General features: G+C 68.0%; 53 protein-coding genes and 1 pseudogene (1 of these 54 only partly in view). 35 read left to right on the top strand and 19 right to left on the bottom strand.

Annotated elements, in window-relative coordinates:
- Both CF68_RS25040 and CF68_RS25035 read right to left on the bottom strand, forming a co-directional pair.
- Positions 1–284, bottom strand: partial view of a hypothetical protein gene (locus tag CF68_RS25040; protein WP_035824083.1) — the 5' portion only. 100 nt of this gene lie to the left of the window's left edge; 284 of the gene's 384 nt are visible here — the first part of the coding sequence; its start codon is at positions 282–284; its stop codon lies beyond the left edge, outside the window.
- A 156-nt stretch (positions 285–440) separates the two neighbouring features.
- A complete protein-coding gene (locus CF68_RS25035) occupies positions 441–1,148 on the bottom strand; it encodes a Crp/Fnr family transcriptional regulator (protein WP_051591673.1) in 708 nt (235 codons plus the stop codon).
- A 109-nt stretch (positions 1,149–1,257) separates the two neighbouring features.
- Here CF68_RS25035 and CF68_RS25030 point away from each other — a divergent pair, with 109 nt between their 5' ends.
- Entirely contained in the window at positions 1,258–2,028 is a 771-nt protein-coding gene (locus CF68_RS25030; protein ID WP_035824080.1) for a class II aldolase/adducin family protein, read from the top strand.
- Positions 2,029–2,030: 2 nt separating this feature from the next.
- A complete protein-coding gene (locus tag CF68_RS25025) occupies positions 2,031–2,960 on the top strand; it encodes a glyoxylate/hydroxypyruvate reductase A (RefSeq protein WP_035824078.1) in 930 nt (309 codons plus the stop codon).
- A gap of 29 nt (positions 2,961–2,989) precedes the next feature.
- On the opposite strand, the gene CF68_RS25020 is transcribed toward CF68_RS25025, so the two are convergent.
- A complete protein-coding gene (locus tag CF68_RS25020; protein WP_035824076.1) occupies positions 2,990–5,002 on the bottom strand; it encodes an alkaline phosphatase in 2,013 nt (670 codons plus the stop codon).
- Positions 5,003–5,293: 291 nt separating this feature from the next.
- Between CF68_RS25020 and CF68_RS25015 the strand changes: the two genes are divergently transcribed.
- Entirely contained in the window at positions 5,294–6,130 is an 837-nt protein-coding gene (locus tag CF68_RS25015) for a universal stress protein (RefSeq protein ID WP_035824074.1), read from the top strand.
- A 31-nt stretch (positions 6,131–6,161) separates the two neighbouring features.
- On the opposite strand, the gene CF68_RS25010 is transcribed toward CF68_RS25015, so the two are convergent.
- From CF68_RS25010 to CF68_RS25000, 3 genes are all read right to left on the bottom strand, one after another.
- Positions 6,162–7,184, bottom strand: a complete 1,023-nt coding sequence (locus CF68_RS25010) for a tripartite tricarboxylate transporter substrate binding protein (RefSeq protein WP_035824071.1) — start codon at positions 7,182–7,184, stop codon at positions 6,162–6,164.
- 9 nt (positions 7,185–7,193) lie between these two features.
- A complete protein-coding gene (locus CF68_RS25005) occupies positions 7,194–8,447 on the bottom strand; it encodes an alkyl sulfatase dimerization domain-containing protein (protein ID WP_035824069.1) in 1,254 nt (417 codons plus the stop codon).
- A 222-nt stretch (positions 8,448–8,669) separates the two neighbouring features.
- The gene (locus tag CF68_RS25000) at positions 8,670–9,602 is read right to left on the bottom strand and encodes a LysR family transcriptional regulator (RefSeq protein ID WP_035824068.1); all 933 of its coding nucleotides are present in this window, start codon (positions 9,600–9,602) and stop codon (positions 8,670–8,672) included.
- 198 nt (positions 9,603–9,800) lie between these two features.
- Between CF68_RS25000 and CF68_RS24995 the strand changes: the two genes are divergently transcribed.
- The 6 genes from CF68_RS24995 (at position 9,801) to CF68_RS24970 (ending at position 16,331) form a co-directional block, all read left to right on the top strand.
- On the top strand, positions 9,801–11,024 hold the full coding sequence (locus tag CF68_RS24995) for a CaiB/BaiF CoA-transferase family protein (protein ID WP_035824065.1): 1,224 nt from the start codon (positions 9,801–9,803) through the stop codon (positions 11,022–11,024).
- Positions 11,021–11,710: an enoyl-CoA hydratase/isomerase family protein gene (locus tag CF68_RS24990; RefSeq protein ID WP_035824063.1), complete on the top strand. Its 690-nt coding sequence runs from the start codon at positions 11,021–11,023 to the stop codon at positions 11,708–11,710. The genes CF68_RS24995 and CF68_RS24990 overlap by 4 nt, the downstream gene beginning before the upstream one ends.
- 14 nt (positions 11,711–11,724) lie before the next feature.
- Positions 11,725–12,948 carry an acyl-CoA dehydrogenase family protein gene (locus CF68_RS24985; protein ID WP_035824061.1) on the top strand — a complete coding sequence of 408 codons (1,224 nt, stop codon included), beginning with the start codon at positions 11,725–11,727 and terminating at the stop codon, positions 12,946–12,948.
- Positions 12,949–12,991: 43 nt separating this feature from the next.
- On the top strand, positions 12,992–14,137 hold the full coding sequence (locus tag CF68_RS24980) for an acyl-CoA dehydrogenase family protein (RefSeq protein WP_035824060.1): 1,146 nt from the start codon (positions 12,992–12,994) through the stop codon (positions 14,135–14,137).
- Between the two features lie 105 nt (positions 14,138–14,242).
- Positions 14,243–15,250: a tripartite tricarboxylate transporter substrate binding protein gene (locus tag CF68_RS24975; protein WP_051591672.1), complete on the top strand. Its 1,008-nt coding sequence runs from the start codon at positions 14,243–14,245 to the stop codon at positions 15,248–15,250.
- A 55-nt stretch (positions 15,251–15,305) separates the two neighbouring features.
- Positions 15,306–16,331 carry a porin gene (locus tag CF68_RS24970; protein WP_035824058.1) on the top strand — a complete coding sequence of 342 codons (1,026 nt, stop codon included), beginning with the start codon at positions 15,306–15,308 and terminating at the stop codon, positions 16,329–16,331.
- 145 nt (positions 16,332–16,476) lie between these two features.
- On the opposite strand, the gene CF68_RS24965 is transcribed toward CF68_RS24970, so the two are convergent.
- The 4 genes and pseudogenes from CF68_RS24965 to CF68_RS24950 all read right to left on the bottom strand — a co-directional run bounded on the left by CF68_RS24965 (position 16,477) and on the right by CF68_RS24950 (position 19,390).
- The gene (locus CF68_RS24965; protein WP_010813386.1) at positions 16,477–16,962 is read right to left on the bottom strand and encodes an SRPBCC family protein; all 486 of its coding nucleotides are present in this window, start codon (positions 16,960–16,962) and stop codon (positions 16,477–16,479) included.
- Positions 16,952–17,308 carry a helix-turn-helix transcriptional regulator gene (locus tag CF68_RS24960; protein ID WP_035824056.1) on the bottom strand — a complete coding sequence of 119 codons (357 nt, stop codon included), beginning with the start codon at positions 17,306–17,308 and terminating at the stop codon, positions 16,952–16,954. The genes CF68_RS24965 and CF68_RS24960 overlap by 11 nt, the downstream gene beginning before the upstream one ends.
- 130 nt (positions 17,309–17,438) lie before the next feature.
- Complete coding sequence (locus CF68_RS24955; protein WP_035824054.1) at positions 17,439–18,098, bottom strand: c-type cytochrome; 660 nt, start codon at positions 18,096–18,098, stop codon at positions 17,439–17,441.
- 10 nt (positions 18,099–18,108) lie between these two features.
- Positions 18,109–19,390: pseudogene (locus CF68_RS24950) on the bottom strand (molybdopterin-dependent oxidoreductase).
- 300 nt (positions 19,391–19,690) lie between these two features.
- Here CF68_RS24950 and CF68_RS24945 point away from each other — a divergent pair.
- Genes CF68_RS24945 through CF68_RS24935 form a run of 3 tightly spaced genes read left to right on the top strand, consistent with a single transcriptional unit; the run spans position 19,691 to position 23,218 of the window.
- Positions 19,691–21,040 carry a uracil-xanthine permease family protein gene (locus tag CF68_RS24945; protein WP_035824052.1) on the top strand — a complete coding sequence of 450 codons (1,350 nt, stop codon included), beginning with the start codon at positions 19,691–19,693 and terminating at the stop codon, positions 21,038–21,040.
- Between the two features lie 19 nt (positions 21,041–21,059).
- On the top strand, positions 21,060–22,508 hold the full coding sequence (locus CF68_RS24940) for an amidohydrolase family protein (protein WP_035824049.1): 1,449 nt from the start codon (positions 21,060–21,062) through the stop codon (positions 22,506–22,508).
- A gap of 2 nt (positions 22,509–22,510) precedes the next feature.
- Positions 22,511–23,218 carry a sulfite exporter TauE/SafE family protein gene (locus tag CF68_RS24935; protein ID WP_035824047.1) on the top strand — a complete coding sequence of 236 codons (708 nt, stop codon included), beginning with the start codon at positions 22,511–22,513 and terminating at the stop codon, positions 23,216–23,218.
- On the opposite strand, the gene CF68_RS24930 is transcribed toward CF68_RS24935, so the two are convergent.
- On the bottom strand, positions 23,215–24,252 hold the full coding sequence (locus tag CF68_RS24930; RefSeq protein ID WP_035824045.1) for a LacI family DNA-binding transcriptional regulator: 1,038 nt from the start codon (positions 24,250–24,252) through the stop codon (positions 23,215–23,217). The two genes, CF68_RS24935 and CF68_RS24930, sit on opposite strands and share 4 nt — an antisense overlap.
- Before the next feature lie 59 nt (positions 24,253–24,311).
- Complete coding sequence (locus CF68_RS24925) at positions 24,312–25,247, bottom strand: LysR family transcriptional regulator (RefSeq protein ID WP_035824098.1); 936 nt, start codon at positions 25,245–25,247, stop codon at positions 24,312–24,314.
- Between the two features lie 162 nt (positions 25,248–25,409).
- Here CF68_RS24925 and CF68_RS24920 point away from each other — a divergent pair, with 162 nt between their 5' ends.
- From CF68_RS24920 to CF68_RS24905, 4 genes are read left to right on the top strand one after another with little or no spacing between them, the layout of a single operon-like run.
- Entirely contained in the window at positions 25,410–25,616 is a 207-nt protein-coding gene (locus CF68_RS24920) for a DUF3311 domain-containing protein (RefSeq protein ID WP_013952505.1), read from the top strand.
- A gap of 13 nt (positions 25,617–25,629) precedes the next feature.
- Positions 25,630–27,012, top strand: a complete 1,383-nt coding sequence (locus CF68_RS24915) for a sodium:solute symporter (RefSeq protein ID WP_035824042.1) — start codon at positions 25,630–25,632, stop codon at positions 27,010–27,012.
- A gap of 12 nt (positions 27,013–27,024) precedes the next feature.
- Entirely contained in the window at positions 27,025–28,689 is a 1,665-nt protein-coding gene (locus CF68_RS24910) for an amidohydrolase (protein WP_369798904.1), read from the top strand.
- Positions 28,686–29,636: a GTP-binding protein gene (locus tag CF68_RS24905; protein ID WP_035824038.1), complete on the top strand. Its 951-nt coding sequence runs from the start codon at positions 28,686–28,688 to the stop codon at positions 29,634–29,636. The genes CF68_RS24910 and CF68_RS24905 overlap by 4 nt, the downstream gene beginning before the upstream one ends.
- A gap of 23 nt (positions 29,637–29,659) precedes the next feature.
- On the opposite strand, the gene CF68_RS24900 is transcribed toward CF68_RS24905, so the two are convergent.
- Positions 29,660–30,562: a YihY/virulence factor BrkB family protein gene (locus CF68_RS24900; protein WP_035824036.1), complete on the bottom strand. Its 903-nt coding sequence runs from the start codon at positions 30,560–30,562 to the stop codon at positions 29,660–29,662.
- 209 nt (positions 30,563–30,771) lie between these two features.
- On the opposite strand from CF68_RS24900, the gene CF68_RS24895 reads away from it, so the two are divergent.
- Together CF68_RS24895 and CF68_RS24890 are read left to right on the top strand one after the other, a co-directional pair.
- The gene (locus CF68_RS24895; protein ID WP_035824034.1) at positions 30,772–32,127 is read left to right on the top strand and encodes a serine hydrolase; all 1,356 of its coding nucleotides are present in this window, start codon (positions 30,772–30,774) and stop codon (positions 32,125–32,127) included.
- A 161-nt stretch (positions 32,128–32,288) separates the two neighbouring features.
- Complete coding sequence (locus tag CF68_RS24890) at positions 32,289–33,401, top strand: porin (RefSeq protein ID WP_051591674.1); 1,113 nt, start codon at positions 32,289–32,291, stop codon at positions 33,399–33,401.
- 22 nt (positions 33,402–33,423) lie between these two features.
- Here the strand turns inward: CF68_RS24890 and CF68_RS24885 are convergent, their stop codons facing one another.
- A complete protein-coding gene (locus tag CF68_RS24885) occupies positions 33,424–34,362 on the bottom strand; it encodes a LysR family transcriptional regulator (protein ID WP_035824032.1) in 939 nt (312 codons plus the stop codon).
- Positions 34,363–34,516: 154 nt separating this feature from the next.
- Here CF68_RS24885 and gtdA point away from each other — a divergent pair, with 154 nt between their 5' ends.
- From gtdA to CF68_RS24860, 5 genes are all read left to right on the top strand, one after another.
- A complete protein-coding gene (gtdA, locus tag CF68_RS24880) occupies positions 34,517–35,605 on the top strand; it encodes a gentisate 1,2-dioxygenase (RefSeq protein WP_035824030.1) in 1,089 nt (362 codons plus the stop codon).
- 95 nt (positions 35,606–35,700) lie between these two features.
- Positions 35,701–36,399 (top strand): fumarylacetoacetate hydrolase family protein, encoded by a 699-nt coding sequence (locus CF68_RS24875; RefSeq protein ID WP_035824028.1) that lies wholly within the window; start codon positions 35,701–35,703, stop codon positions 36,397–36,399.
- A gap of 36 nt (positions 36,400–36,435) precedes the next feature.
- Positions 36,436–37,077: a maleylacetoacetate isomerase gene (gene maiA, locus CF68_RS24870; protein ID WP_035824026.1), complete on the top strand. Its 642-nt coding sequence runs from the start codon at positions 36,436–36,438 to the stop codon at positions 37,075–37,077.
- Positions 37,078–37,104: 27 nt separating this feature from the next.
- On the top strand, positions 37,105–38,319 hold the full coding sequence (locus tag CF68_RS24865; protein WP_035824024.1) for a 3-hydroxybenzoate 6-monooxygenase: 1,215 nt from the start codon (positions 37,105–37,107) through the stop codon (positions 38,317–38,319).
- Positions 38,320–38,428: 109 nt separating this feature from the next.
- The gene (locus CF68_RS24860) at positions 38,429–39,769 is read left to right on the top strand and encodes an aromatic acid/H+ symport family MFS transporter (RefSeq protein ID WP_035824022.1); all 1,341 of its coding nucleotides are present in this window, start codon (positions 38,429–38,431) and stop codon (positions 39,767–39,769) included.
- Between the two features lie 83 nt (positions 39,770–39,852).
- On the opposite strand, the gene CF68_RS24855 is transcribed toward CF68_RS24860, so the two are convergent.
- A complete protein-coding gene (locus CF68_RS24855) occupies positions 39,853–40,461 on the bottom strand; it encodes a cysteine hydrolase family protein (protein WP_035824020.1) in 609 nt (202 codons plus the stop codon).
- A 181-nt stretch (positions 40,462–40,642) separates the two neighbouring features.
- On the opposite strand from CF68_RS24855, the gene CF68_RS24850 reads away from it, so the two are divergent.
- The 7 genes from CF68_RS24850 (at position 40,643) to CF68_RS24820 (ending at position 48,243) form a co-directional block, all read left to right on the top strand.
- Positions 40,643–41,623, top strand: a complete 981-nt coding sequence (locus tag CF68_RS24850; RefSeq protein WP_035824019.1) for a GlxA family transcriptional regulator — start codon at positions 40,643–40,645, stop codon at positions 41,621–41,623.
- Between the two features lie 278 nt (positions 41,624–41,901).
- The gene (locus tag CF68_RS24845) at positions 41,902–42,849 is read left to right on the top strand and encodes an IclR family transcriptional regulator (RefSeq protein WP_084187418.1); all 948 of its coding nucleotides are present in this window, start codon (positions 41,902–41,904) and stop codon (positions 42,847–42,849) included.
- Between the two features lie 102 nt (positions 42,850–42,951).
- Positions 42,952–43,611, top strand: a complete 660-nt coding sequence (locus CF68_RS24840) for a TRAP transporter small permease subunit (protein ID WP_235205878.1) — start codon at positions 42,952–42,954, stop codon at positions 43,609–43,611.
- On the top strand, positions 43,608–44,915 hold the full coding sequence (locus CF68_RS24835) for a TRAP transporter large permease (protein ID WP_035824014.1): 1,308 nt from the start codon (positions 43,608–43,610) through the stop codon (positions 44,913–44,915). Before CF68_RS24840 ends, CF68_RS24835 begins: the two co-directional genes overlap by 4 nt.
- A 17-nt stretch (positions 44,916–44,932) precedes the next feature.
- A complete protein-coding gene (locus CF68_RS24830; RefSeq protein ID WP_035824012.1) occupies positions 44,933–46,027 on the top strand; it encodes a TRAP transporter substrate-binding protein in 1,095 nt (364 codons plus the stop codon).
- 24 nt (positions 46,028–46,051) lie between these two features.
- Positions 46,052–47,479: an amidase gene (locus CF68_RS24825; protein WP_035824010.1), complete on the top strand. Its 1,428-nt coding sequence runs from the start codon at positions 46,052–46,054 to the stop codon at positions 47,477–47,479.
- The gene (locus CF68_RS24820) at positions 47,479–48,243 is read left to right on the top strand and encodes a 2-keto-4-pentenoate hydratase (RefSeq protein WP_035824008.1); all 765 of its coding nucleotides are present in this window, start codon (positions 47,479–47,481) and stop codon (positions 48,241–48,243) included. The genes CF68_RS24825 and CF68_RS24820 overlap by 1 nt, the downstream gene beginning before the upstream one ends.
- Positions 48,244–48,253: 10 nt before the next feature.
- Here the strand turns inward: CF68_RS24820 and CF68_RS24815 are convergent, their stop codons facing one another.
- On the bottom strand, positions 48,254–48,724 hold the full coding sequence (locus CF68_RS24815) for a DUF1801 domain-containing protein (protein ID WP_035824006.1): 471 nt from the start codon (positions 48,722–48,724) through the stop codon (positions 48,254–48,256).
- 193 nt (positions 48,725–48,917) lie between these two features.
- On the opposite strand from CF68_RS24815, the gene CF68_RS24810 reads away from it, so the two are divergent.
- From CF68_RS24810 to CF68_RS24790, 5 genes are all read left to right on the top strand, one after another.
- Entirely contained in the window at positions 48,918–49,337 is a 420-nt protein-coding gene (locus tag CF68_RS24810; protein WP_035824004.1) for a DUF1801 domain-containing protein, read from the top strand.
- A 156-nt stretch (positions 49,338–49,493) separates the two neighbouring features.
- Positions 49,494–50,474 carry an ABC transporter substrate-binding protein gene (locus tag CF68_RS24805; protein ID WP_035824002.1) on the top strand — a complete coding sequence of 327 codons (981 nt, stop codon included), beginning with the start codon at positions 49,494–49,496 and terminating at the stop codon, positions 50,472–50,474.
- Positions 50,475–50,743: 269 nt separating this feature from the next.
- Positions 50,744–51,742 (top strand): taurine ABC transporter substrate-binding protein, encoded by a 999-nt coding sequence (gene tauA / locus CF68_RS24800; protein ID WP_035824001.1) that lies wholly within the window; start codon positions 50,744–50,746, stop codon positions 51,740–51,742.
- Positions 51,743–51,828: 86 nt separating this feature from the next.
- The gene (locus tag CF68_RS24795; protein ID WP_035823999.1) at positions 51,829–52,605 is read left to right on the top strand and encodes a taurine ABC transporter ATP-binding protein; all 777 of its coding nucleotides are present in this window, start codon (positions 51,829–51,831) and stop codon (positions 52,603–52,605) included.
- Between the two features lie 10 nt (positions 52,606–52,615).
- On the top strand, positions 52,616–53,491 hold the full coding sequence (locus CF68_RS24790) for an ABC transporter permease subunit (RefSeq protein WP_013952524.1): 876 nt from the start codon (positions 52,616–52,618) through the stop codon (positions 53,489–53,491).
- Between the two features lie 316 nt (positions 53,492–53,807).
- Here the strand turns inward: CF68_RS24790 and dapA are convergent, their stop codons facing one another.
- From dapA to CF68_RS36480, 3 genes are all read right to left on the bottom strand, one after another.
- Positions 53,808–54,776, bottom strand: coding sequence for a 4-hydroxy-tetrahydrodipicolinate synthase (gene dapA / locus CF68_RS24780; protein WP_051591671.1), 969 nt, complete (start codon positions 54,774–54,776; stop codon positions 53,808–53,810).
- A complete protein-coding gene (locus CF68_RS24775) occupies positions 54,763–55,119 on the bottom strand; it encodes a hypothetical protein (protein ID WP_035823993.1) in 357 nt (118 codons plus the stop codon). The genes dapA and CF68_RS24775 overlap by 14 nt, the downstream gene beginning before the upstream one ends.
- Before the next feature lie 142 nt (positions 55,120–55,261).
- Positions 55,262–55,401: TorF family putative porin (locus CF68_RS36480; protein WP_304413126.1), on the bottom strand; the 140-nt coding region annotated here is incomplete at its 5' end.

Below are 55,401 nucleotides of genomic sequence, written 5' to 3'. Positions count from 1 at the left end.
CCTGCCATGGTCGGGTCGGCGGCTGCCGGCGCCATGCCCGGCTGGGCCGCCTGTACCGGAGCCTGGGCGTAGCTGCCGCCTGCTGCGGGTGCCGCCTGGGCCGACGGCATGGCTTGCACGGGCTGGGCGGATTGCACCGGCTGAGTGGATTGCATCGGCTGCATCGGCTGCGTCATTGGCATGGGCTGGCTCGGCTGCAGGGGCTGAGCCTGCTGCGCAAACAGCGGGTAGGACGCGATCATCGCGCCAGCCACGACCAGGGATTTCGCCAGATGTTGCTTCATTCGTGTACCTCCTAGAACGCCTACAGGCAAGGGAACAGTCACTGTAGCGCCGAGGCACCTGACATTCTGTTCGATTTTGCAACGGTCATTTACCAGCCTTGCCATCGACGTCAAGGCAGGTTAAATGCGCGCGCGGCCCCGGGCCTTGCGGCGCTGTCAACGCCCGGCCAATCGCTTGAGCGCCGCGGGGTCCAGCAGTTCGATCTGCCGGTACTCGCGGCGGATCAGGCCCGCGTCCTCCCACGCCTGCAGGTACTTGGCCACGGTCTGGCGCGAGCGGTTGACCATGTCGCCAAGGTCCTCCGCGCTGATGCGCACGACATGGTCGGTGCGGTCGGCCAGTTCCAGCAGGCGCGCTGCCATGCGCGCATCGATCGGCGCCTGCGCCGCGCTTTGCGCATGGTCGAACGCTACGCGCAGGCGCGCGCAGATCTGCTGCACGATCAACTGCATGCCTTCCGGATGCGCGGCCAGGATGCGGTGGAAGTCGCGCTGGCTCAGCACCATCAGTTCCGTATTGCCGACGGCGAAGGCATCGTGCGTGCGCGGCTTGCCGTCCAGCAGCGAGATCTCGCCGAACCAGCGGCCACGCCCGATCACCGAATACACCGACTCGCGCCCGCCCGTGCTGACCCGGCTCATGCGCACCCGGCCCGACAGCACCATGCAGAAGTAGGTGGGCGGATCGCCGCGCGCGAAGATCATCTCGCCGTCGCCAAAACGCAGGCGGCGTGCGGCGTTCGCCACGGCATCGAGCACGCCCGGCGGCGCATTGCGCAGCCAGCCGCTGGCCAGCACGCTGCGCGGCAGCGTGCGCACCGGTTCCACCGCTGCCCTCGATCCACGCTTCACATCACTCTTCACATCGCTCTCCTGCTGGAGCCGAGATTGTCCAATACTTAACAGACTTTGACGCGGTGCGCCCGGACAATGCATCGATTCAATGACTCACATGCCCCCGGGAGGTACGCATATGGCGCAAATCCAGCTTGTCGATTCAATCAGGGACCGCGTCTCCGACGCCGAATGGCAGATGCGCGTGGACCTGGCGGCCGCGTACCGCCTGGTCGCCCACTTCGGCTGGGACGACCTGATCTTCACCCATATCTCGGCACGCGTGCCCGATGCGCCGGACCAGTTCCTGATCAACCCGTACGGGATGATGTTCGACGAGATCACGGCATCGAGCCTGGTCAAGGTCGACCACGAAGGGCAGCCCGTGCTGGAAACGCCGTATGACGTCAACCCGGCCGGCTTCATCATCCACAGCGCCGTGCATGAGGCACGCCCTGAGGTCGGCTGCGTGATGCACACGCATACCTCGCACGGCGTCGCCGTCTCGGCGCAGCAGGCGGGCCTGCTGCCGATCTCGCAGCAGTCGATGTTCGCGCTGACCGGGCTGGCGTACCACGACTATGAAGGCGTGGCGCTGCGCGAGGACGAGAAGGCGCGGCTGGTGGCCGACCTGGGCCGCTGCAAGCAGATGATCCTGCGCAGCCATGGCCTGCTGACGTGCGGGCGCACGGTATCCGATGCTTTCCTGACCATGTACACGCTCGAGTCCGCCTGCCGCATCCAGATCCTCGCGCAAAGCGGCGGCACGCCGCTGAGCATGGTGCCCGAAGCCGCCAGCGCCAACATGGGCCAGCAGGCGCGCCAGGCCACCAAGGGCAAGGGCTCCAACCTGGCCTGGCCGGGCCTGCTGCGCCGCCTCGACCGCATCAACCCTGACTACCGCAACTGACCATGGCCATCCTCGTTCACCTGCCGTCCTTCATGGCGGTTCCCATCACCGCCGCACTGCGCGAAGCCGCGCCGGACATCACCGTGTGGAACGGCCGCGAGGCCGCGGTCGCGGAACAGGTCGAAGCCATCATCGCCTGGGGCCTGAAGCCCGGCGTGCTGCCGGCCTACCCAAAGCTGCGGCTGGTCTGCGCCGCCACCGCGGGCGTCGACAAGCTGCTGGCCGCGCCGGACCTGCCGCCTGGCATGCCGGTCACGCGCATCGTCGATCCCGGCCAGCAGACCGGCATCGCCCACTACGTGCTGGCGATGGCACTGCGCCATACCCGCGCGCTCGGCCTGTACGCCGAACAGCAGCGCCGCGGCGAATGGAAGCGCCACCCGGGGCGCGATGTGTCGCGCTGCCGCGTGGGTGTGCTGGGGCTGGGCGAGATCGGCAGCGAGGTGGCGCGCATGTTTGCCGCCATCGGCTACCCGGTCAGCGGCTGGAGCCGCAGCGCCAAGCATCTGCCGGGCGTGACCGACTTCACTGGCGACGACGGGCTGGATGCCATGCTGGCGCAGAGCGACATCCTGGTCTGCACGCTGCCGCTGACGCCGCGCACCGAGGGCATGCTGAACCGCCAGACGCTGTCGCGGCTGCCCAAGGGGGCGTTCCTGATCAACGTCGGGCGTGGCGAGCATGTGGTCGAGCCCGACCTGGTCGCCCTGATCGACGAAGACCACCTTGCCGGCGCGGCGCTTGACGTGTTCGCCAAGGAGCCGCCCGCGGCGGACGACCCGGTCTGGAGCCATCCCCGCATCGAGGCCACGCCGCATATCGCGGCCGACCCCTCGTACGAACTGGTGGCACGGCAATGCATCGACAACCTGCGGCGCGCGCGCGACGGGCGTGAACTGCTGAACCAGGTGGACCGGCAAGCGGGCTACTGAGGGCCCGGCGGGCCGGTCCGTCCGCGTGACTAAGTCACGCTCACATCGGCGGTGCCCGCCGCCACCTCCAGCAGCCGCGTGCTTGCCGTGGCAGGCTGGGCCGGTGCCGTGCCGCCCTCGAGCAGCTTGAGCGTATGGAAGGTGCAGCTCAGCTTCTGGGGCGTCAGGGTGACCAGTGCGTAGCCCTCGACGTTGGAGTCGGCGTGGCGCAGCCACGCGTTGAAGGTGCGCAAGGTGGCGTCGAAGGTGTTCACCACCGTGCCGCCCACGTTGCTGTAGACCAGTTCACGCAGCGCGGCGAAGGCTTGGTCGTTGTCGACGATCGAGCGGAATGCACTGAGCAGGGAGTTGCTCGACAGGCCGGCCGTGACCAGGTCCACCATCACCGGCGCTGGCGTTGCGGCATCGTAGTCGTCCATCACCTGGCCGGCAAAGAATGCGTGGATATCGCCGCTCAGCGCCACCACATTGCGCACGCCGTTGTTCTTCAGGAACGCCATCAGGTTCTTGCGCTCGGCGTTGTAGCCATCCCACTGGTCGGCATTGAGGATAAAGCGGTCGAGCAGCGCGATGGCCGGCAGCCGGCTTTCGATCAGCGGCTTGATGTTGGCATCGAACGTGGCGCTGTCGATGCCGATCTGCGCCAGTACATTGCGCAGCGCCGTGTAGGCCAGGTTGGCATAGGTCCCGGCGGCCTTGGCCGCACGCAGGTCGTCGGCCAGCGCGTTGGCAATGGCGCTCTCCAGCGAGGACAGGGCATTGTTGGCCAGCACCAGCGCCCTGGCGATCAGCCGCGCCACCGCCTGGGTCACATCCACCTGCATGCGCAACAGCGACAACTGGTTGGCCCACAGCTTCCACGTGGTGGCGTCGGCGCCGACGCGGTCCTGCCACCACGCGCGCTGCGCGTCGCCCAACATCGACACGGGCGTCAGCGTGTTGCCCGCGGCGGCAATCTTCTGCGCCTCGGCCGCGGCCAGTGTCGCGGCCGGGACGAAGTACAGGGCGCCGACTGCGCGGCCGGTGGATTGCTCTGAGATGATGTGGTCGGCGCGGTACAGGCGCTCGTCGGTCATCAGCAGGGTAGCGAGATTGCCGAAGGTGAATGAGCGATAGATCTGGATGTTCTGGAACGACGGGTTGTTGAGGTCCAGGCTGACATCGGCCGGCATGAACTCGAACCACGCCTGGTTGGCAGCGCGCCGGCGCGCGGTGCGCGGCGTCAGGTCGTCGTCGGAGTTGTAGGTCTGCCGGTCCTGCCAGCAATTGTCCGAGAACTCATGATCGTCCCAGATCGCAATCATCGGGAACGCGGCATGCAGGGCCTGCAGGCGCGCGTCGTTGCGATAGCTGCGGTACAGGTAGCGATAGTCGTCCAGCGTGGTGGCGTAGACGCTGCCGTCCGGCAGCGCGGTGCCATTTGGCAGCTGCAGCACGCCATGGCGATCCTCGACATTGCCGGCACGCGAGCCGCCCGGGACGGCCTCGTAGATGTAGTCGCCGACATGGACGATGAAGTCCAGGTCCTGCTGCGCCAGTTCTTCCATGCCGGCCCAGTGGTTGGCATTCCAGTCCTGGCAGCTGACAAAGGCGAAACGCAGCTGTGACAAGGGCGTGCCGGCCGCTGCCGCGGTGCGGGTGCGGCCGACGGTGCTGGGGCGGTTGCCCAGCAGGAAGCGGTAGTAGTAGCGGGTGCCGGGGCTCAGGCCCGTGACCTTGTTGCGGATGGTGTAGTCCCAGTCCGGCAGGGCCATCAGCGGTTGATTGACCAGCAGGCTCGGCGGCGGGAAGTCAGGCTGTGCCGACACCTGCAGCCGCACCACCACCGGCCGCTTGCCGTTGCTGCCTTCCACCCGCGTCCACACCACTACGCTGTCGGGCTTGGGATCGCCCGAGGCGACGCCATGGACGAAATTGAAGTTCTCCGGATTGCCGGTGTCGGGTTCCGGGTCGGAATCGCCGCCGCCGCAGGCGCTCAGCCCGCCGGTGGCAACGGTGACGGTCAGGAAACTTCCCCACTTGAGGAACTGGCGGCGGTCCATGGCGATCCTCCTGTTCTTGCGGTCTCGGTCCACACAGCGCGCAGCCGGGGCCAGGATGCCGCTTGCGGCACCAGGATTCGTGGGGGCGTGCTGGTTGCTGAATGCATACTAGTGGCTGGTCCGCACGGTCGCTGTCGGTGAGGTTCCGACATCGATATAGGAGGAGGTCGACTGGTTCGTGCCGGCGCTGGCGCACCGCGCACCACCGTTGCTGGCGCGATCGGCAAGTCGGCATGCATTGCCTGCCACGCGGCCTAGACTGAAAGCAGACGATTCGGACGCGAGGGCATCATGGCGTACGGCAGCATCCTGGTCCATCTCGACGGCAACCGGCAGGCCATGCAGCGCTTGCAGATTGCGGCACGCCTTGCCACCGCCAGCCAGTGTCCGCTGATTGGCCTGCTGGCCGGGCGCGTGCCGGACCCCAGCTGGTTCTACCGCATGAACAATGCCCAGCGCTGCCTGGCCGAAGACCAGGAGCGGCGCCGGCTGCAGCGCGAGAACACGCGTTGTGCCTTCGAGGCCGCCACGCGCGAGCTGGCGGTTGCCTGTGACTGGCGCACCGTCGAGCGCGATCCGGTGCCACTGGCGCTGCGCGAGGCGCGCGAGGCCGGCCTGATCGTCTCCGGCCAGTACGACGCTGACAACGCTGAAGGCCCGGTGGCGCGGCAGCTGTTGGAGGCGCTGCTGCTGGAGAGCGGCCGGCCGGCGCTGGTGGTGCCCTGTACCGGCGCTTTCGCCACCGTGGGCACACGCGTACTGGTCGCCTGGAACGGCAGCCGCGAGGCCGCGCGTGCCTTGCACGACGCGCTGCCGCTGATGTCCGGCGCGCGGGCGCGGGTGCTGAGCGCCCATGCCGCCGCCAGGGAGTCGCGTGCCGATGCCACCCCGGTCAGCCACGCCGTGCACGTGCTGGAGCGACTGGGTGGGGCAGTGGAGGTGGAGCACGGCCCGGGCAGTGGCGACCTGGCCATCGGTGAACTGATCCTGTCGCGAGCTTCGGACTTTGGTGCCGACCTGATCGTGATGGGCGCCTACGGCCACGGCCGGCTGCGCGAGCTGGTGCTGGGCGGCGTAACCAGGGTGGTGCTGGAGTCGATGACGGTGCCGGTGCTGTTCTCGCACTGAAGCGCGCCAGAGCAGCGTCCCCCGGTGGTCTTCAGTCGACCGTGATGTGGTTGGCCTGGATCACCTTGCCCCATACGCCCACGTCGCCGCGCACCGTCTGTGCGAACTGCTCGGCGCTCCTGGGCGGCGCCATGCCCATGTTCAGCTGCAGGAAGCGCTCGCGCATGGGGGCGTCGGCCAGCAGGCGGTTCACCTCGGTATTGAGCCGCTGCACGATGGCGGCGCTGGTGCCGGCGGGCGCGAACAGGCCATACCAGCTGTCGGTGTCGAACGGGTAGCCCTGTTCGGTCATGGTCGGCACGTCCGGCGTGGCCGGCGCGCGGCGCGTGCCGCTGACGGCCAGCGCGCGCAGCTTGCCGGCGCGGATCAGCGGCAGCGACGACGAGGTATCGACAAAGGCCACCTTGACCACGCCGCCCTGCATGTCGGTCAGGATCTGCGCCACGCCCTTGTACGGCACGTGGCGCAGCTTCATGCCGGTCTGCATCTTGAGGGCTTCCATGGTCAGGTGGCCGCCCGAGCCGATGCCCCATGAGCCGTAGTCGTACGCATCCGGGCGCTTGAGCACGTGGGCGACGAACTCCTTGAGCGTGCGCGCCGGGAAGTCCGGCGTCACCACCAGGAAATTGCCGCCCGCGCCGACCTGCGCCACCGGCAACAGGTCGCGCAGGCCGTCATAGGGCAGCTTGGGCTGCAGGGTCTGGTTGATCACCACCGTGGCGGCATAGGTGAACAGCAGCGTGTAGCCGTCGGGGCTGGCCTTGGCCACGGTATCGTTGCCGATGATGCCGGTCGCGCCGGGCTTGTTGTCGACCACGATGGTCTGGCCCAGCGCCTTGCCGAGCGATGCGGCCAGCGCGCGCGCGAACAGGTCGGTGCCGCCGCCGGGCGGGGCCGGCACCACCAGCCGGATGGGCTTGGCGGGCCAGGCGTTGCCGGCGCATAGCGGGCCGGTCGCCGCGCCAAGACCGAGTGCGGCAAGCGCGCGCAGCACGTCGCGCCGGCGCGCGTTGCCAGGCAGTTCCGTCGGAACCGGGTTCATTGCTCGGGGCATGGCGTCTCCCTAATGCATGCCGAAGTTGTCCGCCGCTTCGCTTTCCAGCGCGTCGGCAGCCGCACCGTACAGGCTGCGCGACACATAGCTGCGGATCTGCGTGGCGCGCTGGCGCAGCCAGGCGGCCTTGAGCTGGCGGGCCTCGCGCACGGTGGGCGTTTCATCCGGCGCCAGCGCCAGCACGTCGATCACGTGCAGCGCCAGCTGCGTGTCGCCGCGCGCGGCCAGGGCCTGGGCGTGGCGGAGCAGTGCGCCATGGTCGGCCACGGCCGCGGCGATCTCGGCGGCCGCCTGTTGAGGCGGTGCGGGATGCAGCGTGGTGGCATTGCGGTCCCACCAGCCGTTCTCCGAGCGGTAGATGTCGCGCGCGATGTAGCTGGGGTCGCCATAGGTGGGGCGCATCCAGGGCTGGTCGAACAGCTCAGCCGGCGGCTTCAGCGCCGCCAGCACCTGGCGTTCGTTGCAGCCAGCGTTCATCAGCCGCACCACCTCCGCGCGCAGCCAGCGCAGGGCCCTGGCGGTCTGGCACAGCACGCGCTGGCATTCTTCCTCGCCCTGCAGCGTGGCGCCGAACTCTCGCACCACGGTGCGCGGCTGCAGCCCGGCCAATCGTTCCAGCGTATCGGCCCAGCGCACGGTGTCGCGCATGGTGCGGAAGGGGGTGCCGATGTTCGGGATCGAATCAATCACCGCGGGGCCGCCGTACAGCAGGCGCCGGCCCGGCAGCCAGACCGCCACGGCGTCGTCGGTCTCGGACGGCGCCCACAGGATTTCCGCGCGGCGCTCGCCCCGGCCCAGCGTCAGGCCATCGGCGAAGGTCTCGGTGGGTTCGATGTGGACCAGCTTTCCCGCCAGCGCGCCGGCCGGCTGGCGGAACTGTATTTCCGCCATGCGCTCCTGCATGCGCTGGGTCTCGCGGTAGCGCGCCTGCCGCGCCAGCACGTTGACGTGGGCCAGTACGCGTGGCGCGGGCTCGCCGCGCGCGGCGGCGTGGTCCAGCCATTGCTGCAGGCCGGCGTTGTAGCCCATATGGCCGTGGCTGTAGCAGATGGCCAGCAGCGGCAGCCCGGTCTGCGTGCGCAGCGCCTCGATCATGCTGCGCGTGACGCGCCCGCCGGGGCCGCTGTCGACCACCAGCAGGCCGCCGCCCACATCGGCGACAAAGCTCTGTCCTTGTCCATGCAGCAACCACACGCCGTCGCCGACGCTTTCGATTCCGGTGCCAGTGACCAGTGCCGCCGGCCGGTCCTCAATGTCCTGCATGCTTGCCTCCTCTGCGAACCAGGTCGCGTCCAGCGCAACTGTCACGCAAGAACGGGCATCCCGGGGATTGGGGAAAGTCCCGCCGGGATGCGGCGTACCGGCCGCAAACCAAGCGCCGGTGCGGCCCGGCGGAGGTTTTGGAATTTCAGGTGTAAACCGCTGGTTAGCACCGCGCGGGTGCAGGGAGTTCCCCGCCGGCGCGCGCTGCGGTAGCGGCTGCCTTCAGTCAAGTCGGCGCAGCGGACTGTCGGGCAGGTTGGACAGATAGTGGACTTCACGCCGCAGCAGGGTGGCGAACTGCGCCGCCACCGGCGTCATCGGCGAATCGGCGCGGTAGATCAGGCTGACGGTGTGACTGGGCAGCTTGTCCTCGATCGGCAACGGCACCAGGCCATTGGCGGCCAGCCGGCCGGCCACCATCTGGCGCGGCAGCATGCACAGCAGGTGGCGGTCCTGCATGAGGTGCTCGATCATGCCGATGGTGTCGCAGCGCACCGCCACGCGCGGCAACGGCAGATCGCGTTCACGGAAGGCATCGAGGATGGCGGCGCCAGGGCCGTGCATGCGCTGGCCGGTCAGGATCCAGTCCGAGCCGATCAGCTCGCGCAGGCTGCGGGCGTTGCGCAGCGGATGCTCGCGGTGGGCCATCACGACCGAGTCGTTGTTGTAGAGCGGCTCGCAGGTGAATTCGCGCTCGATGCCCCCATCCGGGACCGGACTCACTGCCATGTCCATCACGCCGGAGCGCAGTTCGTCCAGGTGGGTGGGGTAGCCCCAGCTGTCAATGCACACCAGCACGTCGGGGTGCTGCACGCGAAAGCGCTTGACCACCGCGGGCAGCAGCACATGAGCCGGGCCGCGGGTGGTGCCGACGCGGACCACGCCGTTGCGCGCGCCCAGCATCTGCGCCATCTCCTCGGTGGCCTTGCGCGCCTCGGTGGCGATCAGGCGCGCGCGCCGCAGGAAGGCCTCGCCAAAACGCGACAGCACCACGCCGCGGGTGGTGCGGGTCAGCAGCGGCACATGCAGTTCCTCTTCGAGCTGGCGGATGCTCTTGGTGAGTGCCGGCGCCGACACGTCGCGCGCGCGCGCGCCGGCGCGGATGCTGCCGTGCTCGGCGACGGCAATGAAGTCCTGGACCTGGCTCAGACGCATGGATTGCCCCACATAAACAACGCACTGGGCGCACAGCATAGCGGCAATCCGGTGGGTTCGGGATAACCCCAGGGTGCTAACCAATGGTTTGCACAGACGCGGTTTTGGCATCTGTCGTTACGCACCGTGCTATCGCATGATCGCTCCACATCGTCGCAAACCGCCGGCCGCGCCGGCATCTTCGAGGAGTGGCATCGCATGACGAACCGGCAAGACCTGCCGCTGGCAGGCATACGCGTGGCGGAGTTCGGGCAGTTCATCGCGGCGCCGGGCGCGGCCATGATGCTGGCCGACCTGGGCGCCGACGTGGTCAAGGTGGAGGCCTTGCGCGGCGACAGCGCGCGGCGCTTTGACGGCACCAGCCCGCAGAGCCCGATGTACCTGGCCTACAACCGCGGCAAGCGCGGCATCGCGCTGGACCTGCGCACGCCCGGAGGGCTGGACGCCGCACGGCGGCTGGCGCTGGCCAGCGACGTGGTGCTGCACAACACCCGCGCCGGCGTGATGGAAGCGCTGGGGTTGGACGCCGCCACGCTGCGCGCGGCGCGTCCCGACCTGATCCACGCCTCCATCAGCGGCTTCGGCACACGCGGCCCGTCGCGCACGCGCCCCGGGCTGGATATTGCCGCGCAGGCCGAGAGCGGCATGATGTCCGTCACCGGCGAGGCCGGCGGGCAGCCGCTGAAGGCCGGCTTCGCGCTGATCGACGCGGCCACCGCGCTGGCGACCGGCAACGCCATCCTGGCGGCGCTGTTCCGGCGCGAGCGCACCGGCGCCGGCGAGACTATCGAGACCTCGCTGCTGTCGGTCGGCGTACAGATGCAGGCCCAGCTGTGGGCCGAGTACCAGTGCTCCGGCGCGCTGCCGGTGCGCAGCGGCAACAGCCAGCCCAAGGCCGCGCCGGCCGCGGATGTGATCGCAGTCGCGGACGGGCATATCGTGCTGTCGGCCTATCTCGACGAGCACTGGACGCGCCTGTGCGAGGCCATCGGCCAGCCGGCGCTGGCGCACGATGCGCGCTTTGCCTGCAACGCGCTGCGCGTGCAGAACCGCCCGGCGCTGCTGGCCGTCCTGCACGACGCCATGCGCCACCTGAGCGGCGACGCCGCCCGTGCGCTGCTGGAGCGCCACCAGGTGGTGGTGGGCGTGGTGCGTGACTACCACCAGGTCAACGCGAGTGCCGACGTGCGCGCCAGTGGCGTGCTGCAAGCCGTTGACGACGGCGAGGGCGGCCAGCTGGAGCTGCCGGGCCTGCCCTTCACCATGGCCAGCATGCCGGCAGGGGCGATGCCCGCGGTGCCGCGCCTCGGCCAGCATACGACCGAGGTGCTGGCCGAGCTCGGCTTCAGCGCCGCAGAGATTCACACCATGGCCCGCGCCGGCGCGATCGGCGTGGAACAAGCCCAGCAGGAGCCCGCATGAACACCCTCCAATCCCCCGTACTGCTGCAGCGCCATGCCGGCTGGGCCGAGGTGGTGCTGAACCGCCCGGCCCGCCGCAATGCCGTTGACATGTCGCTGGCACGCGCGCTGGGCGACGCCATCGAAACCCTGGCCGCCGACGACAGCGTGCGCGCCGTGCTGCTGCGCGGTGCCGACGGCGCCTTCTGTTCCGGCCTGGACCTGCAGGCACTGCAGGCGGAGCCCGGCGGGCTGGCCGCGTTTGCGCCGGTCTGGGAGCGCGTCCACCTGGGCCTGCTGCAAAGCCGCAAGGCATGGATCGTGGCGCTGGAGCGCCATGCCATCAACGGCGGCGCGGCGCTGGCGCTGGCCGGCGACCTGCTGGTGTGCGGCGCAGGGGCCTTCCTGCAGATCGGCGAGATCCGCCTGGGCATGGCCGCGCCGCGCAATGCCGACTGGCTGGCGCTGCGCCATTCCGAGGCCGTGGCCGCGCGCCTGTGCCTGCTTGGCGACCGCGTGCCCGCGCCGGAGCTGCTGCGCCTGGGCGTTGCCACCGAACTGGTCGAAGACGCCGAGGTGCTGGACCGCGCGCGCGGCCTGGCCGCCACCATCGGCGGCTTTCCGGCCGAAGGCGTGGCCGCGATCAAGGGCGGCATGCGCGCCGCGACGATGCGCATGGCATCTGCTGCGCGCGACAAGAATTCCTGAGGACCGATATTTCCATGACAGATTCCATCACCACCGACGACGACGCGTCGCTGCAGGATTTCCGCCGCGAGGTGCGCGAGTTCGTCGCCCGGTCGCTGCCCCATGCCGTGCGCGAGAAGGTCCGCCTCGGACTGGAAGTCAGCAAGCAAGAGCTGGTCGACTGGCAGCACCGGCTGGCCGAGCGCGGCTGGCTGGCGCCGCACTGGCCGCCTGAATGGCAGGGCTGCAACTGGAGCGCCGAGCGCCGCGCCGTATTCCAGGAAGAACTGGTGCTGGCGCACGCGCCCGAGAGCGGCGGCATCACCTTCGAGATGATCGGCCCGATCCTGATCCGCTACGGCACGCCGGCGCAGCAGCAGTACTTCCTGCCGCGCATCCTGAGCCAGGAGCACTGGTGGTGCCAGGGCTATTCCGAACCGAACTCCGGCTCGGACCTGGCTTCGCTGAAGACGCGTGCGGTGCGCAAGACGCGGCCCGACGGCACCGAGGTCTACGTGGTCAGCGGCAGCAAGATCTGGACGTCCTACGCGCAGTACGCGGACTGGATCTTCTGCCTGGTGCGCACCGATACCGAGGCGCGCGCGCAGCAGGGCATCAGCTTCCTGCTGATCGACATGCGCAGCCCCGGCGTCAGCGTGCGGCCGCTGGTGGGCATCCATGGCTGGCACCTGTTCAACCAGGTGTTCCTCGACGAGGTGGAAGTGCCGGTGGAGAACCTGGTCGGCGAAGAGAACGCCGGCTGGACCATCGCCAAGTCCCTGCTCGAGCATGAGCGGCTGAACCTGGCGCGCGTGGCGGAGAACCGCCGCCGCCTGGCCAAGGTGCGCGCCATCGGCGAAGAACTGGAGGAGGGCGGCCAGCCGCTGTCGCAGCGCCCGTGGTTTGCACGCCGGCTGCGCGCGCTGGAGGTGCGGCTCGAAGCGCTGGCTGCAACCGTGCTGCGTTTTCGCAAGCGGGCGCGCGCCGGCGAAACGCTGGGGCCGGAGACCGGCATGCTCAAGCTGCTGGGCAGCCGGCTGATCCAGGACATCGAGAACCTGGCGGTCGATGCGCTGGGTCCGGACACGCTGGCCTATGACCGCGCCGCGCACTTCGAGCCCGCCGTGCCGCAATCGGGCCAGTCCGCGTACGCCGCGGCGGCATCGGCGCGCCGCTTCGTCACCCGCGGCTACACCATCGCCGGCGGCTCCAGCGAGATCCAGCACGAGCTGCTGGCCAAGCAGGTGCTGGGCCTGTAGTGGCCCCAATCGTGCCCGCAACCCAGGACAAGGAACTGAACACATGAGCGATTCAACGGACGATCGCCGCATGCTGCAGGAAAGCGTGCGGCGCTATGTCGAGCGCGGCTACGGCTTCGAGCAGCGCCGCGCGGCGCTGGCCGAGCCCGACGGCTTCTCGCGCAAGCACTGGCAGGCGTTTGCCGAAATGGGCTGGCTGGCAGTGGGACTGCCCGAAGCCTGCGGCGGCCTGGGCGACAGCGCCGACCAGGCCCTGCTGGCCGAGGAACTGGGCCGCGCCCAGCCCGCCGAGCCCTGGCTGGCCAATGCCGCGCTGTGCGCGCCGCTGCTGGCCGCCTGCGGCGATCCCGCCCACGCCGCGATCGCGGCGGCGATGGCCGAGGGTGGCGCCATGCTGGCGCTGGCCGCATGGGAAACGCAGGGACGCTATGACGCCTTCGATATCAGCACCACCGCGCAACAGCATGAGCCGGGGCAATGGACGCTGGACGGCCGCAAGACCCTGGTGCTGGGCGGCGGCAGCGCCGCGGTGCTGCTGGTGCTGGCGCGTACCGGCGGCCAGCGCCGCGACCGCAGCGGCCTGACGCTGTTCGCGGTGCCGGCCGACACGCGCGGCATCAGCGTCGATGCGCTGCCGACCTACGACGGCCGCCAGACCGCCAGCGTGACGCTGCGCCGCGCGACCGTGCCGGACAGCGCGCGCATCGGCCCGGTGGACGGCGCCTGGCCGCTGGTGGAAGCCGCCATCGACCAGGCCACGGTGATGGCCTGCGCCGAAGCCGTGGGCACCATGTCGCGCGCGTTCGACCTGACCCGCGACTACCTGGTGACGCGCGAGCAGTTCGGCCGTCCGCTGACGGCCAACCAGGTGATCCGGCACCGGCTGGTGGATCTCTATGTCAGCGTCGAGCAGGCGCGGGCCATCACCGAGCTGGCGGCCAACGCCCTGCATGGCGATGCGGTGGCGCGCATGCGCGCGGTATCCCATGCCAAGGCCTTTGTCTCGGACGCCGGGCGCGCGCTCGGCGAAGACGTGGTGCAGCTGCACGGTGCGGTGGGCATGACCGACGAGATGGAAATCGGCCACTGCTACAAGCGCCTGGCCGCCCACGCCAACCTGTTCGGCGATGCCGACTGGCACTACGAACGGCTGGCTGCACTTGATCACGCGGCGCAGGCGCAAGCCTGAGCCGGTTCAGCCAGGGCGCCCGGGCCGCTGCCCGGTGCGCCCACCCATGACAGGCCGGCAACGCACCGGCATGCGCGGCCAATGCGCCGCAACGGAGACAGCAATATGAGCAGCCAGCACACTGGCGCCCGCAGGGCCTGTGCCACGCGCACAGCGGCCCTGGCGGCGGCGCTGGCCCTGGCGGGCGCCGCCAGCGCGCACGCCGAGGCCCCATACCCCAGCAAGCCCATCCGCATGGTGCTGCCCTCGGGCGCAGGCACCGTCACCGACCAGACTGCACGGCTGGTGGCCGAGCGCCTGACCGCCGCGCTCAAGCAGCCGGTGGTGGTCGACAACCGCCCCGGCGCCAACGGCATCATCGCCAACGAGACCGTGGCACGCGCCGCGCCTGACGGCTACACGCTGCTGTTCACCTACGCCGCGACCATGACGGTGAACCCGTGGACCACGCCGTCGCTGCCCTATGACCCGATCAAGGACTTCACTCCCATCGCACGCCCCAGCCAGCCCGGCGGCAACCTGCTGGCGGTCAGCGCCAATGTGCCGGTGCACAACCTGCAGGAGCTGATTGCCTACGCCAGGGCCAGCAAGGCGGAACTGGCGTACTGCTCATGGGGCGTGGGCTCGGGCGGCCACCTGGCCATGGAATACCTGAAGGCCAAGACCGGCATCCACCTGCGCCATATTCCCTACAAGACCGCCACCCAGTGCAGCAACGACCTGGCCGCGGGCCACGTCACCATCGGCATCACCGACGCCATCTCGTCGGTCCCGCACCTGAAGTCCGGGCGCATCCGGGGCATTGCGGTCTCCGGTCCGGAGCGCCTGCTGACGGCGCCCGACGTGCCGACCATGTCGCAGCAGGGCGTGCCCTTCCAGCAAGCCAGCTGGGTCGCGATCTTCGGCCCCAGGGGCCTGCCCGCGCCGATCGTCAACCGGCTGAACGCCGAGGTGAACCGCATCCTGCAGACACCGGGCGACCGCGAGAAATTCACCGCCATGAACCTGCAGCCGGCCGCGCCGTCGAGCCCGGCGGACTTGGGCAAGCTGGTCAGCGCCGACCTGGCCGCGTGGGGCGAGGTGGTGAAGGTGGCGGGGCTGCAGGCGAAGTAAGGCTGGATCACAACAACAAGAACGGGAGACAGGCAGCGTGAAGGCAAGACAGTGGATGGTGATGGGCGCGGCGCTGGCCGCGGGCAATGCCGTGGCCGGCACGATGCAGTTGTTCGGCGTGGTCGATGCATCGATCGAATACGCCAGGGGCTCGGAAAGCGTGGTGCGCATGCGCGAAGGCCAGCAGGCCGCGTCGCGCTGGGGCATCCGTGGCATCGAGGACCTGGGCGGCGGGCTCAAGGCCAACTTCCTGGTCGAGTCGGGCTTCAATATCGACAACGGCACGGAGTTTTTTGGCAACAATCGGCTGTTCGGGCGGCAGGCATATATCGGCATGTCAGGCAACTGGGGCGAGTTCCGGCTGGGGCGGCAATACACGCCGTCGTTCTATGCGCTGCTGCGGCTGGATCCGTTCCTGCTCAATGGCGCGGTGTCGCCGTTCAACCTGCTGAGCGCGACCGCATCGCAGGGCACCGGGCACGTGGCCTACGGCGCCCGTTTCGACAATGCGGTGCAGTATTTCTCGCCCAAGTGGGGCGGCTTCTCCTTTGGCGCGGCCGTGGCCCCGGGCGAGGTGCCGGGGTCGGCGCGCTCAGGGCTGAACTTCGGCATGAATGCGACGTACGAGGCCGGCAACGTCTACGCGTTCTACTCCTACCAGGGGATGTATTCGGGCGCCAACCTGCCGGTGGAACCGACGCTGACTTCCAACCATTTCGTCGGCGGCTCCTATCGCTTCAAGCCGGTGGAGATCGGCCTGCTATACAGCGCCGCCAGCAGCGACCGGCCCGAGACCCGCTCGGCACGCCACTACGGCGTGACCTTCAGTTGGAACGTGACGCAGCGCGACACCTTCAAGGCCGCCACACTCAAGCGCCAGATCCTGGGCGGCGGCCAGCGGCCGCTGGCGGTGACGCTGGGGTGGGACCATGACCTGAGCAAGCGCACCACCGCCTATGTGCGGGCGGTGCTGGTGCATAACAGCCCCGGCGGCAGCGTGAGCAACAACAGCATCGTGATTGATCCGGATAGCGGGGATGATGCGAAGTCGGTGAGCGTGGGGTTGCGGCATCGGTTCTGAAAGCGCCAAGCCGCTCACGCTACTGAGAGATCGGGATCAGGCTGGCACCTCTCGCAGACGCTCCCCTCTCCCGCAAGCGGGAGAGGGGAGCGAACCCGCAGCGTGCCGACGGCATCGCCAAAGCCGGCCTTACTTGAAGCCAGCCTTACTTCAACTGCTGCGCAAACTCATCCAGCTGCGTAATGCAGATTCCCCAGCCTTCATAGAACCCCAGCTCCTCATGCTGCTTGCGCGTGGCCTCGTCCGGATGCATCACGCGCGCAATGTAGCGGGTGCCGTCACCCTCGTCAGCCATGGTGATGACCGCGGTCATCGACAGCCACGGCTTGTTGGGCCGATACCCGGCCACCAGGGCCGAGGTGGAGACGATCTTCTCCATCGGTACGATTTCAAGGAAGCATCCCGGGTTGTCGCTGACGCCGCCGTCCGGGCCTTTCATGAGCGTATGGAAGGCACCGCCGGGGCGCATGTCGAAGGCCAGGACCTCGGTGGTCCAGGGTTTGGGGCACCACCACTCCTTGAGCAGCTTGGGATCGCTCCATGCACGCCAGACCTTGGCACGCGGGGCCTTGAGCAGGCGCGAGATGACCAGGTCCTGGCTTTCAGGGCTGGCGGCGTTTTCATTCGGCATCTGACTGTTCCTCCTGATGAAGGGCTTCGACAAAGGCGGCCAGGCGGTCGGTACGGGCCTCCCACGTGGCGCGCTGGTCGGCCAGCCATTGCTGCGCGTCTGACAGCGGTTGCGGTACCAGTTCGCAAGTGCGCACGCGCCCCGTCTTGCGCGAGCGGATCAGGCCGCTGCGCTCCAGCACCTGCAGGTGCTTCATGAACGAGGGCAGTGCCATCGTGAACGGTGCTGCCAGCACCGAGACCGTTTCCGGCCCGCGGCCGAGCACGCTGACGATGGCGCGGCGGGTCGGGTCCGCCAGCGCGTAGAACACGTCGGAAAGCGGGGAAATATCGACAGCCTGGGACACGTCAGCAAACTCGGCACAATGGTTAGCCACATGGCTAAGTATAGGGAGGCAACCGGAAACTGCAAGCGCAAAATGCAAGGCGCCCCGGCATCAGCCGGGGCGCCTTGTGATCGGGGAAGCGGGGCGGAGGCTATTGCTGCCGCACGTACGCCGCCAGCGCCTTGACCTCATCCGCCTTCAAGCCGGCAAACGGCGGCATCGGCACCGATCCCCATTTGCCGCTGCTGCCGCCGCGGATGCTGGCTTCCAGCTTGGCCTGTGCCTGCGCATCGCCCTTATAGCGGGTGGCGACTTCATGATAAGCCGGGCCGACCACCTTCTGCGTCACGCTGTGGCAGCTCAGGCAGGCGTTCTTCGCCAGCAGGCCCTGCACGTCCACCGCGGCGGCAGGCGCTGAGGCGGCCGCGGGTGCGGCTGGCGCGGGCTTGCCCGCCTTCTGCGCGATGGCCACGATCTCCGGATCCTTGATCTTGGCGGAGCCGTAGGCCACCGCGAGGTAGGCGCCGAGCTGCTCGACCTCGCCATCGTCGATCGGCGCACCATAGGCCTGCTGCATTTTCTTCATCTCGGCGGTCCACTGCGTCAGGCTCAGGCCGGGCGGCTGGTAGGAGACGTAGTCGGCCGAATGGCAGATCGCGCATTTCTGCATGGCGATGCCGTAGCCGGGCAGCTTGGCGGGTTTGAGCTTGACGTTCTCCGCCGGCAGCTTGATGTCCTGGGGGGCCGCGGACGCGCTGCCCGCGCCCAGCAGGGCGAGCGCGAGCAGCACTGGGGTGATGGATCGATGCATGGTGCGCTCCTCAGGCAATGGTGACCGGCGTGGATTCAATGACGTTGCGGCGATAGCCGGCCGGGTTCCAGTTGGCCTTGGCGGGCTGCACCTCGCCCTGGACGCTGGTGGCACGGACCATCAGCACCGCCGGGCCCTTGCGCGCGAACTTCACCGGCAGTTGCCAGGCGCGGAACGAGAAGCGGCCCAGGTCCTGCCCCAGCTTGGCGGCCTGCCAGCTCTGCCCGCCGTCCACCGAGACTTCGACGCCGCGGATGCCGGAGCCGCCATCGAAGGCAATGCCTTTCAGCTCCACCGTGCGCCTCGCTGGCAGCACGCCGCCGGCGCCCACGCTGGTGATGAAGCTGCGCACCGCCAGCGTCGAGATCGGTCGCGTCTTGCTGGCGGGGGTGCCCGGCGCCACGCATTGGCAGTCGTTATCCGGTACGCGATAGCCCTTGGTCATGAAGAACGCATCATGGCCTTCGAACGGGTGGTCCAGCACCTCGATCGCGGACAGGTGCTTGATCCAGTAGGTGCCGAAGTAGCCCGGCACCACCAGCTTGATGGGATAGCCGTTGAGCAGCGGCAGGTCTTCGCCGTTCATGCCCCAGGCCAGCATCGGCTCGCCGTTCATCGCATGGGCGATATCGAGCGACTTGCGGAAGTCCGGCGTGCTCGGCAACACCGGCGTATCCATCCCGTTGAACGTGACCACCTTGGCGCCGGCCTTGACGCCCGCGTGTTCCAGCACCTTGCGCAGCGGCACGCCGGTCCAGCGTGCATTGCCCATCGCGCCGTTGGCCAGTTGCGCGCCGAACACGCGCGGCTCGGAGAAACCGCGGCTGTTGCCTGAACACTGGTTCACGGCGACGATGTCCACCGGATCGGCCAGCCGCTTCAGTTCATCGAGCGACAGCTTCAGCGGCTTGTTGACGTGGCCGCCAACGGTCAGGCGGAAGGTGGCGAGATCCACCGACAGCGGAATGTTAGCCAGGTGGTAGCGCACGAAGAAGGCGTCGTTGGCGGTGATCGGCCCCTCGTTGAACGCGGAGAAGGGGGTCTCAAGGTGTGGCGGCCGGGTGCTGACGCGCACCAGCGGGCGCTTGCCCGGATAGCGCACCAGCGGGCGGGGGCCGTCGGCCAGCGTGACGCCGTCGCTGATGCGCGCGGCCTGGGCGGCCAGTGCGCCGAGCGGCGAGGCGCCGAGGGCGAGCAGGCCCGCGCTCTGGACGATGCGGCGCCGGGCCGGCNCGGGCCGGCAGCGGCTGGGCGGGGTCGGCAGATTCCGCCGGACTGTTCTTGTCTCGCATGGGGCGTCTCCTTCAGGGGCGTGTTGTGTCGCGCAAGGCGCTATGGCGGGTACTTTGAGGCCGCGGCATCAACTTGTGAAACGTGTTTTGCTGCTAGTACTTATCGATTTGATCGATATAGGGGAAGACCACGGGCGCTCCGCCGAGAAACCGCTTGCATCGCGAATTCCGTTTCCCTACATTTACAAAAACGTTTTTGTTAGCGGAAATCGATAATATCTGAGGCGAATTGCGCACAGACGCAGCAAGTGGCTTCCGGGCCACCGGCACAACGCCCACACAGCAAACGAGGAGCAAAGCATGTCCCACCCCGCCCCCGCGCCGGTGGATGAACGGTTGCCATGGCGGCGCCTGTTTGTCTTCGGGCTTCAACACGTACTGGTCATGGCCGCGTCGCCGATCGCGTCCGTCTTCCTGATGAGCAAGGCGCTGAACTTCCCGCCCGCGCTGGCGGTGCAGCTGCTGAGCGCCACCTTTGTGATCTGCGGCCTCGGCACGCTGTTGCAGTCGCTGGGCAAGCGGGGCATCGGTGCCCAGCTGCCGTTCGTGATGCTGCCCGGCGGCGCCCCGATCGTGCTGTTTATCCTGATCGCGCAGCAGACCGACGTGCAGACCGCCGCCGGCGCGGTGATCCTGACCGGCGTCTTCTACTTCTGCGTGCTGCCGGTGTTCCGGCGCTGCCTGCGCTATTTCCCGCCGGTGGTGGTGGGCACGATGCTGCTGCTGGTGGCGATCAACCTGGCGCAGGTATCCGGCAAACTGGTTGCCGGCCACCCGGCCGCGGGCAGCACGGTGGATCCGCTCAACCTGCTGCTGGCGTTCGCCACCATTGCCTGCACCGTGGCGGCATCGCGCCTGTTGTCGGGCATGCTGGCGCAGCTGGCGATCCTGCTCGGGCTGCTGGGCGGTGCGCTGGTGGCCGGGCTGGCCGGCGCATTCCAGTTTGGCCATGTGTCGATGTCGCCGGTGTTCGCGTTGCCCACGCCGTTCCCGTTCGGGTGGCCGCATTTCGATGTGGTGGCGGCGATTCCGCTGATGGTGTTCGCCGTGATCTCGATGGTGGAGGCCACCGGCCAGACGCTGGCGATCAGCGATGCCGTGGGCCGGCCGGTTGACCAGCAGCGCGACGTGCCGCGCACCATCCGCGCCGATGCGCTGACTTCGCTGCTGGGCGGGATGTTCGGCACCTCGCTGATCATCACCAGCGGCGAGAACATCGGCATCGTGCGTGCCACCGGCGTGCGCTCGCGCTTTGTCACGGCGATGTCGGGTGCGATCCTGGTGGTGTTCGGGCTGCTGGTGCCGGTGTCGTCGCTGATCAGCGCGATCCCCGAGGCCGTGGTCGGCGGTACCGGGCTGGTGGTGTTCTGCATCGTCGGCACCATGGGCATCGACATGCTGCGCAAGGTGGACCTGCGCGACCACGCCAACATGTACGTGGTGGCCGTGGCGCTGGCCGTGGGCCTGCTGCCGATCCTGGTGCCCGGCATCTATGGCGGCCTGCCGGCCAACGTGCGCATCCTGGTGGGCAATGGCGTGGCCATGGGTGCCATTACCGCGGCGCTGCTCAATTTCCTGTTTTTCCATACGGGCCTGCGGGCCGCGGCAGCGGGCTCCGTCGCCCGCGACGATGCCGCCGCCACGCATTGACCCGGCTTCCTGAATTGCAATGACTGATCGTTCTGACTCGACGCCGGCCTGGCCCGGCGATACCAACCCGGCCCTGGTGCCGGACAGTTTCAAACAGCCGCGCATCCTGCTGCCGGAATGGACCCTGCTGCGCCAGGGCGCGGTACGCGGGCACGCGGTGGTGGTGGAGGGTGGCCGCTTCACGGCAGTGGGCACGGCCGCGGAAGTCGCTGCGCGCTTCCCCGAGCTGGAGACCCTGCCGCTGCCGCGCATGCTACTGATGCCCGGCATGATCGACACGCATCACCACCTGACGCAGTCGTTCGGCAAGTCGCTGGTGTTCGGCGAGCCGTCGGAGATCTTCCGGCGCGTATGGGTGCCGCTGGAAGGCAGCCTGAAGGCGGAGCACCTGTACCTGTCGTCCAAGCTGGCGGCGCTGGAAGCGCTGCGCGGCGGCTTCACCACCGTGGTCGATGCCGGCACGCGCAGCGACGCCGGGCTGGACGCGGTTGCGCGCGCGGTCACCGATGCCGGCGTGCGCTGCGTGCTGGGCCTGATCTGCAACGACAAGCCCGGCGCCGAAACGCTCGACGCCGCGCCGATCCTGCGCCGCGCCGCCGCCCACCTGGACAAGTACGCCGGCGATCCGCTGGTGGCCCCGTCGCTGGCGATCTCGATTCCCGAGGTGGCCTCTGACGCGATGCTGCACCACGTCTACCAGTTGTGCGCCGAGTCCGGCCGCATCTTCCAGACGCATGCCAACGAGCACCTGGTGGCGGTGGAGCGTTCGCTCAACGCTTGCGGGCGCCGTCCGATCGAACATGTCGCGGCGGTCGGCGCACTGGGTCCGGCGGCGCTGCTGGCGCATGCCACGCTGGTGACGCCGCATGAGGTCCGCTTGCTGGCCGACACCGGCAGCGCGGTGGCCTACAACCCCGTGGCCAGTGCCTGGAAGGGCAACGCCGTGGCGCCGGCTGAAACCATGGCTACCTTCGGCGTGCGCCTGGGCCTGGGCACCGATGGCACCCGTAGCGACGGCTTCCGCCTGCTGGACTATGCCGAGGCCGCCCAGCGCTTCGCCTTCGGCATCGGCGTGGGCGATTCCTCCTGCGGCGCGGGCTGGCGCTGGGTCGACATGGCCACGCACGACGCGGCCGATGTGGCGGGTCTCGGTGCGCTCACCGGCGAGATCGCCGCGGGCAAGCGCGCCGACTTCCTGCTGGTCGACCTGGACGTGCCGGAGCTGACGCCGTCCTGGGACCTGACCTGGGAACTGGTGCGCCTGGCCAACCGCGACCAGATCCGCGCGGTCTTTGTCGATGGCAGCCTGCGGCTATGGCAGGGCTGGCCCACGGACTGGGATGCACGCGCGCTGATGCGGGCGATCCACGCCATGGCCGAGGACACCGTCGCCAATGCCCCGATCCGCAAGCTGCACGACGCCGCGGACGTGCACCGCGCGCGCCAGGCTGGCACGGAGGCATCCTGACCATGGACATGACGTTGTTCAGCGTCGGCGTGGCGGTCTTTACCGGCGCGCTGGTCCAGGGTGCGACCGGCATGGGCTTCGCGCTGATCGTGGTGCCGGTGCTGGCGCTGGCCGCGCCGGCGATGCTGCCGGGCGCGCTGCTGCTGGCAATGCTGCCGCTCAACGCCTACGTGGCCTGGCGCGAGCGCCATGCCATCGACCTGCGCGGTGCAGGGTGGATCAGCGCCGGGCGGCTGGCCGGCACTTTCGGCGGGCTGTGGGTGCTGGTGGCGATGCCGATGGCATGGCTCAACGCGCTGGTCGGCGGCAGCACCATTGCCGCAGCGGTGGTGTCATTGCTGGCGCCGGCCTTTACGCCAGGGCGGCTGACCTTTGCCTCGACCGGCCTGATCACCGGCGTGACCGAGACCGCAACCGGTGTCGGCGGCCCGCCGCTGGCGCTGGCCTACCAGCACGCGCCGGTCGCGACGCTGCGCGCCACCGTGGCGCTGTGCTTCCTGGTCGGCGAGGTGATTTCGCTGGTGGTGCTGGCGTTGAGCGACCGGCTCGGCATGGAGCAGGTGCTCTATGCCATCGGGCTGCTGCCGGTGCTGATCGTCGGCATGGTGGCCAGCCACCTGGTGCACAAGTGCATCAACCAGCGCATGCTGCGCATCGGCGTGCTGGTGTTTGCGCTGGTTTCCGGTGCGGTGGTGCTGCTGCGCGGTTAGGCGTTTGGCGTGGACGACGCCCGCACCACCAGCTCAGGCGCGGGCCCGGTGATCACGTCGCGGCTGCGGTCGCCGGAAAGATGTGCGAACAGCAGCTCCACCGCCAGCGATGCCACGCGCTCCAGGTGCAGGTTGACCGCGGTGATCGGCGGCTGCGCGCTGCGGGCGCGGATGCCGTCATAGCGCGTCACCACCAGCACATCGTCGGGCACGCGCTTGCCCAGCCCTTGGAGGTGGGCCATGGCGCCCACCGCAAACGCATCCACCGGCGCGCACAGCGCATCGAGTGCCGGCATCTGCGCCAGCAATTGCGCGCAGGCCTCGGCGCCCGCGGCTTCGCCGTGTTCCTCGGCTGCCTTGACGATATGGCAGGGCAAGCCCATTGCCTGCGTGAACTCGCGGTAAGCGCGTTCGGTTTCCACATACGACTGGCGCGGCGCCGCGCCGATCATCAGGCCGATATGCCGGCGCCCGTGCCCGTGCAGATGCGCCAGCAGCAGCCGGGCGGTGTCGGCCGATTGCAGGTCGACGCAAGGCACCGGCGTGTCGGTCAGCGGCTCGCGCCCGATCGACACGATGCTGACGCCGCGCTCGCGCAGGCGCGCGATATGCGGGTCGCCCGCGATCGGCTCGATCACGATCGCGCCGTCAATGTCCAGCGTATCGAGCAGGCCCCCGGCGCCTTCCAGCGGCGGCACCAGCACCACGCCCAGGCCGCGCCCCATTGCTGCCTCTGCAGCAATCGCCGCCACCTCCATCATGAAGCCGAGCCGCGACGTGCCGCCCGCCACCGCGAACGGCATCGATGACAACAGCGCGATGCAGTTGGCCCGGCCCGACTGCAGCCGCTGCGCACGCACGCTGGGCCGGTAGCCCAGCTCGGCGGCAACGCGCTTGACGCGCGCACGCGTGGCCGGATCCAGCACGCCGCGGTCGTTCAGCGCGTGCGACACCGTGGTCAGCGATACGCCGGCGGCGCGGGCGACGTCATGGATGGTGATGCGGCGAGGGCGGTCTGGCGTGGATTCGGTCATGCGGGACACGGGCGATGGTTCAGGGCGGAGCATACAACAGCGCGCGGCAAGGGGCAGGTTCAGCGGCGCGCGTTGGCAGCGCCAGCTTCGGACGACAGCGCTTTCCAGTGTTCCCGCGTGAACCGATAGAGCACCTCCAGCGCCGGCGACAGCGAGCGCGCCGCCATGCGTGCAATGCCATAGCGGCCGCAGCGGCGCGGATCGGGCGGCATCGGCACTTCGGCCATCAGTCCGGCGGCGCGCTCCTGCCGCGTGATCGAGAGCACGCCGAACAGCAGCGTATCGCTGGCCAGCGTCACGCTGCGCAGCATGTCGAGGTTGTCGCAATGCAGGGTGAAGAGCTTGTCCGGCGCAGCGCCCGGTCCCCATAGCTCAGCCAGTTGCCGGCTGATGACGGTGCTGAGCGTGGTGGTTGCCACCGGGTAGGCGCGGATGGTTTCGATATCGATGCGGCGCTTGCGCAGGATCGGATGCCCGGCGCGGCATACCAGGCCTGCGGGTAGCTCACCCAATGGCTCCATGTCGATGTCGTCGGCCGCGCGCAGCACATAGGCATCGCCGACGATGGCGTCGATGGTCTCGTTGCGCAGTGCCTCCAGCAGGGCGCTGGTGGCGCCGGTCTCGGTGCGCACCTTGATGCGCGGGTGGGCCTGCGCCATGTGGATCAGGAACGGCGTCAGCAGCAGCGCCGCCGGCGCGGGCGCCACCCCGATCGTCAGCGAGCCTTCTTCGCCGCCGCGCAGCAGGTCCAGGTCGCGCCGCAACTGGCGTTCTTCCAGCCGCATGCGGCGCGCACGGTCGGCCACCAGTTCGCCGAACACCGTCAGGCGCGCGCGCCGCGCGCCGCGGTCAAACAGTGGCGCCTTGAGCTCGTCTTCCAGCGCGCGGATGCTGCGGCTCAGCGCCGGCTGGGTCAGGTGTATGGCACGGGCCGCTTCGGAGAACGTGCCGTGCTCGACCACGGCGAGCAGGTGCAGAAGTTTCTGTGTGTCCATGCGGAAAACCATGCGCGTTGGTTATGGGATCGGTTCAACATTTGCATTTGAATCATACCTCCGCGCTCCCTATGATGACCGGAACACAAGAGCGGGCCGGTGACAGCACACACGGCGCCCGCCATCCACCGTCCATCGGAAACCGGAAATCGGAGAGACATCATGCTCAAGCTGTTGATTGGCCTTGGCCTGCCGTATATCGGCGTCATCGGGATGCTGCCCTGGGTGGCGACTGTCGAGCGCTTCGTGCTCGGCGTGCCCTTCATCTACGCCTGGATCTTTGCGTGGTTCGTGCTGACCTCCGGCTGCATGCTGGCGTGCTGGCTGCTGTTCGATCGCCACGCCGCCGACGCGGCGCATGAAGCCTGAAGGGGAGACCACCATGACCACAGCGGTATTCCTCGGCTTTATCGTCTTCTCGCTCTATCTCGCCATCCGCTCAAAGAAGGGCCACGGCGCGCAGAGCGTGCATGACTTCTTCGTGGCGTCGCGGCAGTTCGGCGCCTACCTGGTGTTCTTCCTGGCCGCGGGAGAGATCTACAGCATCGGCACGATGGTGGGCTTTCCCGGTGGCATCTATGCCAAGGGGCCGACCTACGGGGTCTGGTTCCTCGGCTACATCCTGCTGGCGTACCCGCTCGGCTATTTCCTCGGGCCCAAGATCTGGCAGGCCGGCGCGCGCTATAACGCGATCACGCTGCCGGATCTGTTCAAGGGCCACTACGGCAGCCGTGCGCTGGAGCTGATCGTGGCGGGCTCGGCGATCCTGTTCCTGCTGCCCTGGGGCCAGCTGCAGTTCACGGGACTGGTGGCGGCGCTCAAGGGGCTGGGCTGGGAGTTTGAGCCGGTGTACCTGGTGATGATCTCGGCGGCGCTGGCCTTTACCTACATTGCCATCTCCGGCGTGCGCGCATCGGCCTATATCGCCATCCTCAAGGACATCCTGATGGTGGTGGCGATCGTCGCCACCGGCGTTGCGGTGGGCTGGAAGGCGGGCGTGGGCGACGTGTTCCATGCCGCCAGCATGCAGGTCAGCAACCAGATGAATGACACCCAGCTGCGCTTCTCGATGAGCACCATGCTGTTCCAGGCGCTGGGCTTCTATGTGATGCCGTTCGCGGTGCAGAACTTCTTCACGGCCAAGAGCGCCAACACCATCCGGCGCACGCAGGTGGCGATGCCGCTGTACATGCTGATGTATCCGTTCCTGGTGCTGGCGTCGTACTACGCCATCAGCCAGAACCTGCAGCTCGCATCGCCAAATGAGGCCTTCTTCGCGGCGGCGGTGCGCTTGTTGCCGGACTGGCTGCTCGGACTGGTGACCGCCGGCGCCGCGCTGTCGGGGCTGCTGGTGCTGGCCGGCATCTGCCTGGCGATCGGTCCCATCGTAACGCGCAACCTGCTGCCGGGCATGCCCGAGGCGCGCCAGAAGCAGGGCGCCAAGGTGGTGATCGTGATCTACCTGGTGCTGTCCATCGCCATGACGCTGGCCACGCCCAACCTGATGCTGACGCTGATCAACACCACCTACTACGGCGTGACGCAGTACTTCCCTGGCGTGCTGGTGATCCTGTTCTCGCTGAAGGTGCGGCCGCTGGCGATTGCGCTCGGCATCGTCACCGGCCAGGTACTGGCGATCGCGCTGTATGTGCAGCAGGTCGATTTCGGCGGCATCAACCTCGGGCTGGTCAGCCTGGGCGTCAACCTGCTGGTGACCGCGCTGGTGAACTACGCACCCCGCCTGGCCCGCGTGCAGGCGGCGTGAATGACTGGACTCATGCAATCCATGACACAAGACGACACGGCGCGCACGCAGGTATTCGTGGCGCGCAAGATCCTCACGATGGAAGCCGGCCAGCCTGAGGCCACCCATGTCGCGGTGCGCGACGGCAAGATCCTTGCCGTGGGCGGCGCCGCCGAGATGGCCGGCTGGCCGGATGCGGTGCAGGTGGACACCTTCCGCGACAAGGTGCTGATGCCCGGGCTGGTGGAAGGCCATTGCCACCTGATGGAAGGCGCTATGTGGGATGCGGTCTACGTCGGCTACTTCGACCGCCGCGATCCGGACGGCAAGCTGTGGCGCGGCCTGCGCACGCTGGAGCAGGTGATCGATCGCCTGGCGGGCGCGGCAAGCCAGATGGATGACCCGGACACGCCGCTGCTGGCCTGGGGCTTCGACCCGATCTATTTCGGCGCCAGCCGGCTGTCGGTGCGCGAGCTGGATCGCGTCTCGGCCACGCGGCCCATCGTGGTGATGCATGCCAGCGTGCATCTGATGAACGTCAATTCCGCGATGCTGGCGCGGGCTGGCATCGACGAGGACACCGATATCGACGGCGTGCACAAGGACGCGCGGGGCTTGCCCACCGGCGAGCTGCAGGAATTCGCGGCGATGTTCCCGGTGCAGCGCGTGCTTGGCAGCGGCCTGTCGCTGGCGGCGGCCGAGAATGCCGACGCGGTGCGCCGCTTCGGCCGCGTGGCGCAACTGGCGGGCGTGACCACGGCGACGGATCTGGTCAACGACCTGTCGCCCAAGGGGATGGAGACGCTGCAGGCGGTCACTGCCGACCCCGGCTTCCCGCTGCGCATCGTCGCGGCGTTCTCGCCGCAGCGCAATGCGCAGGGCGGCCCCGCCCGCGTGCAGGCCGCGGCGGCGGCCTGCACCGACAAGCTGCGCTTCGGCCCGGTCAAGTTCATCGTCGATGGCTCGATCCAGGGCTTTACCGCTCGCCTGCGTGCGCCGGGGTATGCCGGCGGCCAAGCCAATGGCTTGTGGCTGATCCCGCCCGAGCAACTGCTCGACGCCTTCACGCCGTTCCACCTGGCCGGCCTGCCGCTGCATATCCACACCAATGGCGACGAGGCGACGCAAGTGGTGCTGGACGTATTGGAAGCCATGCTGTCGCGCCATCCGCGCGCGGACCATCGCCATACGCTGCAGCACTGCCAGCTGGCGGACGAGGCACAGCTGGCGCGCGCCGCACGGCTGGGCCTGTGCATCAACTTCTTCTCCAACCACCTGTACTACTGGGGCGATGCGCATGCCGGCCAGACCGTGGGGCCGGCGCGGGCTGCGCGCATGAACCCGGCGGGCACGGCGCGGCGGCTGGGGATTCCGTTCGCGATCCATTCCGATGCGCCGATCACGCCGCTGAACCCGCTCTTTACGGCGTGGTGCGCGGTGCAGCGCCAGACCGCTTGCGGCCGCGTGCTGGGCGAAGCGGAGCGCCTGCCGGTCGCCGACGCGCTGTATGCCATCACCATGGGTGCGGCCTATACGCTGAAGCTCGATCACCGCAGCGGCAGCATCGTGCCCGGCAAGCTGGCAGACTTTGCCGTGCTGGAAGATGACCCGACCGAGGTGGCTCCAGAGAGCCTGAAGGACGTGCGCGTCTGGGGCACGGTGCTGGGCGGGCGCGTGTTCGCGGCGCCGGCCCGATGAACACGCGGCCTCCGGTTCCGCTGGCGGTGGTCGGCGGCTACCTTGGCGCCGGCAAGACCACCTTGCTCAACCGCCTGCTGGCCAACGCGCACGGGCGCCGCATCGCGGTGCTGGTCAACGATTTCGGCGAGATCAATATCGATGCCGCGCTGATCCGCACGCGCAGCGACGACGTGATCCAGCTGGAGAACGGCTGCATCTGCTGCTCGATCGGCGGCCGGCTGGCCGAGGCGCTGGTGGCCATCGCAGCGCGGGAGCAGCGGCCGGACTTGCTGGTGATCGAGGCCAGCGGCGTCTCGGACCCGCAGCGCATTGCTCAGGTCGGCTTGCTGGATCGGGCCTTTGTGCTCAACGCCGTGGTGGTGGCCGTGGCTGTGACCGAGGTCGGCCACAGCCTGCACGATCCGCTGGTGGGCGACATGGTGCGGCAACAGATCGCGGGGGCCTCGGTAGTGGTGCTGACCAAGGCGGACCTTGCCGATGCGGATGCGCTGGCAATGGCTGCCGCCACGGTCGACGCTATCGCGCCGCGTGCCGCGGTGCTGACCGCATGCGAGGGCGAGGTGCCCTTGTCGGTCTTTGTCGACGCCGATCCGTCGGAACCACATGGCGATGCCGTGCTGCAGGCGGGCGGGCACTGGCAGCGAGCTGTCGGCACCGTGCACGCCGGCATCCGCAGCATTTCATACCAGACCGGCCGCGATTTCGACAAGGCGCGGCTGCGGCAGGCGCTGAAGACGCTGCCGGTGCGCCTGCTGCGCGCGAAGGGTATGGTCAGGCTGGCAGCCGATCCGCGCCTGCACGAAATGCATGTGGTCGCGGGCCGCATGCGGCTGAGTCCGATGGCGCAAGGCGATGCGGCAGGGTCAGCACTGGTCTTTATCGGCGCCTTCGGTGCGGAGGAGGAGAGGCGTATCCGCGCCTGCCTCGATCTGGCGCTCGCCTGAGCGGGCGCGTGAATGGTGCCCGCTCAGGTGTGGAATTCCTCCGGTTCCGCATGCGCCGGCCTGTCTTCCCAGCCGCCACGCTCGAACTCCGCAATCACCTGCGCCCCAAGCAGCAGCAAGGTCGCCGCTATTTCCAGGCTCAGCAGCACCACGATCGCCGTGGTCAGCGAGCCATAGACCCGGCTCACTTGCGACAAGGTGGTGAAGTACCACGCCAGCACATGGCGGGAGACTTCCCACAGCACGGCCGCAATCAACGCGCCGCTCAGCGCATGCCGCAGCGACAGCCTGCCAACCGGCATCACCATGTAGATCGAGGTCAGCATCAGCACCTCGCCAATGAAGCCGAGCAGGTAGAGCAGGCCGGTCGAGAGCCGGTCCAGCGACCAGTCGCGGCCCAGCACTTCCACATGCCGTTCGCCGATGGCCAGCAGGCCGCCCGACACCAACGTGACCAGCAGCAGGCCCACGCTCAGTACCGCGATATAGCAGTAGGGCAGCAGGGCCGAGACCAGGAAATGCCGGCGCCGGATCGCCACGCGGTGCTCGAAGATAACCGACATGGCATTCTCCAGCACGGTAAAGGCAAGCGAACTGAAGAACAGCATGGTGACCAGCAGTACCCAGCCGATCGTGCCACGGTTGCGCAGGAAGGCGGCAAGCTCGGTGACCAGGGCCCTGGACTGCCCCGGCACCACCCACTCCAGGTAGCGCGCGAGCGTGGACAGCAGCAGGTCTGGTTCGATCACGTGCGACAGTGCAATGATCATCAGGATCAGCAGCGGCACGATCGACAGCAGCGCGTAGTAGGCCACCGCGCCGGCCAGCAGCAGGCCCTGGTTGGCGCGGAACTGCCTGAGCGTGTGCCAGGCAAAGCGCCCCGGATGGCGGAGCAGGTCGCGGACGCGGGTGTCGGGAAGCTGCATGGCAGACACCGGAGTGGAAGGGTTTCGCCATTATGCGGCTTCGGTGCCTGACATTCCACCGGGTTATGGCTCCATTCCGAATGCATCATTGTGGTCAGGATCCGCTTCCGCCAAGATGGCGCCCGCGGCCTGCACCATGCAGGCTTGCACCTCATGCATACAAGGCGGCGCACCGTGCGTGCAGCCGCCTGGACAGGAATGGAGACAGCATGCAAGCGCAAACAGTGTCGCGCAGGACGGGATTCGGACGCAGTCGGGTGTGGTTGGCCGTGGCGCTGCTGGTGGCGCCGATGAGCGTTGCGCTGGCGCAGGGCACCGGCCAGCCCGTGGCCGTTGCCGAGGACGAGGTCATGCAGGGCTTTCCGCCGCCGCCCGACAAGCAAGTCAGCCGCGGCAGCGGGCTGCGTCCGCCGTATATGCGCTGGGCGTTCCGGCATGCGCGCGAGATGTCGCCAACGGCGGGCATCCGGCATGCCAGCCAGCCGCTGGCCCTGGCCGGTCAGCCCGGCACGGAACCGGACAGCACCACGTTTGCCGTGGCGGGCAAGACTGTCCGACTGGCCGACTACCTGCGCGACACCCATACCGACGGCTTTATCGTGCTGCACCAGGGCAAGGTCGTCTATGAGCGCTACCTCGCGGGCTTTGGTCCTTTCCAGCCGCATATCTGGGCCTCGATGACCAAGTCCGTCACCGGGCTGCTGGCCGCCATGCTGGTCGAAGAGGGCAAGCTCGATCCGCAGGCCCGGCTGGCGCAGTATGTGCCGGAACTGGCTGGCAACCCGTTCGGCGAGGCCACGGTACAGCAGAACCTGGATATGGAGGTGCAGGTGGGCTACCCGGAGGGGCTGCCGCCGGACCTGGGGCTGTTCGGGGCGGTGGGGATCGTGCCGCGCAAGGCGGATGCGCCGGACACGATCTATGACTTCCTCAAGGTCGTCCACGCCACCGGCGGGCGCGACCAAGGCGGCGTCTGGTACTACCAGAACGGCTCGCCGGAAGCGGTGGCATGGGCGCTGCGGCGCATCACCGGCAAGAGCTGGGCGCAGCTGGTGACCGAGCGGCTGTGGTCCCGCTTTGCCGACGATGATGCCTACACCCAGGTGGACCGCCAGGGCACGGAAATGGCCAGCGGCGGCATGAATTCCACGCTGCGCGACGCTGCCCGCTTTGCCGAGGCCGTGCGCCGGGCGGCTGCGGGCGACGCCTCGGGCGGGATCTCGCCCGAGGCGGTGCGCATTGCGCTGCAGCCGGCCGGCAACCAGGCCCGCTTTGCGCGCGGCAACACCATGCCGGGCCGCGACGGCTATGGCTACCGCAACTACTGGTTCCAGCGCAACGACGGCGACGGCAGCATCGAGGCCAGCGGGCGCTTCGGACAGAAGATCTATATCAACCCGGCCAGGGGGCTGACGGTGGTGAAGTTCTCCGCCAGCCCGGACGGCGCCGCGCGTGCGACCAGCGCAGCCGCGGTGCGCAAGCGCGACGATCCGGCCCGGGCGCTGGAATCCGCCGAGGCCATGGTGGCCGCGGCGCTCGCGATCCAGCGCGCGGTCAGCCGCTGAGCCACGCCGGCAGGGGCCGGCGGACTCTCCCGATCTGCCTCTCACGCACGCCGCCAGGGCGTGCGCAGGACAGCTGCGCCTGCGGGCCGCGCAGTCCGCAATCCAGCCATCGGCATCTTCGCCGTGGCGATGACCAACCACAACGAAGCAGGATGGAGACCATGAAAACCAGGCTTGAGAAGCTGATGCTGCCGGCAGTGCTGGGCATGCTGGCCGGCACCGCGCAGGCGAACGTGACGCTGTATGGCGTGGCCGATGCCAACATCGAATACGTCAATCACCTGTCGACGAAGCTGCCGACGCAGCCGGGCTTTCCCGGCCCGGGGCACAGCCGCGTGGCGCTGGGCTCCGGCGGCTTGTCCGGCTCACGCTGGGGGCTGCGCGGTACCGAGGACCTGGGCGGCAGCCTCAAGGCCGTGTTCGTGCTGGAGAGCGGCTTCGGCATCGACGATGGCCGGCAGACGCAATCCGGCCGGTTGTTCGGTCGCCAGGCCTTTGTCGGCCTGCTGAGCGAGCGCGCCGGCCGGCTGACCTTCGGGCGCCAGTACACGTCGATCTTCGATGCCTTCTCGAACTTCTCGCCAAGCGGCTATTCGACGCAGTACGAGCCGATCGCGGCCCAGCTTGGCCTGGACTTCCGCTCGGACAATAACGTGAAGTACACGGGCACGTTCGGCGGGGTTACCGCCATCGGCAACTATTCGTTCGGCAACGGCGTGTTCGGCGCAGGCGAGGTCGCGGGGCAATCGCGCCGTGATACGGGCTATGGCGCCGGCCTCAACTACTTTGCCGGCGGTTTCGGCGCGGCGCTGGCGTTCAACCGCTACAACCCGACGCTGGGGACTGGCGGTGCCGTCGGCAATTTCCGCAAGGCCGGGGCCGCGGTCAGCTATCGCGCAGGCCCGGTCAAGCTGATGGGCGGCTATCGCTGGGGGCTGAACAAGTCGGCCAACGGCACCACCATCGTGCGCGACGATTACTACTGGGCCGGCATCAACTACCGCGCCACCTCCAGTCTGGACCTGACGCTCGCGTACTACTACGACGACGTCAAGGCGCTTGCCGGCAGCAACGTGAAGAACCCCTGGCAGCTGAGCTTCATCGCCGACTACAGCCTGTCAAAGCGTACCGATGTCTATCTGACGACGGCCTATGTCCAGCACGCCGGCATCAACTTCGATACCTCGGCGGTGAGCTTTGCCAACGGGTATTTCCTCGGCAGCGGGCATCGCAGCATGACCGCCGTGGCGGTGGGGATGCGGCACCGCTTCTGAGCAGCACCCGGTATTCAGTGAATTAGGCAGGGACTTCCGCCGGCACCTGCGGCGCCCCCGCCGCGCGCCGCAAGCAATCCAGCATGGCCATGACCGCCGCGCGCGACTGCGCGTCGTCACGCCAGTACATCGACACCGAGCCGAACCCCGCCAGCCGCAGCGGCACGATGCGCAGCGCGCCCAGCTCTTCCAGCCGGCGCGCGGTGCGGTGCGAGGCCAGGCCGATCATGTCGCTGTTGTTGAGTAGCGTGAGATTCAGCACGGTGGAATTGCTCTCCACGCAATCTGCCGGCAGGGCACGCTCGGCGCTGGCCAGCGCGCCTTCCAGCGCGTTGCGGATGGGCGTGCCGCGCGGCCACACCACCCAGCGGTAGCGATACAGGTCGTCCCAGCCGATGCGCCCGCCCTGCAGCAGCGGATGGCGGGGCCGGGTGACGAAGTGGATCGGCTCCATATAGAGCGATTCGGTGCGCATGTGCGCGTCCTGCAGCTCGGGCGCCGAGCGGCCCACCACGATATCCAGCTCGCTGTGCGCCAGCTGGCTCATGAGCCGGTCCATGGTCGTTTCCACCAGCCGCACGCTGGCGCGGGGCATCTGCTGCAGCAATTGCAGCGCTGCCAGCGGCACGGTATCCGCCGACGACGCGCCCGAAGTACCCACCACCACAATCCCGCTGCCGCCGTCGCGCATGGCCTGCAGGTCGTCGCGCGCGGTATCCAGCTGGGCCTCGATCCGGCGTGCGTGCTCGATCAGCGACTCGCCGTAGGGCGTGGGCCGCAGCCCGCGCGCCTGGCGCTCGAACAGTGGCAGCCCGATATCGTCCTCCAGGTCCTTCAGCCATTTGGAAAGGCCCGGCTGGGTCGTGTTCAGCATGGCCGCCGACTGGCTCATATTGCCGGTCTCGGCCAGGCTCAGCAGCATCTGCAGGTTGCGCAGCCGCAATCTCTGGGTCCAGTCCATGGGGCTACCTATATAAAAAATCGTATCGATAAGATGAAAAGTTCATTTCAAATATTATAGGGCCGGGCGTATAACGACAACAAGACGGTGCGCATTGACACAGGCACCCGCAAAGAGCGCTCCCCAAAGCACCCGCAAAAGTCACGGAGACAGCATGTCCGAACACACCCCAGACCCGGCCCGCGTGGCCTATTACGAAGAAATCGGCCGCAGCCACATGACCCCGTTGTGGGAGTCGCTGCACGCGCTGGTGCCGCCGCAACCGCGGCCGCAGATCGTTCCCGCCATCTGGAAGTACGCGCAGATCCGCCCGCTGGTGATGCAGGCCGGCGGCGTCATCAGCGCCGAGGAAGCGGTGCGCCGCGTGCTGGTGCTGGAGAACCCGGGCATTCCCGGCAAGTCCAGCATCACCTCCACGCTGTATGCCGGCCTGCAGTTGATCCTGCCGGGCGAGATCGCCCCCAGCCACCGCCACACCCAGTCGGCGCTGCGCTTTATCGTGGAAGGCAAGGGCGCCTGGACCGCGGTCAACGGCGAGCGCACCACCATGCATCCCGGCGACTTCATCATCACGCCGTCGTGGACCTGGCATGACCATGGCAACCCTGCCGTCGAGGACGGCGGCGAGCCGGTAGTGTGGNGCCCCCCGGCGGGGGGGGGGGGGGGGGAGCCGGTAGTGTGGCTGGACGGGCTGGATATCCCGCTGGTGCAGCAGTTCGATGCCGGGTTTGCCGAGAACTACCCGGAAGCCCAGCAGCCCGTGACCCGCGTCGAGGGCGACAGCTTTGCCCGCTTCGGGCACAACATGGTGCCGGTGCGGCACCGCGTAACCGATCCCACTTCGCCGATTTTCAGCTACCCGTACGAGCGTTCGCGCGAGGCGCTGGACCGGCTCTACCGCAACGGCGAGCTCGATGCCTGGGACGGCGTCAAGCTGCGCTATATCAACCCGGCCACCGGCGGCTGGCCGATGCCGACCATCGCCACCTTCATGCAGTACCTGCCGGCGGGCTTCCAGGGCAAGACCTACCGCAGCACCGACGCCACCGTCTACAGCGTGGTGGAAGGGCGCGGCACGGTGCGCATCGGCGACGACCAGTTCCAGTTCGAGCCGCGCGATATTTTCGTGGCCCCGTCGTGGGCGCCGGTGCAGCTGGGCGCGCTGGAAGACGCGGTGCTGTTCAGCTATTCGGACCGGCCCGTGCTGTCCGCGATGAACCTGCTGCGCGAAGCGCGCACCTGAGCGTTCCGCAACCCTGATCCGACCTGCCCCGGGCGGTGCCTGCGCGCACCGCCTGAGGCTCCCGCTTACCTGACGACTTCCGGAAACCTCGAACCATGTCCTACGTCTTCACGCCCCCCGCCACCGTTTCCATCCCCGTTGCCGGCAGCGACGACCAGTACGCCGTGCGCCGCGTCTATTGCGTGGGCCGCAACTACGCCGCCCATGCGCGCGAGATGGGCTTCGATCCCGACCGCGAGCCGCCGTTCTTCTTCTGCAAGCCGGCGGACGCGATCGTCCCGGTGCAGGCAGGCACCACGCTGGACCTGCCGTATCCGGCGCAGACGCAGAACTACCACTACGAAGCCGAGCTGGTGGCAGTGATCGGCAAGGCTGGTTCGGACATCCCCGTCGAACACGCACTCGAACACGTCTGGGGCTATGCCGTCGGCCTCGACATGACCCGCCGCGACCTGCAGATGAAGATGCGCGAAATGGGCCGCCCCTGGGAAATCGGCAAGGCCTTCGATGCCTCGGCGCCGGTGGCCCCGATCCACCGCGCCAGCGAGATCGGCCACCCGCAGCAGGCCGGCATCTGGCTGACGGTCAATGGCGAGACCAGGCAACGCAGCGACGTTTCGCACCTGATCTGGTCGGTGGCCGAGACCGTGGCCTACCTGTCGCAGTTCTTCCGCCTGGAACCGGGCGATGTGATCTTCACCGGCACGCCGGAAGGCGTGGGCGCGGTCAAGGCTGGCGAGACCATGGTCACGGGCGTGGATGGCCTCGGCGAGCTGACCGTGCGTGTGATCTGACCCCCCGTGAATCGCAGCACACAGGCATTACCGATCATGCAGCTCTATAGTTTCTTCAACAGCTCGACGTCCTACCGGGTGCGCATCGCGCTGGCCCTCAAGGGCCTGCCGTACGACTACCTGCCGGTCAATATCCGCACCGGCCAGCACCGCGAGCCCGAGTACGTCGGGAAAATCAACCCGTCCGCGACCGTGCCCGCGCTGGTGGATGGCGGTTTTACGCTCGGGCAGTCGTTCGCGATCATCGACTACCTGGACGTGCTCCATCCGGAACCGCGCCTGCTGCCGCAAGACCCGGTGCAGCGCGCGCGGGTGCTGGAACTGGCCACGCTGATCGGCTGCGACATCCACCCGGTCAACAACCTGCGCGTGCTGCGCTACCTGCAGGACGTGCTGAAGGTCACGCCCGAGCAGAAGGACGCCTGGTACCGCCACTGGATCGATGAAGGCATGGCCGGCGTGGAGCGCCTGCTGGCGCTGCACGGACATGGCAGGTGGTGCTTCGGCGATGCGCCAACGCTCGCTGACGTCACGCTGGTGCCGCAAGTGGCCAACGCCGTGCGCATGGGCTGCGACCTGGGCCGGTACGAGCGCGCGATGGCGGTCTACGCCCACGCCAGCGCCCATCCCGCCTTTGCCCAGGCGGCGCCCGGGCGCCAGCCCGACCACACCGCCTGACGCATCGCGCAGGCGAGGAGACAAGACATGAGCAGTACCAACAACGCGACCGGCAAGGTCCTCATCATCGGCGGCGGCATCGGCGGCCTGGCCGCGGCGCTGGCGCTGGCACGCCAGGGCATCCGCATCGAACTGCTGGAGCAGGCCGAGCAGATCGGCGAAATCGGCGCCGGCATCCAGATGGCCGCCAACGCCTTTGCCGCGCTCGACGCATTGGGCGTGGGCGAGGCCGCGCGCAGCCGCGCGGTCTTTACCGACTACCTCAGCCTGCGCGATGCGATCGATACCAGCGAGATCGCCCGGGTCGACGTGGGCCAGGCGTACCGCGAGCGCTTCGGCAACCCGTATGCGGTGATCCATCGCGCCGATATCCACCTGTCGATCCTGGAGGCGGTGCAGGACCACCCGCTGATCACGTTCCGCACCAGCACGCGCGTGGAACAGCTGCTGCAGGACGACCAGGGCGTGACCGTAATCGACCAGCACGGCGAACACCACCGCGGGGATGCCGTGATCGGTTGCGACGGCGTCAAGTCCGCGATCCGCCAGGCGCTGATCGGCGACGAGCCGCGCGTCACCGGACACGTGGTCTACCGCGCCGTGGTCGACGTCGCCAACATGCCGCCGGACCTGCAGGTCAATGCGCCGGTGGTGTGGGCCGGCCCGCATTGCCACCTGGTGCATTACCCGCTGCGCGGCGGCCAGCAGTACAACCTGGTGGTGACCTTCCACAGCCGCGAAGTGGAAACCTGGGGCGTGCGCGACGGGAGCAAGGCAGAAGTGCTGTCGTACTTCGAAGGCATCCATCCGCTGCCGCACCAGATGCTGGACCGGCCCACTTCCTGGAAGCGCTGGGCCACCGCCGACCGCGACCCGGTCGAGCGCTGGAGCTTTGGCCGCGCCACCATCCTGGGCGATGCCGCGCACCCGATGACCCAATACGTGGCCCAGGGCGCCTGCCAGGCGCTGGAAGACGCGGTCACGCTGGGCGCCGCGGTGCAGGCCGCCGGCGGCAATTGCGAGGCAGCATTCAAGCTGTACGAGCAGGCCCGCATCCCGCGTACCGCGCGCGTGCTCTACGCCGCGCGCGACATGGGCCGCGTCTATCACGCCAAGGGTGTGGACCGCCTGGTGCGCAACAGCCTGTGGGCTGGCCGCACGCAGGCGCAGTTCTACGACGCGCTGCAGTGGCTGCATGGCTGGCGTGCCGACAAGTGCCTGAGCCCCACGCCGTGGCTGTAAGCCGCTGGCGCAACTTTTCTTCGCAGTACATCCGAACCGATCTGGCGGCCGCCCATAAGGCCGCCGGACATGACTCGCCCCTAATCCTGGCATCAAGGAGGAGACCACCATGCCTGCCAGCCAACCCCTGAACGTCACCGCGTTCATCGACCGCCAGCCGCTGTCGGCGTTCCAGGTGAGCATCGTCGTGCTGTGCTTCCTGATCGTTGCGGTCGATGGCTTCGATACGGCGGCGATCGGCTTCATCGCACCAGCCATCCGCGCGGAATGGCAGCTGACGCCGGCCCAGCTGGCGCCGCTGTTCGGCGCCGGACTCGGCGGCCTGATGGTCGGCGCCTTCATCTTCGGCCCGCTGGCCGACCGTTTCGGCCGCAAGGGCGTGCTGGTGCTGTCGGTGCTGTTCTTCGGTGCCGCCAGCCTGGCCTCGGCCTGGTCGCAGGACCTGTGGACGCTGGTGCTGCTGCGCTTCCTGACCGGCCTGGGCCTGGGCGGAGCCATGCCCAACGCCATCACGCTGACCTCGGAGTTCTGTCCGGAAAAGCGGCGCTCGTTCCTGGTCACGACCATGTTTTGCGGCTTCACGCTGGGCTCGGCTTTCGGCGGCCTGGCTTCCGCCGGGCTGATCGACGCCTTTGGCTGGCGCTCGGTGCTGGTGGCCGGCGGGGTCATGCCGCTGGTGCTGGCGGCGCTGCTGCTGTGGCTGCTGCCGGAATCGGTGCGCTACCTCGTGCTGGCCGGCAAGCAGCGCGAACGCATCGTCGCCACGCTGCAGAAGATCGCGCCGCAAGCCGACCTGCGCGACGCCACCTTCGTGGTCGGCGAGCAGCGCAGCACCAGCTCGCCCGTGCGGCACCTGTTCCGGCCCGAACTGCTGCGGGGCACGCTGCTGTTCTGGCTGACGTTCTTCATGAGCCTGCTGGTGATCTACCTGCTGTCCAGCTGGCTGCCGACGCTGCTGCGCACCACCGGTCATTCGCTGCGCACGGCCGCGCTGGTGACAACGATGTTCCAGGTCGGTGGGACGGTGGGGGCGATTGCGCTGGGTTGGCTGATGGACCGGATCAATCCGCACTATGTGCTGGCATCCAGCTATGCGCTGGCGGCGCTTGGCATTGCGGCGGTGGGCAGCTTTGCTTCCGAGCCGGTGGCTGCGGGCATGGCGGTGTTCCTGGCGGGCTTCTGCATCTCGGGGTCGCAGGTGGGTGCGAATGCGCTGTCTGCCAGCTTCTATCCGACGGACTGCCGTGCCACAGGTGTGAGCTGGGCCAACGGCGTGGGCCGGATGGGCTCGGTGGTGGGGTCGGTCGGCGGGGCGACCATGCTGTCGATGGGCCTGGGCATGCCGGCGTTGTTTGCGTTGATCGGCGTGCCGGCGCTGATCGCAGGGTTGTCGATGTTCTCGTTGGGGATGGTCAGGCGCCAGAGGACGGTGGAGCGCCTGGCAGTCTGAAGGCGGGCGGCGGGAGCCATTGACCGAGGGGGAGGTGCATGGCCCGCGTTCTCCCCCTCGGCATCACGGCTGTCCGCGATCGATCAGGCGATCGGCAGTTTCAGCACCTGCTCGGTCGTCAGGATATCGCCGAAGGTGTCGTCGATGGTGGCAAGCGCGGCAAGGTGCAGGTCCCGGTGCGGCACCACGCCGCCGGCTGTATCCAGGTCGCGCGTTGCGCAGGCATCCTCCGCCACGATCACGCCGTATCCGAGCGGCACCGCGTCGCGCGCCGCGCCTGACACGCAGGCATGGGTCATCAGGCCCGTGATGATCAGGGTCTTGATGCCGGCGGCCTTGAGGCGCTGGTCCAGGTCGGTCGTCGGGAACACGCTGACCGAGGTCTTCTGCAACACCGTGTGATGTGCCGCCGGCTGCAGGTCGCTGTGAAATTCCACGCTGGCGCTCTGTTCCGCAAAGATGGGGCTGCCCGCGGGCGTCACGTGCTGGATGTGGAAAACAGGAATCCTGGCCGCATCCGCATGAGCGATCAGGCGTTGCGCATTGCCCAGCGCGCGCGCGCCGTCCGGGATCGGCATCTTGCCGCTGAAGTACTCATTCTGGAAATCGATCACCAGCAAGGCGCTGCTGGCGGCTTCGATCGCGGTGGGGGCTGGTGCGCCGGCAATCGTGCGAATCGTCGGGTGGTTCATTGTGGTCCTCGTCATGGAATAGAAGAGGGCGGCGCCGCTGGCGAGGAAGCCGCCCCAATCACCGCAACCGCGGCATGGGAGGTAGTTTCCAACGCCGGCTGCAACCCCGAAAGTGGCCCGATGGACAACATCCGATAGAATTGGGCCAACCTCAATCCCTGTCCCTGCCAGCGAGAACGCAATGCACACCGTCGCGGTGATCGCCTTCGAAGGCATCAGCCCCTTCCACCTGTCCGTACCCTGTATCGTGTTTGGCGACGATCTTGCCCGGCTGGGCGTGCCGCGCTACCGGCTGGTCATCTGCGGCGAGAAGACCGGGCTGATTCCAACCATGTCCGGTTTCAGGATCGAGGTCGAGCACGACCTTTCGGTGCTGGCAGAGGCGGATACGGTCATCATGCCGGCCTGGCGCGACCCGGCGGAGCGCCCGCCCCAGGCCCTGGTGGAAGCGCTGCAAATCGCCAGCGTGCGGGGCGCGCGGATTGCCGGCCTTTGCCTGGGTACCTTCGTGGTCGCCGAGGCGGGTTTGCTGGACGGCCGCACGGCGGCCACGCACTGGGCCTGGGCCGATGACTTCGCGAACCGGTATCCGAAGGTCCGGCTCGATCGCAACTCCCTGTATATCGACGATGGCGACATCCTGACCTCGGCCGGGACGGCGGCCGCCCTGGATTGCTGCCTGCACCTGCTGCGCCGCGACCATGGTGCGGACGTCGCCAACCGGGTGGCCCGCCGCATGGTTGTCGCCCCGCACCGGCATGGCGGCCAGGCCCAGTACATCGAACAGCCGCTGCCCCGGATGGACGGCGCGGACAAGCTCAGCACGACCCTGGACTGGGCCATCGAAAACCTGGACCAGGCGCTGACACTGGACACGCTGGCGCAGCAGGCCGGGATGAGCCGGCGCAACTTCACCAGGCGCTTCAAGGCGAAGACTGGCGCAACGGTGACGCAGTGGGTGCTGAACCACAGGCTCACGGCGGCGCAGCGCCTGCTGGAGACGACGGACAAGGGGGTCGACCTCATTGCCGAGCTGGTGGGGTTCGGATCCGCCGTTTCATTCCGGCAGCACTTCGCCCAGGCCTTCGCCGTTTCTCCGTCTGCCTACCGCAAGCAGTTTGGCGGTGCGGTGCCGAGCGGGCAAAGCTCCCAATCAGCTTGACCGGGGTGCAGCCAGCCCACAAGAGCCAGCCCAAGAAAACAAGGGATTTCCCTCTTCGTGTTTCGGCCATCGGGCGAGATATTCTTAATGGCTTCCATCATGGTTGTAGACAATCTTGTGCATTAAAGTCGGGCGGGGGGCGGTGCGGAGCGAGTGCATGTGGCACGGCGGCGGTGCGGGCTGACCGCATGCCCCATGTCCAGAGTGGGCCAGGCCCGTGACCGGGCAGTGGCCCGGAACTTGCGTCCGCGTGCGGCAACGCAAGCAAGGGGATTCACATGGCAGGCACCACGACCAGGACAAGGGAGGCCAGGAAGGAAGCCGCAACACGGGCGGTGGCGCCTGCCACCAGCGCCGACCCGCCGTCACGGGAAGGGCGGGAGTGCCGGGACGGCGACAGCACCGTGCAGTCGCTGACGCGCGCGCTCCAGTTGATCGAGCTGTTGTCCGATGACGACGAGGGTTACCGGCTGGTGGATCTGGCGGCACGCAGCGGCCTGTCTACATCGACCGTCCATCGCCTGCTGACCACGCTCGAGCAACGACAGTTTGTCCAGTTCGATCGCGAGCGCAGCCTGTGGTACGTGGGCGTGCGTTGCTTCTCGGTGGGTGCCGCTTTCGCCCGCCGGCGCTGCATCAGCGAACTCGCCCTGCCGGTGATGCAACGGTTGAGCGCGCTGTCCGGGGAGACCGTCAACCTGGGCGTGGCCAGCGACGGGCAGATTGTTTTCGCCTGCCAGGCAGAGGGCCCTCACGGCAGCCGCGCGCTGGCCAGGCCGGGCCAGCGCGCGCCGCTGCATGGCACGGCCATGGGCCAGGCGGTGCTGGCCGCCAAGAGCGAGGCCGACGTGCTGCAATACCTGCGCACCTTTGGCCTGCCGCGCCTGACCAACAACACCATTGCGCGCCCCTCGCGCCTGCATGAGACCCTGGCCGAAGTGCGCCGGCGCGGCTATGCGGTGGACGACGAGCAGAATGCGGTCGGCCTGTGCTGCATCGCTGCCGCAATTTGTGACGAGCACGGCCGGCCCTTCGCCGCGGTCTCGCTGGCCGGTTCCAGCCAGCGCATCGTGCGCGCCCGCTTCGATGAGCTTGGCGCCTGGGTGCGTTGGGCTGCCACAGAGATCAGCGCTGCCTACGGCGGGCGCTGCACCCGGGTGCCCTGCCCGATGCCAGTGCCCGCAGCGTCCTTGCCTTTCCACGCGGGCGCGCCGGAAAGCTGTTGATTCCTAAGGGTTTATTCAAGACGTTCCGGCGTGCGGGAAAGCCGCCGCGCGGGTCTGGCCATGCGCTTCAATGGAAGCAACATCACGACCGGCCCCCGCACCATGAAGACCCTGCTTGCCGATACCCCCTGGAGCCGACGGCTTGCCGCCGGCATTGACCGTATAGCCATCCTGTGCGGATGGTGGCTGATCGTGCTTTCGGTGGCGACCTGCGTCGAAATGCTGGGGCGCAAGCTGGGCGGCTTCAGCTTGCAGGGCATCGATGAAATCGGCGGCTATACCTACGCCATCCTTGGCGCGTGCGGCTTTGCCTACACCCTGGTCGGGCGCGGCCATACCCGGGTGGACTTCCTGCTGACGCGCTTTCCCGTCAAGGTGCGGGCTGTGCTCAACCTGCTGGCGATGCTGAGCCTGGCTGCCGTGGCTGGACTCTGCCTCTGGCGCGCCGGCCATGTGCTGGTGGACACCATCGACCTGCACAGCACCGCCTCCACGCCGCTTGCCACGCCCCTGTGGATGCCCCAGGCCTTGTGGCTGGCAGGCTATGCCCTGTTTGCACTGGTGGCGGCCTGCGCTGCCTGGCACGCCCTGCAGCTGCTGGTGCGGCGCGACTGGGCCCGCCTGAACAGCCAGTTCGGGCCGCAGACCCTGGCCGAGGAGATCGAGGCGGAGGCGGACATCCGCGTCGCCGCCGCGCCCGCTGAGGGCAACGGCGCAGGCCAGGGCAGCGCTGAAGGCAAGAGCGAAGGAGCGGCAGCATGATCGGTCCCATTGAAATCCTGCTCGGGCTGTGCCTGATGCTGGGGCTGATGTTCCTTGGCTTCCATGTGGCCACCAGCATGCTGGTGGTGGGCGTGGCCGGGGCGCTGGTCTATTTCGGCATGCCCGCGATCGACGCATTGGGCGAACAGTTGTGGGCCGCCGGCGAGGACTACCTGCTGCTGTCGATCCCGCTCTATATCCTGCTGGGCGAGATCCTGATGTGCGGCGGCGCGACGGACAAGATGTACCAGTCGCTCGGCGACTGGCTGAACCGCCTGCCGGGCGGCCTGCTGCATACCAATATCGGTGCCTCGGCCTTGTTCTCGGCGGTTTCCGGATCATCGGTGGCCACCGCGGCGACGATTTCCACGGTCGCGCTGCCTTCCTTCCGCAATCGCGGCTACGACCAGCGCATGGTGCTGGGCTCGATCGCGGCCGGCGCCAGCCTGGGCAACCTGATCCCGCCCGGCGTGGCCTTCATCATCTACGGCTCGATGACCAATACCTCGGCGGCGCGGCTGTATGTGGCAGGCGTGCTGCCCGGGGCCATCATGACCGTGCTGTTCCTGGCCACGATCCTGCTGATCTGCCTGTGGAAGCCCGCGGTGGGCGGCCCGCGCGAGGCCCGTGTGCCGCTGCTCGCCAGGCTGAGCAACTCGCGCCACCTGGCGGGCCCGCTGCTGGTGTTCACGGTGGTGATGGGCAGCATCTACACCGGCTGGGCCACGGTCACCGAGAGCGCCGCGCTCGGCGTGCTGGTGTGCCTGCCGGTGGCGGCCGCCTACGGCAAGCTCAGCGTTGCCATGCTGCACGACTGCTTCCGCTCCACGCTGCGCCTGACCGCGATGACCGCGCTGATCCTGGTGGCCGCGCTCTACCTGAACTTCGTGCTCTCCATGCTGGGGGTGCCGCAGGCGCTGGCCGGCCTGATGAAGCAGGTGGACGTGTCGCCGGCGGTGTTGCTGTGGCTGCTGGCAGCCCTGTACCTGGTGCTGGGCATCGCGCTGGAGACCATGCCGATGCTGGTCGGCACGGTCCCGGTGGTGTTCCCGATCGTGCAGGCGGCCGGCATCGATCCCGTGTTCTTCGGGGTGTTCATGGTGCTGATGTGCGAGATCTCGCTGATCAGCCCGCCGATCGGCATGACGCTCTACGTGATCCAGGGCGTGCGCGGCGAAGGATCGATCAATGAAGTCTTCCAGGGCACGCTGCCGTTCTTTGCCGCCATGGTGGTGATGACCGCCGTGCTGATCCATTTCCCGGCGATTGCCACCTATCTGCCCAACCTGATGTTCGGGCATTGACCTCCAAGGAAGCTCCCATGAACGCCAAACGAATCGCCGGCGCGCTGATCGCGGCCGCCCATGTCGCCTGCGTTGCCGCCACGCTGCTGCCGGGCACTGCCCAGGCACAGCCGGCCCAACCAGCACAACAGCCGGCCCAGCAAACCAAGCTGCGGGTAGCCGGCAACCTCGTAGCGACCGGCCTGATCCAGCAGAACAAGGAGCAGCCCTTTTTCGAGAACTTCGCCAGGAACACCGGCCTGCCGATCGATGCCGACTACAAGCCGATGGATGTGCTCGGCATCAAGGATTCAGACGGCTTGCGCGTGCTCCGCTCCGGGCTGTTCGACATCGTCAGCCTGCGCCTGGCCCAGGTCTCGCGCGATGAGCCGTTCTTCCTCGGCCCGGACATCGTTGGCCTGAGCACTGACTACGGCTCGGCCAGCAAGGCCGTGGATGCCTACCGCAATGCCTTTGACAAGCGCCTGCAGGAACGCTACGGCGCCAAGCTGCTCGGGATCTGGCCGTTCGGTCCGCAGGTGGTGTTCTGCAAGACGCCGATTGGCGGACTGGCCGACCTGAAGGGCAAGAAGGTGCGCGTCTACGACCAGTCCCTGGCCAAGTTCATCGAGAAGCTCGGCGGCATTCCGGTGACGATCCCCTTCGGCGAGACCCAGCAGGCGCTCGAGCGCGGCGTCACCGATTGCGCGATCACCGGCCCGAGCTCGGCGAACACGGCAGGATGGCCCGAGGTCACCTCATACTTCATGCCAGTCGGCTTCCAGATCGCGCTCAATGCCTACGCCATCAAGCTCAGCCGCTGGAACGCGCTGCCGCCCGACCAGCAAACGCGCCTGGCCGAGGCCTTCCAGCGTTTCGAGCGCGATACCTGGTCCTACTCGCGCGAGTTGTTCGAGGATGCCTCGCGCTGCAACGTCGGCAAAGAGCCGTGCAAGACCGGCAAGAAGTTCGCCATGAAGGAGGTGCCCGTGCGTCCGGCCGACCTGCAGCTGGTGCGCGACGCGCTGACCACGGTCTCGCTGCCGACCTGGACCGAGGTCTGCGACAAGTCTTACCCGCAATGCTCGGCCATCTGGAAGCAGACCATCGGGCCGCTGGTCGGGCTCAAGTGAACACTGAGGACGGCGGAGACGACGATGGATAATCTTTGGAAACTGCCGGCACATGCGCTCACCGACGGCTACGCCACCGGCCGCTTCACGCCGCAACAGGCGCTGGCGTCCTGCCTGGCGCGCACGGCGCACTGCAATCCGGCGCTGAACGCCGTGATCGCATTCGATACTGAAGGCGCCATGGCGGCGGCGCAGGAGAGCACCGCGCGCTGGCGCCGCGGCGCGCCGCTTGGCGCGCTCGACGGCGTGCCGGTCACCATCAAGGACAACCTGCATGTGCGCGGCCTGCCCACGCATTGGGGCAGCCGCGCGCTGGCGGGCTTTGTCCCGGATAGCGACGAACTGCCGGTGGCGCGCCTGCGCGCGGCCGGGGCGCTGATCTTCGGCAAGACCAATGTGCCGGAGTTCGCCATGCAGGGTTATACCGACAACCTCGTCTTCGGCACGACCGGCAATCCCTGGCAGCCGGCCCTGACGCCGGGCGGGTCTTCCGGCGGCGCGGTGGCGGCGGTGGCATCGGGCTGCTGCCCGCTGGCGCTGGGCACCGACGGCGGCGGTTCGATCCGGCGCCCGGCCTCGCATACCGGGCTGGTGGGTTTCAAGCCGTCGCCCGGCCGGCTGCCGCGCGGCGGCGGGCTGCCCGAGATCTTCATGCGCTATGAAGTGGTCGGACCGCTGGCCCGCTGCATGGCCGATGCGATGGCCATGGCCGAGGCGCTGGGCCAGCCCGACCCGCGCGATCCCGATTCCCGGCGCTTTGCCGGCGTGCCGCTGCAGATGCCGCCGCGGCCATGCCGGGTCTTGCACGTGCCCCGCTTCGGCGATCATCCGGTGGATGCGCGCATCGCAGCCTTGACCGAACAGGCAGCGCAAGGGCTGCGTGAACTTGGCCACACGGTGGATACCACGCAGGCGTTCGATCTGGCTGAAGCGACCAATGCCAAATGGTCGCTGTTGTCGCAGGCCGGCCTGGCCTGGCTGGTGGAGCAGGGCGGTGCGCAACTGCCGTTCTGCCCGCCGCTCGATGCGGGCACGTTCGGTGCGGCCACGCAGGCCAATGCATCGGCTGGCGCGGGCCTGCGTGCCGTGCAGCTGTTTGATCTGCTGATGGCCGTGGAGCGTCTGCGCAGCGAGCTTTCCTTGCTGTTCGCACGCTATGACCTGCTGCTGACGCCCGCCGCAGCGGCATTGCCATGGCCGGCCGCACAGTCGCACCCGCCGGTGATTGAAGGCCGCGAGGCCGGGCCGCGTGGCCATGCGGTATTCACCGCATTCGCCAATGCTGCCGGGCTGCCCGCGATCTCGTTGCCATGCGGCGAGGCAGAGGGCTTGCCGGTTGGCATCCAGCTGGTGGCGCCACCGGCCGAGGATGCGCTGCTGCTGGCAATCGCGCGCCAGTTCGAGCAGGCCTTCCCGAGGCCGCCTGGATTCCCGCTCGACGGGCTGGGCTGATGAAGACCCTGCTTGCGCCAGGTACGCCGGCGGCGCTCGCGCAGATGCTCTGCGTCGCGCGCGCGCGTGGCGAGCGCGTCGATCCGGCACTGTTGCACCCGCTTGCGCATGGCGGCAGCTACGCCGTGCAGGACGCCACGCTTGCCATGATCGGCCCCATTGGCGGCTGGAAGGTTGGTGCTAGGGGGCCGGGCCAGGAACCCGCCTGTGCGCCGCTGCCGGCGGCCGGCCTGCTGCCGGATGGCGTGGCCCTGCGGGGGCCGGCCTGGCGCCTGCGCGGCATCGAGGTAGAGGTTGCCTTTGTACTCGGCGCCAGCCTGCCGCCGCGCGGCCGGCCTTATGAGCGCCGGGATATCGAGGCCGCGCTTGCGCTGGTGGTGCCTGCCATTGAAGTCGTGGAAAGCCGCCTGGAGGACTGGCTCGGGGCCGGCAGCGATGCGCAGCTGGCCGACCTGCTCAGCCATGGCGCACTGGTGACGGGGCGCCCCACGCCGTTCGCGCGCGAGTGGCTGCACCTGGGCGCGCTGGAGGCCACGCTGCGCTTCGGCCGGCGCACCGTGGCGCATACCGTCGGCGGGCACCAGAGCCCTGATGTCGGCGCGCTGCTGGTCTGGCTGGCCAACCACTGCGCCGCGCGCGGGGCGGGGCTGAAAGCCGGGCAAGTGGTGACCACCGGCACCTGCACCGGGCTGCTCTTTGCCTCTGCCGGAACCCGCGTCAGCGCCGGGATCGAAGGGCTGGGGACGCTTGCGGCGTGGTTCTGAGGGCGGGGGCTTACGGAACCCAGCCAGGCAGCTCCGATGCCTGCCGGATCCAGCTTGCCACCAGCGCCTCGTCAAGCTCGTCGTCTTCGTGGATGTGGAAGTAGCGCGTGTTCTTGTCCTTGGATTCGACGGGAGGAACAGGACTCAGCGACATGCCACGGAAGAAGGCCACCTTGATGTACTTCGTCATGCAATGGAAGCTGAGGAACCAGCCCTGGCCCTCGATGCCATAGAACGGCGAGTTCCACCTCACTGCCTTGCGGACGTTGGGAACGTTGCGCTCGATGAGCGCGTCGAGGCGGCGCCCGGCGTCGTGTTTCCAGCCCGGCATGGCGGCGATATAGGCCTGCACGGGGGCATCTCCGTCGGCCTTCGCGATCTGGGGGTTGCCGCCGGCGAGCAGGGGCGGGCTGGCAGCGGCCCGCCTGGCCGGGGTCTTCGTTGCGGCGTGCGCCGGCTTCCTGGATGGTTGGTTCGCCATTGTCTTCACTCCATCGAATACACGCTGACCACCTGACAGAATGGCCAAGCCGACCCGAGCAGACATGGCCGCCAACGACAGTGCATGAAGCACAACAAACGGGCTATGCTAACCTGCTGAAACGGATCGAGCAACGAACGAGGAATCGACCGGAACGCCTCATCCGCGGGGCCAATTCGAGGAACAAGCATCCATGAATCCATCGGAACGTATCGACGAGCTGATCGCAGGACTTACTGACTGGCGTGGCAAGACGCTGGCCAGCCTCCGCAAGACCATCCTCGAGGCCGACGGCGAGATCATCGAGGAATGGAAGTGGATGGGGAGCCCGGTGTGGTCACGCGACGGCATGATCGCGGTCGCCAACGCGCACAAGGAGAAGGTGAAGATCACCTTCACCAACGGGGCGAGCCTGCCGGATCCTGACAAGCTCTTCAACGCCGGCCTCGGCGGCAACAAGTGGCGTGCGATCGATCTCTTCGAGGGCGACAAGATTGATGCGCGTGCCATGAAGAATCTCATCCGTGCCGCGATTGCGTTCAATCAGGGCAAGTCGAAGAAGAAGGCACCGTCCGCGGCTACCCGGGCGAAAGCACAAGAGAGCAAAGAGTAAAGGGACACGAAGCGTCCTGGCGTGCGGGTGCGCGCCTGAGCATCGCAAAGAACGTCCCGGCCGGCATGCTCCACGCATATGGAATGCCGGTTTTCTTCGTTGGTTTTCGCGTGCTGCGCGCGTACGTTCGTGGGTTTCCATCTCCCCGCGAATGCCATGACCGCTTCCCGACGACAGTTCCTGCGCCAGGGCGCCGCCGCCACGGCCGCGCTCGCCTCCGGTCCCATCCTTTCCTTCACCACGTTCGCCACCGGCAATGCGCAAGCGCAGGGGCGCCCGCTCCTGAAAGCCGGCGACCAGAAGGGCGGCCTGCGCGCGCTGCTCGAGTCCGCCAACGCGCTCGAAGGCCTGGGCTACGACATTCAATGGACCGAGTTCCCTGCCGCAGCACCGCTTGCCGAGGCGCTGAACGCGGGCGCGGTCGACAGCGGCCCGATCGGCGATGCCCCGGCGATCTTCGCGCTGGCGGCCGGCACGCGGATCAAGCTGATCGGCGCCAACCGCTCTGACCCCTACGGCACGGCAATCCTGGTGCGGCCCGACTCGCCGCTGCGGCAGGCGGCCGACCTGAAAGGCAAGAGCATCGGCACGAACCGTGGCTCGATCGGCCACCTGGTGACGCTCAAGGCGCTGGAATCCGCGGGGCTGAGGCCGGAGGACGCCAACCTCCGCTTCCTGCCGCCGGCGGATGCCAAGCTTGCATTGAGCAGCGGCTCGGTGGATGCGTGGGCGACGTGGGAACCCTATACCGCGATGGCGGAAACCAGCGGCCACGCGCGCGTGCTGGTCAGCGGTCGCGGGCTGTGGTCCGGCCTCAGCTACCTGGCGGCCACCGATGCCGCGCTGGCGGCCAAGCGCGCCGTGCTGCAAGACTTCCTGCGCCGGGTGGTGCGTGCGCAGCAATGGTCCTACCAGCACGTGCCGGAGTTCTCGGCGGCCCTTGCCCGCATCATCGGGATCCCGCAGCAGGCGGCACGGCTGCAATTCGAGCGGCGGCACACGCAATGGCGGAGCATCGATGCCGAACTGATCGCCGAGCAGCAGCGCACGGCGGATTTCTACCAGAAAGCGGGATTGCTCAAGCAACGGCTCGACGTGCGGCAGACCTTCGACTCCGGGTTCTCCCTTACTGCCTGATTGCCGCGGGCGGCGTCAGGCCGTGCACTGAGACCTTCGACGGCCTCGGGAAGCGCCTCCGGCATGACCATGGCCTCGCCGGAGGCCGCTAAGGATTTCCATGATTGACGCCGCCCCGCGCCAGCCCATTTCACGGCCTGGCGCGGCCTGCGCTGGCGCGGACCGTTCTGGTCCCAGCGAATCCGGGCAACTGGTCCTATAGGCCCGGAATGGCCCTCACCTATAAAGCCGTGACCCCCAAACATATTTTCCTTCCGAGGAGCAAGACCATGCGGTGGATCAAGCAGATAGCGACGTATTTCGCCCTGGTGGCCGCGCTGGCGCCAGCCGCACACGCCCAGAGCAAGAATGTAGTAATTGCTTACCAGGACATGGTGGTGCCCTGGCGCTACGCACAGGATATGAAGGAGCTGGAAAAGCAGACCGGCTACACGGTCTCGTTCCGGCAGTTCGGCGGCGGCGGGGACGTGATCCGCGCCATGGCTTCGGGCCAGATCGCCATTGGCGAGGCCGGCACTTCGCCGATTGCGTCGGCGCTGTCGCAAGGGCTGGATGTCGAACTGTTCTGGATCCTGGACGACATCAACGCAGCCGAGGCGATGGTGGCGCGCAATGGCAGCAAGATCGCCAGCGTCGCCGACCTGAAAGGCAAGCGCGTCGGCGTGCCCTTCGTGTCGACCACGCACTACCACACGCTGGTCGCGCTGGAGCGCGCCAAGATCAATCCGAAGGACGTCCGCATCGTCAACATGCGCCCGCCCGAGGTAGCCGCCGCCTGGGAGCGTGGCGACATCGACGCCACCTTCATCTGGGACCCGGTGCTGGCCAAGCTCAAGCAGTCCGGCACCGTGCTGATGACCTCCGGCCAGATCGCCGCCGACACCGGCAAGGCCACCTTCGACGGCATGATCGCCAACAAGAAGTTTGCCCGCGAGAATCCGGAGTTCATGGTCAAGCTGGTGCGCGTGCTGGCCGCCGCCGATGAAAATTACCGCAAGAACAAGGCGTCCTGGACCCCCGATTCGCCCATGGTGAAGGCGGTGGCCAAGGTCTCTGGCGCCAAGCCCGAGACGGTACCCGCGAGCATGGCGCTGTACGCCTTCCCTACGCTGCAGGAGCAGGTGTCGGAGCGCTGGCTGGGCGGCGGCGCGGCGCGCGCGCTGCAGTCCGCGGCGCAGTTCCTCAAGGAGCAGGGCACCATCCAGACCGTCCTGCCGGACTATGGCCCGGGCGTCAACGCGGAATGGGCAAAGCGGGCGTTGCGCTGACGCCGTGCCCATCGCGCTGAAGATGGCCGCCGCGCGCAAGCCAGTCCGGCGCGGCTGCCCCGAAGGTCCTGTTGCGGAAGCCCATCATGTACAAGCTTGAAATCGATAATCTCAGTGTCAACTATGGCGTCGCAGGCGGCGCCAAAACGCTGGCCCTGTCGCAAGTCAACCTCACCATGGAGCGCGGCGATTTCGTCGTGGCGCTCGGTGCCTCGGGCTGCGGCAAGACCACCTTGCTGTCGTGCATCGCAGGCTTCATGGAACCCTCGGAAGGCGAGATCCGGCTGTCCGGCAAGGTGGTGCGCGGACCGGGTGCCGAACGCGGCGTGGTGTTCCAGAAGCACGCCCTGATGCCGTGGCTCAGCGTGGCGGACAACGTCGCGCTGGGATTGCGCCTGCGTGGGGTGTCGCGTGCCGAGCGGTTGCGGGTCGCGCATGAAAAGCTGGCCGCGGTCGGGCTGGAAGACGTCGCCGGCAAGCCGGTCTATCAGCTCTCGGGCGGCATGCAGCAGCGTGTCGGGATTGCCCGCGCGCTCGCCTGTGATCCGGCGGTGATGCTGATGGACGAGCCGCTGGGCGCGCTCGACGCGCTCACGCGCGAATCGATCCAGGCGCTGATTCTCAAGCTCTGGGCCAAGGAACAGAAGATTGTCTTCTTTATCACGCACAGCGTGGAAGAGGCGCTGTTCCTGGCCACACGGCTGATTGTCATGACGCCGTCGCCTGGCCGCATCGCGCACACCTATGAACTGCCGTTCGCGCGGCGCTTCATCGAATGCGGGGACGCCCGTGCAGTCAAGGCCGACCCGGAGTTCATCCGCTATCGCGAAGAGATCATTGACCTGATCCATGCCACCGCCTGAGGAACACGAGATGCCCGCTTCCGTCCAACGCATCGAACCCACGCCGCGCGTCACCAAAGCCGCCGCGGCGGGGGCCAGCCAGCAAATGAAGACCGTCTCGGGCTACCGCCTGCCCGGCGAGGGGTCGAGTTCACGCATCTCCACCATCACCGTAGTGCTGCTGCTCGCGCTGTGGTGGCTTGCCAGCCACCTGCGCTGGCTGCCGCCGCTGTTCTTGCCCACGCCTGAGTCCATCGTCACCGCCTTTATCGATGCCTGGCAGGGCAACCTGCAAGGCGGCCAGCCGCTGACCGAGCATTTCGCGGCCAGCATGCTGCGCGTGTTCGGCGCCTTCGGGCTGGCGGTGGTCACCGCGGTGCCGATCGGCGTGATGATGGGGGTGTCGCGCATCGCACGCGGCGTCTTCGATCCGCCGATCGAGTTCTACCGCCCCCTGCCGCCGCTGGCATACCTGCCGCTGATCGTGATCTGGTTCGGCATCGACGAGACCTCGAAGGTGCTGCTGATCTTCCTGGCCTGCTTCGCGCCGCTGGCCATGTCGGCCCAGGCCGGCGTGCGCTCGGTCACCATCGAGCAGATCAACGCGGCCTACTCGATGGGTGCCACGCCGTGGCAGGTGGTCCGCCATGTGGTGATCCCCGCCGCATTGCCCGATATCCTGACCGGGATGCGCATTGCCATCGGCTTCGGGTGGACCACCCTGGTCGCCGCTGAAATGGTGGCCGCGACCGCCGGCCTTGGCCAGATGGTGCTCAATGCCTCCAACTTCCTGCGCACCGACGTGGTGATCATGGGCATCGTGCTGATCGGGCTGATCGCCTACGTGTTCGACCTGCTGATGCGCAAGCTGGCGAAGGTCCTGGTGCCCTGGAAGGGAAGGATGTGAGGTGAGGGCGTAGTCAACCCGCGACCTGCGTGTCGGGCAAGGACTGGCTGATGGCCAGTCCTTGCCGTTTTCAGGCGTTACGCCCGTCGGGCGCCTTTTCGCTCCGTGAAGATGAGCCCCAGCTGCTCGGCCTGGTCAGTGATCCAGTCCCAGTCGATGCTCAGCTCACGGTGGCAAGCGGGACAAGCCAGCGGCTCAGGCAGCTTTCCCGAGACCATATCCTGCAGGGTTTCGGAGTGGATGTGCCCGCACGCCGTGCAGGTGAAGAAGAGTGGGACAGGAGGTTTCATCGTTGCCTCGCAAGGATGGCCAGCCTTCAGGCCGCCAGATGCTCATCGCGTGCCACGGAATGCGGAGGAAGCAGGGCGATGGCCTCTTCCAGCCTCTGGACCAACGCGGGACTTGCCGGCCGCAGCGGCAGGCGGGTTTCCGGGGAGATCACGCCGGATAGCGCCAGGGCAGCTTTTACCGGTGCCGGATTCGGCTCCGCGAACATGAGCGAGATCAACGGCGCGAGCTTCGCGAACAAGGCGCGGGCCGCGCGCAAGCGGCTCGTCTGCGCCAGATGCAGCAGGCGCACGAACAGGTCCGGACGAATATGCGAGGACGCGGCGATCACGCCGGCGCCACCCGCAAGCAGGTGATCCAGCAGGGCCGCATCTTCGCCGCACAGCACGGTGACGTGCGGATCGTTGACAAGGGCCCGGAGATTGCCGGCGTCACACTCCTTGACCGCCGAGATCTGCGGGTGCGCAAGCAGCGATCGGATCAGCGCCGGCGACATCGCACAGCCAGTCCGCTTCGGCACGTTGTACAGCATCAGGGGGCGTTCGGTTGCGCGCGCCACCTCATTGAAATGCCACACGATGCCCTCATCGGACGGCCGCAGGTAGTAGGGCGGCGGCACCAGGTAGCCGGCAAGATCAAAGGCGTCCAGTTCGGCAACTTGCGCGCACACCGCGCGTGTATCGACCGCTCCGACGCCAGCCATCACCGGCAGCTCGCCATGGACGGCCTCGAGCACTGCCGCCGTGAAGACTTGCCGCTCGTGCGTGGAAAGCAGGCTTCCCTCGCCGGTCGTGCCCAAGATGATCAGGCCGTTCACGCCTGCCTCGAGGTAACTCTCAGCCAGACTGGCGGCGCCAGACAGGTCCAGCGAGCCGGCACGCATCGGCGTGACCATGGGCACCCAGATGCCCCATGGCGACTGGCGGGAAATCGCTGTGATACTGGTGCAGGCGTGCACGGCGGCACCGGAGAAGCTCTCTTCCTCAGTGCGCCACATAGTTGTCTCCCAGGGCTGTCGTGACGCCGAACTCCGCCGCCGGAAATGCCGTCATGATGGCATGCATGGCCGCGTCGCGGTCCGTGCGTGCGATCTCCACGTGCAGCGTGGTTTCGCCGTGCCGGTAGTCCACGTTCACCACATAGACGCGGGCCAGTTCACCGAGCGCCCTATGCATGGTCTGGCGCAGGCCGAACACCTCGGTGGATGCAACCGCAAGACGCATGCGGATCCAGGCAGGTGCCGGCTGGGAGACCGCGCGCAGCGCGGGCATGGTGGCCTTGCTGCTGCGCAGGGCGGTACGTCGGGGAACGGTATCAACGGCCAGGCTTGACTGTCGCATGATTGGATGGACCCGCGCGGTAGCGGGTCGCGTGTTGGACATGGCTTTATGCTAGCCAGCGCCGCCTAAATTTGATGCAAGGATATTGGGCTTTGGCGTTAAATCCGCATCAAAATCGGCGACGCTGGCAAAGCGCTCGCGCTCAGAACGTCTTCGTCAGCGAAGCCCAGGCCGCGGCCTTGCCAAGGTAGCGGCCCCGGTTGGCACTGGTGTAGACCGATTCCTTGGCGTTGGTGTCCACGTAGGCCACCGCCAGCGCAAAGCCCTTGCCCAGGTCCTTGG

The organism is Cupriavidus sp. SK-4, assembly GCF_000611125.1.
GTDB classification, from domain to species: Bacteria; Pseudomonadota; Gammaproteobacteria; order Burkholderiales; family Burkholderiaceae; genus Cupriavidus; species Cupriavidus necator.
This window is presented reverse-complemented; position numbering and strand designations above follow the sequence as displayed.

Bases quoted from the DNA above. Each gene is read 5' to 3' on its own strand.
- CF68_RS25030 (WP_035824080.1), top strand. From the start codon at position 1,258: ATGGCGCAAATCCAGCTTGTCGATTCAATCAGGGACCGCGTCTCCGAC.
- CF68_RS25025 (WP_035824078.1), top strand. From the start codon at position 2,031: ATGGCCATCCTCGTTCACCTGCCGTCCTTCATGGCGGTTCCCATCACC.
- CF68_RS25020 (WP_035824076.1), bottom strand. From the start codon at position 5,002: ATGGACCGCCGCCAGTTCCTCAAGTGGGGAAGTTTCCTGACCGTCACC.
- CF68_RS25015 (WP_035824074.1), top strand. From the start codon at position 5,294: ATGGCGTACGGCAGCATCCTGGTCCATCTCGACGGCAACCGGCAGGCC.
- CF68_RS25010 (WP_035824071.1), bottom strand. From the start codon at position 7,184: ATGCCCCGAGCAATGAACCCGGTTCCGACGGAACTGCCTGGCAACGCG.
- CF68_RS25005 (WP_035824069.1), bottom strand. From the start codon at position 8,447: ATGCAGGACATTGAGGACCGGCCGGCGGCACTGGTCACTGGCACCGGA.
- CF68_RS25000 (WP_035824068.1), bottom strand. From the start codon at position 9,602: ATGCGTCTGAGCCAGGTCCAGGACTTCATTGCCGTCGCCGAGCACGGC.
- CF68_RS24995 (WP_035824065.1), top strand. From the start codon at position 9,801: ATGACGAACCGGCAAGACCTGCCGCTGGCAGGCATACGCGTGGCGGAG.
- CF68_RS24990 (WP_035824063.1), top strand. From the start codon at position 11,021: ATGAACACCCTCCAATCCCCCGTACTGCTGCAGCGCCATGCCGGCTGG.
- CF68_RS24985 (WP_035824061.1), top strand. From the start codon at position 11,725: ATGACAGATTCCATCACCACCGACGACGACGCGTCGCTGCAGGATTTC.
- CF68_RS24980 (WP_035824060.1), top strand. From the start codon at position 12,992: ATGAGCGATTCAACGGACGATCGCCGCATGCTGCAGGAAAGCGTGCGG.
- CF68_RS24975 (WP_051591672.1), top strand. From the start codon at position 14,243: ATGAGCAGCCAGCACACTGGCGCCCGCAGGGCCTGTGCCACGCGCACA.
- CF68_RS24970 (WP_035824058.1), top strand. From the start codon at position 15,306: ATGGTGATGGGCGCGGCGCTGGCCGCGGGCAATGCCGTGGCCGGCACG.
- CF68_RS24965 (WP_010813386.1), bottom strand. From the start codon at position 16,962: ATGCCGAATGAAAACGCCGCCAGCCCTGAAAGCCAGGACCTGGTCATC.
- CF68_RS24955 (WP_035824054.1), bottom strand. From the start codon at position 18,098: ATGCATCGATCCATCACCCCAGTGCTGCTCGCGCTCGCCCTGCTGGGC.
- CF68_RS24945 (WP_035824052.1), top strand. From the start codon at position 19,691: ATGTCCCACCCCGCCCCCGCGCCGGTGGATGAACGGTTGCCATGGCGG.
- CF68_RS24940 (WP_035824049.1), top strand. From the start codon at position 21,060: ATGACTGATCGTTCTGACTCGACGCCGGCCTGGCCCGGCGATACCAAC.
- CF68_RS24935 (WP_035824047.1), top strand. From the start codon at position 22,511: ATGGACATGACGTTGTTCAGCGTCGGCGTGGCGGTCTTTACCGGCGCG.
- CF68_RS24930 (WP_035824045.1), bottom strand. From the start codon at position 24,252: ATGACCGAATCCACGCCAGACCGCCCTCGCCGCATCACCATCCATGAC.
- CF68_RS24925 (WP_035824098.1), bottom strand. From the start codon at position 25,247: ATGGACACACAGAAACTTCTGCACCTGCTCGCCGTGGTCGAGCACGGC.
- CF68_RS24920 (WP_013952505.1), top strand. From the start codon at position 25,410: ATGCTCAAGCTGTTGATTGGCCTTGGCCTGCCGTATATCGGCGTCATC.
- CF68_RS24915 (WP_035824042.1), top strand. From the start codon at position 25,630: ATGACCACAGCGGTATTCCTCGGCTTTATCGTCTTCTCGCTCTATCTC.
- CF68_RS24910 (WP_369798904.1), top strand. From the start codon at position 27,025: ATGCAATCCATGACACAAGACGACACGGCGCGCACGCAGGTATTCGTG.
- CF68_RS24905 (WP_035824038.1), top strand. From the start codon at position 28,686: ATGAACACGCGGCCTCCGGTTCCGCTGGCGGTGGTCGGCGGCTACCTT.
- CF68_RS24900 (WP_035824036.1), bottom strand. From the start codon at position 30,562: ATGCAGCTTCCCGACACCCGCGTCCGCGACCTGCTCCGCCATCCGGGG.
- CF68_RS24895 (WP_035824034.1), top strand. From the start codon at position 30,772: ATGCAAGCGCAAACAGTGTCGCGCAGGACGGGATTCGGACGCAGTCGG.
- CF68_RS24890 (WP_051591674.1), top strand. From the start codon at position 32,289: ATGAAAACCAGGCTTGAGAAGCTGATGCTGCCGGCAGTGCTGGGCATG.
- CF68_RS24885 (WP_035824032.1), bottom strand. From the start codon at position 34,362: ATGGACTGGACCCAGAGATTGCGGCTGCGCAACCTGCAGATGCTGCTG.
- CF68_RS24875 (WP_035824028.1), top strand. From the start codon at position 35,701: ATGTCCTACGTCTTCACGCCCCCCGCCACCGTTTCCATCCCCGTTGCC.
- maiA (WP_035824026.1), top strand. From the start codon at position 36,436: ATGCAGCTCTATAGTTTCTTCAACAGCTCGACGTCCTACCGGGTGCGC.
- CF68_RS24865 (WP_035824024.1), top strand. From the start codon at position 37,105: ATGAGCAGTACCAACAACGCGACCGGCAAGGTCCTCATCATCGGCGGC.
- CF68_RS24860 (WP_035824022.1), top strand. From the start codon at position 38,429: ATGCCTGCCAGCCAACCCCTGAACGTCACCGCGTTCATCGACCGCCAG.
- CF68_RS24855 (WP_035824020.1), bottom strand. From the start codon at position 40,461: ATGAACCACCCGACGATTCGCACGATTGCCGGCGCACCAGCCCCCACC.
- CF68_RS24850 (WP_035824019.1), top strand. From the start codon at position 40,643: ATGCACACCGTCGCGGTGATCGCCTTCGAAGGCATCAGCCCCTTCCAC.
- CF68_RS24845 (WP_084187418.1), top strand. From the start codon at position 41,902: ATGGCAGGCACCACGACCAGGACAAGGGAGGCCAGGAAGGAAGCCGCA.
- CF68_RS24840 (WP_235205878.1), top strand. From the start codon at position 42,952: ATGAAGACCCTGCTTGCCGATACCCCCTGGAGCCGACGGCTTGCCGCC.
- CF68_RS24835 (WP_035824014.1), top strand. From the start codon at position 43,608: ATGATCGGTCCCATTGAAATCCTGCTCGGGCTGTGCCTGATGCTGGGG.
- CF68_RS24830 (WP_035824012.1), top strand. From the start codon at position 44,933: ATGAACGCCAAACGAATCGCCGGCGCGCTGATCGCGGCCGCCCATGTC.
- CF68_RS24825 (WP_035824010.1), top strand. From the start codon at position 46,052: ATGGATAATCTTTGGAAACTGCCGGCACATGCGCTCACCGACGGCTAC.
- CF68_RS24820 (WP_035824008.1), top strand. From the start codon at position 47,479: ATGAAGACCCTGCTTGCGCCAGGTACGCCGGCGGCGCTCGCGCAGATG.
- CF68_RS24815 (WP_035824006.1), bottom strand. From the start codon at position 48,724: ATGGCGAACCAACCATCCAGGAAGCCGGCGCACGCCGCAACGAAGACC.
- CF68_RS24810 (WP_035824004.1), top strand. From the start codon at position 48,918: ATGAATCCATCGGAACGTATCGACGAGCTGATCGCAGGACTTACTGAC.
- CF68_RS24805 (WP_035824002.1), top strand. From the start codon at position 49,494: ATGACCGCTTCCCGACGACAGTTCCTGCGCCAGGGCGCCGCCGCCACG.
- tauA (WP_035824001.1), top strand. From the start codon at position 50,744: ATGCGGTGGATCAAGCAGATAGCGACGTATTTCGCCCTGGTGGCCGCG.
- CF68_RS24795 (WP_035823999.1), top strand. From the start codon at position 51,829: ATGTACAAGCTTGAAATCGATAATCTCAGTGTCAACTATGGCGTCGCA.
- CF68_RS24790 (WP_013952524.1), top strand. From the start codon at position 52,616: ATGCCCGCTTCCGTCCAACGCATCGAACCCACGCCGCGCGTCACCAAA.
- dapA (WP_051591671.1), bottom strand. From the start codon at position 54,776: ATGTGGCGCACTGAGGAAGAGAGCTTCTCCGGTGCCGCCGTGCACGCC.
- CF68_RS24775 (WP_035823993.1), bottom strand. From the start codon at position 55,119: ATGCGACAGTCAAGCCTGGCCGTTGATACCGTTCCCCGACGTACCGCC.